Here is a 40,586-nt window from a genome sequence, read left to right as displayed (position 1 = left end):
AGGCCAGAAGGGGCTTGAATGCTTCGCCTTGCCAGCGTCTGGAGGTTGGCAGAGATGTCCGCGCCTCGATGGGCACTGTGCAAGCGCGGAGGGATTTCTCACGCAGTCGTATCCAGGGTGAGGCGGCACGAAGGCACTCGGAATAGCTGTGCGCTGCGCCCGTTTGCCGGGCATTCGTCGTCGATTTGCAGTGGTACAACGTGTTTGTACTGCGGGAATGTTCGCGTGGCGATTGGCGTACGCTACCTTTGCGGCAACCCATGTCGGGACATCGCGGACCCGGTGACAGAAACGAGGACTGGCGGCTGCCGTCGACAAAGCCTGCCGAAGAGACACTAGGAGTCGTTCACGCACGGCGGCGGCGCTCCTCCCCTGAATGCGCGAAGTTCATCCACTCGCGGCGTACCATGTCGCTGGAAGTCAATGGCCCCACGGTACCGGGCACACAGTACTGCCTCGCGTGCGCAACGGTCCTTCTGATGGGCTTGGCCAATATGCAGCTATCCGCGTGTTTGCCCCAGCCCGGGCGCGAGCAGCACGAAGAAGCAGATACCCTTGGAAGGTCGCGATTCTGTGAAACCGAAAGTGGCGGACAGAGTTCGTTCGAATCTGGTCGTCGAAGGGCCACGCGCTCGCGGCCGATCGCGAACATGATTTTTAGGATGCGAAGAAGCGAGAAGTCCCGCCTCTCTCGGGTGGTGATCCCAACCACGGAGACCCGCGAGCAAAGCATGTGCTCATTCTGTGGATTGGTAGTGGATCCTGCGCCACGGGTTAGACCGAGCCGTGACGCGGACACAGCTGCGCCTCGCGGAGAACGAAACTCTCGCGCTGGACGTGCGGGAACCGCGCCCTTCGCTGGCAGCGGCGCCGCACGCGCTGCAGTACACGTTCGTCAACCTCCTCGCGGCCGGCCACCTGCGCGTGGATGTGCTGCAGCGTGTGCTGAGTTATGCTTTTCTCCAGAGTGCAACGATCTACATATTGGTAGAGCGGGCCCGCAGCCTTTGGGGCAACGGGTTAGTTCTAACACGACCACGCTTGTGCGAGGTAGAGGGAGGCAACGCCACTGGACGCACTTTCCGCCCTCGCTATCAGCGGCGAGCAAATGAACAGTCGAGTCGCTGCGCTGTCGCCATATATTGCCCGCTATGGGTTGAAAGGTGTGGCTTGAACGCGTGTCAGGGATGCTGACGCCTCTACACGAAGAAAAGTCGGACAGATCGAAGCAAATCGACTATCGGCCGCGGGTGTCAGTAATACCGACACTCCGAACAGGGCGCGTTGAAGAGTCGCTGTCGCAACCTGTCAGTACACTCGTGGCTCCTCGTGTAGCGGTTGCGCAGATTCCAGTGCATATAAACCTCGGCCACGCGGTCATGCCAACCAAGCCGGTCCCTCACATTCGCAAGAGGAAATACCGTGACTTTAGGCAACGCCGACGGGACCGCGGTCCACACTACAGCAGACTCCACACTCGAAAAGCACATCAAGGAGCAGGTGAGGCATACGTTGAGACCCACGTGATGACCGCGATCCGGTTCATCTTCTGGCGTCGCTGCGGGTAAGGCTCTCTCCTCTATGGAATGCACAAGCTCGCTGCTGACTCGCGCTTGGAAGACGACCCCAGAGGGCTAAGGTTTTCTGCTTACAGTCCTTTTTGTTAAAAACTCAGAGTGTCAGTAATACCGACACTGCTCCCACAGGGCCGGGCCGGCCAAACGTCCACGACGGGACGGGTCGTCCACCGTATGCAATTCAGAATCGGTCGTGTCGGTTTCACTGACACATGTGCGCCCAATGTTGCGCCTTGCCCGAGCGGAACGCGAATCGCAGACACGGCCTGCCATCGACCTCCCACCACCTCGGCGATAGAACACATCGTCTTGCTTCAAGGCGTCCAGTGTCAGTATTACTGACGCCCGCGTCGGCACAAAAAAAAACCCGCTCGACGCGGGCTCCTTTGTCGCAAGAAATGCTAGGTCACCGCGGCTCGCCCTTGTACAGCTCACTGATAAGCTGCCGAATTCGCGCCTCTTGTGCCTCGGTCAAAGCCGCAGCCTTGATTTTCACCGTAAAGCTATTGACGTCCTTGGTAATGCTTCCCGCCTGGTCTTTTCCGGCGAAGAATTTCTCGATAAGCCTCTCCCGAGCCGTCGTCCCCGACGCACGACGGGTCACCATTGCGATAATCGCCGGTGCAAGTTTGCCTTGGGCCAGATCTCCCTTGACCACATCTGGCCAGAGTTCGCGTGCAGCCAATTCAGCTTCGCCGCCGTGCTTCTTAAGGGCCGAGACAATTTCCTCTGCAGCGTTACAGCCGAGTAGGGCGGGCTGCAAATCAAGGTCCTTCTTCATGAAGTCCGGCAGATTTTCGAACGCAAGAAATTGATATAGCCCGGTACGTGAGAGGCCCACTGCCTCCGCCAGCCTTTTGCGGCTAGGAAATTCGCTCTCAGACCGACGAAGCGAGATGGCCACTTCATAATCGGTGAGGTCGTCCCGGTCCATATTCTCGACCAGCGCCAACACAATCATGTCCTGGTCGGAGCACTCGATGACCACTGTCTTGATGTACTCCGCCCCGAGTATCTTGTGTGCTCGCCAGCGCCGCTCCCCTGCCACAATCTGGTAGGCCGATTCAACCCGACGAACCACGATGGGCTGCATGAGCCCGACTTCGCGAATCGACTCTGCCAGCTCGGACAGCTTGGCTTCATTGAATACGCGCCGCGGCTGCCAGGGATTAGGAATAATTTCTGTCACTGGCAACTGCGACGTCGTCCCAGACGACTCAAGCTCCTGTACCCTCAACTGCGCGGCCGCCAATGCTCCGGCCATCCCCGGTGCCGTCTCTGTCCGACTTGCGCGACGGCTGGCATCGGGGGTTCGTTCCGCTGTTGACCGAAGATTTGCGGTCTTGGCCAACATCTGATCACGGATATTGTTGGCGCTCATTGTGCTGGCCTCCATTGCTTGACGAACATGTCATCGACCCATCGGCAATAGTCAATTAACGGCTGCTTGACGCGCGCTAAGGATTTCGCCTGGCTATGCGAGCTGCTGATGTCAAAAACGGTCGTAAATGCGAGAGCACCTGAGCTCATTACGGAACTGGCAGGAACCTCAAACGGGTCCAGCCAGTGACGATACGCACCTTGTGCCCACGTGCGGACAACCGGTGCCGCGGAAGTGCTGTTGTAATTCACGCGGGTCAGCAACACAGAAACGAAATCGTACTTTTTGTTAGCTTCGTATTTGATGAACGACTTGGCGACGTCTGAGAAAAGTCGCCAGAAGGAAAGCGAGCTGAAGAAGTCGAGATTCTCCGGGACCATCGGCATTACCATGGCGTCCGCTGCCATCAATGCGTTCAGGTTGAGGTAGGACAGGGAAGGCGATGTATCCAGAATGATGTAATCATAGTGCTTGCGCAATGGCGCTAGTCCATCCCGGAGCACCTGCCAGAACTTGAATCCTGCAAGCTTCATCTGCATCGCGGGAAGGTGATACTCGGCCCCGACCAGTTCTGTATGCGCTGGAATGATATCCAACCCATCCCAGTACGTTGGCTGCACCCGGGAGAGCAGACCTCCTTCGACCTTTTGGTCATAAACAAATGGAAGCACTGTATCGTCCGGAGATACCTCTTTTTCGGCGTACAGCCCACATAGCTCGGAAAGCGAAGCCTGGGGGTCAAGGTCGACAACGAGAACCTTTCGCCCGCGCAGGCTCAACCCTTGGGCAAGGCACATCGACGTTGTGGTTTTAGCCGAGCCCCCCTTCAACTGCGACGTGATGAGTACTTTGCCTTCGAAATCGCTCGGTCCAGCTACCAGAGGCGTCTGGTAGATGTCCGACACCTGTTGTACCCAATTTCGGGCTTCACCTAGTGTAAATAGCCGACTTCGGCTTCGTCCTGTCCCGGTGGACTGCCCTTCCGGCAACACACCATCCCCCTTGGTTGCCAGGTATTGCACCTGCTGACGCGTCAGGCCGCATAGCTCTGCGACTTCTCCAGTCGTAAACACCGGCGCTTCCTTGCGCGGGCGCGGCGCGAGAATTTGGTCCCGTAGTTCAGTTGCATAATCGGTGACGACGTCCGCGAAATCTGAGATTTCCTCAAGCGTCACGGTTCGGTCTATCGGCATCGGTTGGCTGACATTGGCCATTTCGGAGTTTTCCCTGGAAATTGAAGCTAAACGGAGAATACAGGAAAAACGCAAAAACAGCGTTGTATTGTCGTCCAGTTTCTCAAATACCGTTCGTAAGCCACTGTTTTTTATGCCTTCAACGATATCGGTGGCAGCCAACGTGAACGAAATCGCCCGCACAAAATCTCTCACCTTTAAAGCAGGTGACGCCGCCGGGGGATGCAGTTATGGACAAAAGGTGAGAGTTTTTGTCCACTAATCCGTCAGACCGAGCCGAGGAAACGGGCTGAGAGGCTAGAGTTCAAGATGTCTGGTAGCGATGAGAGCACATACATGGGACGATTACATTACATTTTTATTTCGTTTGACAGAAGAAGCGGGCAAAGGTGAGAGATAGTGTGCATCCACACAAATGCCAGTATCGGACGCGCATCCGCATGCACAAAATCCCTCACCCCACGGTCATCAACATTCGCCGCTGAAGGTTGTACGTAGGACGATCGTCGCGGCGCAACTGAATGTGACCGACGGCGTGGACGAAAGACCTCGTGTGAATCGGCCAGCAGAAAATGCTGCACACAATCTCTCACCTTTGAAGCAGGCGCGAAGAACATCACCGAGACTGACGCTCCAAATGCATGTGGGGCGGCACTGCTTCTCTCATCCGAAAAGCGCCATCGTTCTCGCCATACAGACCTAAACGCGGCGGGAGACTTGTTGTCTCACTCACTCGAGCGCGCAGAGTTGACAGCCCTATTTAGGTCCCACCGCATATCGGACCTTTGCGCTCGGCTCTGATGTCTAGCGCGGGCCGTTTAGCTAGCCACGTTGCCGAGCAGTTTGTTGGTTGTTTTAAAGAAAAAAAACGAACTAACAAACGTACAGGGGAAATGCGATTCCTTTGTTATCAAACGGTTAGTGCCGGACAGGTGAGACGCAATGTGCCGAAGGTGAGAGAAAATGTGCACCTCAGGTGAGACATTTGGGTGCAGAAGGGGAGATTTATAGTATGCCGAGGTGAGAGACAAAAGCGCGTTTTACCGAAGGTGAGAGATTTTCCTGCGTCACCTGTGGATAACCGGCTGAAACCCTCTACCATCATGGGCTGCGGCACCGACGCTTTCACTAGTGGTGAGAGATGGTGTGCCGAAGGTGAGAGATGATGTGCATGCTGTTCGTCTCAGTGCCAAAGGTGAGACTTTCTTGTTGACATCTCACCTTTGTATGCCTAGAGTCTGCTGAAATTTCCAGGGAACAGGCATGTCCAGCAGCGTCGACCGGCGAGTCACTCCTCTTCAATTTGCACTGGACCTATTCGTCGAGATGGCGCCGGCGCAAAGGTCCATCGATGAGACTAGTCCGGATAAAGATATCGGGTATCAAAAGAACCGGGTCTTCGCGCGCATTATCGGATTAGGACTGTCCGCCAGACGCTTTGTGGATGCCGCTTACTTCATCGTCGCGCAGGACCCTGAAATTCAGGAAACCTATGACGTGACGCTCAGCTTTTTTAAATGGCTGATGCGCTATGACAGCAGGAATAAGAAACATTTTTCCAGCGTCATTCGCAGCGTCAAATCTTCGATGCTCGAAGTGATGAGTGCACCGGTAGTGTCCGTAGATTCGAAAGGACGCATGCTGGAGGAACCTCTCGAACCCGGCGAGGAGGGCAGTGCCGGTGATGACGATGCGGATGAGGACTTGGCCGTCCAGAATGAAGACGGAGACTGGCTTGAGTTGATCGGCCGGGTCAGCGTCAGAAATGGCCGGATTCGCTTCCGCGTGCCTATCGAACTGCAACGCCTCATCAAGGACCCTGAGAACTCGTACTGGACCAGCCTGCTAGTCACCTCGAGATTTACGCTCATATACGCTCGAGGCATTTACGACCATGTCTTGCCATCCGTACCCAGCGGGCTAACAGACTGGCTGTCACTCGACCTTGTTCGAAACTTGCCCGGCAAGTCATGGGCAAACAACGCCGAGTTCAAATACTTCAAGCGCGATTATCTCGAGCCAGCCGTCAACCAAATCAACGAACTGTCCGACATCGAGTTGTCGTATGAGACCCGTGCCGGAACTCCCGGCTCGCGAAAGAAAGACCAGATACGCTTCCGGCTCAAACGCAAAGAAGGGGCATTGGCATCCAAAGCGGCCATGCTGAACTCAGTCGTACTCTTCAAAATGCTTCAAGACGAATTCGGACTGTCTGAAAAACAGTTTGAAAAAATCGCTGAGAACAGGTTCGTCTGGACGGACGAGCGCATTCAACAAGCCATCGACTACACCCGCTGGACAATCAGGCAGGGTATCAAGGTGAAAAGAGCATCCGCCTACCTCATGAGGGCTCTTTCGGACAACTACCGGGTATCCGACGCCGACAGGCAGGTCGAGTTGATTCAGGCCCAGCTTGTTGAGGCCGCGACGGGGGAACAGGGGACGAGGTCTGACAGGCAAAAGGAAGTCGAGGCCAGCCTAGCGGCAGCCAACGCGGCAGCCGATAAACGTCGACAGGAGGAGATTCGTCTGGCGCGCGAATTCTTCGACACAGCGGACAAGAAGACACGGGAGGACCTCGTCCGCAAGTTTGTCGCGTCGAGCACGATGGGACTGCGCGCTATTGAGCGTCAAATGCTCAAACCGGCTAATGTCACTGAGGCCAACATTCTGAATCTGCCAGACGTTGCCAATACGTTCAGTTCGTACGTCGCCGGCGAAATTAGAAAAGCTGCGCGTGTACGCGCGCGGAACCCATAACGTTCTGTACGGTTATCAGCAATCCTGCGCTTCGCTGCGGAAGTTGCCCGACCAGAACCGCACAGTGAGGCCCTGTCAGCAAGCATGTCCAAATGCGGCTATCATTTTCGCGCGGCGATCGGCGCCGAAACAGGAAAGGAAGAAATCCGGATGATCCATGTCATTGCAACGATCACTACCCAGCCCGGTCAACGCGAAGCCGTGCTGGCGCTTTTCAACAAAAACCGTCCGGCGGTGCTGGCGGAAGAGGGGTGCATTAGCTACGAGGCCGTAGTCGACGTACCGGACTTCGGGACGATTCAGACATCGCTCGGCACTGACACCTTTGCTGTAATCGAACGCTGGGAAAGCGCGGAAGCGTTAAAGGCGCATGCGGCCTCCGCGCATATGGCCGAATACGGACGCAATACTCGCCCGTTGCTCGTGAGCCGCGTCATCAACGTGCTCCAGGCTTGCTAAAGGGCTGGGCTCGTGCAGCCCTGCTTTTGATGAGCAGGGAATGTCTCAAGCAGTCGGGCACCTAAACGATCAATGATGCGGTGAATGCGTTCGCAGCATATTGGCTGCGACGGTGCGATGGGAACAGCGTGCTCTTGGCTACACCTGCGCAACGGAAGCCGAATCAGTTGCGCGCGGATCTGGGAACGGAACGACGCTGGTACTTGTGGCCCGCCTACAGGGCGCGAACCCGTTCTTCACGAACAGCAGGAAGGTCGGGAAGATGCTCCTTCGAACAGACCGATCGCAAAACGTACGGCCGCCCGTTGCAACGCGTTATGGACCATGCTCTGCGATAGTTCGGCGATGCTCCACAGCACCCGCGTAACGGCAATGAGCGTCTTGCCGTATCTGTGGTCGGTGAGCCGGCCCAGATCGGCTGCGCGATGCCATAGCCGGGAAAAAGCTCGCCGGAGGCGAAATCGAATACCGCGGAGGTCGACGCCAGTTCGCTGCGATGGCCGGTATCGCGAAGCCCAAGTTGATGCGATCCATGAAGTTGATCATCGTCGCCCTGCGGCTGGAACCATCTATGCCTCATCGTCTGTTTCCGTGGCAATACCGACCGCTTACCGGACCTGCGGCGGGGGATACACCTTGCAATCGAAAACCTTTGGCTCATGCGCCGGTAGCGCTGTTGCTCCAAGCGCCGCGATGCGGCGGAAGCTTTCGTCGTAAGCGCGCAGGTCCGTGTGGTTGCCGTTCGGGATCGGCTCGCTGCCGTCCTCCGGCCAGTTCTCGTAGAGTGGAATCAGGTCGCCCGCGATGAGATACGGTCCTGCCTGCGTGTCGACCAACACACCCTGTGAGCCCCGTATGTCCCGGCAGGCGCAATACGCGGATGCCCGGCACCACGTCGGCGTCACCGAACGCCACGTCCATCCGGTCGAGAATGTCCACCCACGGTGGAGTGCGGCCGCGCTGGTTGGTTTCGTAGATCGGACGCTGGAACGGCACCGGCCAGACCGCCTCTTTCAACTCGGCTTCCTGGACATGAAAGCGTGCGTTCGTGAACAACCGCGCGCCGCCGACGTGGTCGTTATGCAGATGAGTGAGAATGACTAGTTCGACGGAAGCCGGGTCGACGCCTTCGCGCGCCAGACCGTATTGCAGCAGGTCGTCGATTCCGGCATCCGTCTCGGTGTAGCACTGCGGTGCGCGCGAGCGGGGACCCGGCCCGGCATCGACGACGATCGTTTGGCGAGCGCTGCGCAGCAACCACGCAATACAAGGCGCATGCAGGCGCGCGGAACCGCAGTTCTTGCGGTACAAAAAACACGAGCGCTCATGATTGACGATATCGCCGCAGCGGATCGGTACGATGGTGAATGCCATGTCTGAGGCTCGCTTCAACTGTTTTGTGATGCTGACGCAGCGTGCCCACTTGACGGGCTGGGCGCTGGCCGAATCTGGGTCGGTGATCAGATGAACGGTCGTGGGGCGAGTTCGGTCGTTTCCCTTCCCACCCATTCATGAGGAAGGTGATGCTGCGATCTTATCGGTACACATGACTCTTCCGCGCGCATTGCCGGGCGATAAGGTGCGTTGTCGCGGTCGCTGGTATGGCCGTTCGGAAGCCACAGTATAGGTGAAATGAGTAAGCGCTTTCTCATCAATTTATTGGGGTTTACCCGTAAAAAGCCCCGAGGTTTTGTGTGCTTTGATTAAATTTCGAAGGAAATCTCAAACGCTAGAGAAACGATTACTTAAATTGTGTATTTGGTGAATGCCACTTTGGGTGCCGCTGAGCCCGGTCTTCGCACGCCGACGTCAAACGCGTGGTGCCCGCGAGTTCGAATCACCCGATGGGATTGCAGCGATGCCACCGGGTAATCGCCAATGCGCTCGGCTGGATGGAAGCGGAACAGGCACGGCATATCGGTCGCATGCATGCGGATCAACTGGTTTCGTCCCGGCAGTACGCCGACGGCGCTGCGCCATCCTTTCGTTGCTCAGCCATCACTACGTGATGCAACTGACAAAGCGCTGCATCGATTACCCCGACTAGCACTTCGTGATCGCCCCCAGTGTGTCGAGCAATGCGCGCAACCGCAGGGGCAAAACGTACGGCAGCTGGGCTACGCGCCGGGAGAATAGCGCACGATGGTACGCCGTACAGATCGCGGCCACGGGGAGGGTGAAGGATCGGCATGAGGCGCTCTTTCCGGCAGCTTCGACTGACTCGTACAGTCGACGCGAACGCTGAACGGACCGAGCATACGAAGGCCCGCGCCCAGCGGTGGCCATTTCTCAAGGTGCCGCGTTATAGTATGCCGCACAGGGAAGGCGCGATGGTGCGCCTCGACATCGGGCAGGGTTCAAGTTGACCAACGAGGCAAAGAAAAGAGCGCCGCGTCGCAAATCGAATGCGATTTCCGTGATCGATGTTGCACGCGCGGCAGGGGTATCGACTGCGACCGTCTCGCGCGTGTTGAACGGCAACGCAAAGGTAGCGGCTGAACTGCAGAACCGCGTGCGCGACATCGCGCAGGAACTCGGCTATACACCGCACGCCGCGGCGCGTGCGCTGGCATCACAGCGCTCGAAAACGATTGGCGCGGTGATCCCATCGCTGGAAAACCAGAACTTCGCGATCGGCGTGTTCGCGCTGCAAAAGCGCATCGGGGAAGCCGGCTATACATTGCTGCTCGGATGCTCGTACTACGACCAGGAAGACGAACTGAAGCAGGTCCGTGCCCTGATCGCGGACGGTATCGCCGGGTTGATGCTCGTGGGCCGCAGCCACTCGCCTGCGCTCTACGAACTGATCAAGAAGGAACAGATTCCGCTCGTCAATGGCTGGACAGTCGATCACGACTACCCGTATGTCGGTTTCGACAACGTGGCGGTCGGCCGTCGCCTTGCCGAGTATCTGCTCGATCTCGGGCACACGCGCTTCGGCATGATTACGCAAATGACGCAGCACAGCGATCGTGCGGCTGATCGCATCATCGGCGTGCGCGCGGCGCTGCAATCGCGCGGGCTGCAGTTGCGCCACGAACATCTGATCGAGATGCCGCACAAGATCATTGAAGGGCAGATGGCGATGAAGGCGCTGATGAACGGCCCTGAGCGACCGACGGCCGTCATTTGCGGCACCGATCTGCTTGCAATCGGCGCGCTGGCCGAGGCGCGCGAGTCGGGTATCGACGTACCGGGCGACCTGTCGATCGCGGGCATCAACGACATCGAATTTTCCAGCTTCACGTCGCCGCCGCTAACGACCATGCGGCTCGCCGCTGACGAAATCGGCGCGCGCAGCGCCGAGTATCTGCTCGCACGGATCGAAGGACGGCCGGTGAGTTCGCAGTATATCGTTCCGACCGATCTGATCGTGCGCGGCACGACGGCGCGTCCTCGCAACACCTAGGTCGCCGACGCGCGGTGTGGCGCGTCATGGAAAGACGCAAAGTCGGGCGAGCACGGACTGCGGCGCGTGGCGCGACGACGGGCCGGCGATTCGTGTGTCCGGACCGACTGCTCGGATTCTCAGTGACTCCGACAACAAGTGCATGGCTGACGCCTACTCTGCACCATGCGCGGACTCAGCACGCAACAAGTGCGGCCGCATTCGCTTCGGCGGCAGTCCGCGCCTCAGATGTGCCGGACAGCAACGGCAAGAATGCCCATTTAGCGACCTCCGCATGGCAAGTTCCATGCACGACAGGTGTGTAATCCAGTTTCTCCCGACGTCGCAACTCGCGATTGCCGCCACGTATGGAGCTGACGCGGAACAATTCCTGCGCGTGCATGTGAAATTTGTTTACACTGGCTAGTGCAAAAACGTTATCAGGAAAACTGCGTGCGGGGAGTCAGGCGTGCGCACAAAATCAGCGAACTGAAGCATGAATAACCTGCAAGTAGTACCGCACTCGACGACCGACACTCTGGCAAGAGTCCGGGCGATTTCAGACTCCCTGCCTGACGCGCAGCAACAGGTGGGAAAAGCGATACTTGCCGAGCCGGAGTGGTCGGTGCGAGCCAATGTCGCGGAGATTGCGCACCGCGCCGGAGTCAGCGCACCGACCGTCGTTCGATTCTGCCGCGCTGTGGGCTTCGAAGGTTTGAGCGACTTCAAGCTGCAGCTTGCGCAGAGCCTGGCGGTAGGCACGCCGTACCTTCATCGAGCGGTCAACGCCAAAGATGATGTACCGAGCCTCGTCCACAAAATCCTGTACGGAGCCGCCGCAGTGCTGACCGGTCTCGAGAGCCAGCTCGATGCCGACACGATCAGTCACGCCATTGAGAAGCTTGCCGCGGCCAGCCGGATCGACTGCTATAGCGTGGGCAGTGTGTCGACTTTTCTTGCCAACGACGCCCAGTCGCGCTTCGCGCGCCTGGGTCTCACATCGAACGCTTATTTCGATCCGCATATGCAGGTCATCTCGGCAGCAGCGCTGTCACCCCGGGATGTCGTGCTCGCGATTTCACACGTTGGACGCATGCCGACCTTGCTGGAAGCGGTAGCGCTCGCGCGCGAACAAGGCGCGACAGTGATCGGCATTACCCGGCCCGACACACCGCTCGCAAAGCAGTGCACTATTCCGATCGGAATGATCGTGCCCGAGGACGCCGCTGCGCGTGTGGGCACGGAGGCGTACCTCGCGGGCCAGATACTCATCGAGGTTCTGATGGTCGGCGTTGGCTTGCGGCTCGGACCATCGGCGCTCGAGCGGCTCAAGCGAGTCCGGTCCGTGCTGCGCGAGAGGGGCGTCGATAGCGACGTCCACCCGGCGTTGCAGCGTGCCTGGTCGGAAGCCGAGCGCGACGCACTTGGCGATAAATAGATACGTCTACCCTGGCGGCATAGCGCCGCGCGGTTGGCCTCCGTGATCGGCCAGCGCCCCCAAAGTTTACTTTTTTTCTTTTTGACATCAAAGGACCAAAGCATTACGCTTGGTTCTGAAATTTAGTTACATCGAGCGGTATCGCCACGTAAGGAGGAGGATGGCTGATCAATACAGGAATGCACTATTTCAATAGGACTACAAATTGATTTAGTACCGTAAACAGCGATGCTGCAATGCGTTTTGTGTTTGGTTCTTTGAAACGCCGGGCGTCCGGCGGAGCGGATGGTGTTCTTTTTTGGCGGCGTATAGCGACGATACCGGGCCTTTAAAAATGAAATTTACTTACATCTCATCCACAGCGACATTTGCCTTGGCGAAACGGGACCTATGAACGGAACACAGGAAGCGCAGGGCTCCGCGCATTGGTTGTTTCAGGGCGGTGTCGTGATCGATGGCAGCGGAGCGTCCCGTTTTCGCGCTGACGTGCGCGTCGAAAACGGCCGCATCAGTGAAATCGGCGCGGACCTCGGGCTGCGCGGGGCGACGCGCATCGACGCGTCGGGGCGCGTTGTGGCGCCGGGATTTATCGACGTGCATACCCACGACGACGAATGCGTGCTGTCGGCGCCGCAGATGCTCTCCAAGATCAGCCAGGGTGTGACCACCGTTGTGGTGGGCAATTGCGGGATCAGTCTCGCGCCGCTCGTGCACTCGAATGTGCCGCCGCCGCTGACCTTGCTGGGCGGCTCGGACAAGCATGTCTTTCCGACGATGCAGGCCTACGCGCAAGCCGTCGATGCTGCGCGTCCAGCGGTCAATGTCGCGGCCCTCGTCGGCCACTCGACATTGCGCGTCGCGACAATGGACGACCCTTACCGCGCCGCGACGCGTGCGGAGCAGGCGAAGATGGCGGACCTGATGCGCGAAGCGATGGCCGCGGGCGCGACGGGGCTCAGCACGGGCCTTTTCTACGACACCAACGCGGCGGCAGACGTTGCCGAGGTCACCATGCTGGCGCGTATCGCCGCCGAAGCGGGTGGCGTTTATACCGCGCACATCCGCAACGAAGCCGAGGACGTGATCGCGTCACTGGACGAAGCGTTCACGGCAGCACGAGATGCCGCTCTGCCCGTGGTGATCTCACATCACAAGTGCGCGGGGCCCGCCAACTGGGGACGGTCCGTCGAAACACTCGCCCACATCAACGCCGCGCGACGCGCGCAGCCGATCGGCCTCGACGCGTACCCCTACGTCGCCGGCTCGACCATTCTGCGCCCGGACCTGGTGGACGGCATCATCGAAATCATGGTGACGTGGTCCGAGCCTTACCCTGAAATGAGCGGGCGCTCGCTGGCCGATATCGCGCAGGAGTGGCAATGCAGCCAGCGAGAAGCTTGCGAGCGCCTACAGCCGGGCGGCGCGAGTTACTTCCAGATGCGTGAGGACGACGTGCGCCGCGTCCTGCAATACGAGGCGACGATGATCGGCTCAGACGGCCTGCCGCACGATCGTCATCCTCACCCCCGCCTGTGGGGGACCTTTCCGCGCGTGTTAGGCCATTACGCCCGTGAGCTGGGTTTGTTCACGCTGGAGGAAGCCGTGCGTCGCATGACCAGCCTGTCCGCACTCCGTTTCAATCTGCTGGATCGCGGCGAGATCGCGGTTGGCAAGCACGCGGATCTGGTCGTGTTCGATCCGGATTTCGTAATCGACCGCGCCACCTACGCGCAGCCGACTACGCCGGCCGCCGGCATCGACAGCGTCATGGTGAGCGGCTCGATGACTTACCACGCACAAGGTCCTACCGGCATTCGGGCCGGCAGGTTCCTGCGTCTGGGGACCCGCTCATGAGACCGTCACTGTCGTTGTCGTCCGGCAATCAGCGCCTTCGCAGCAAACGTATCGGCTACGATCGCCGCGCGTTCGCCTGGCTGCTCAACACACCGGCGCTCCTCGCGATCGTCCTGCTTTCCGCGTTCCCGATAGCCTACTCGGCGTGGATCAGCCTGCACCGGTACAACCTCCAGCGTCCGCGGGCTTTCAAGTTCGTCGGCCTGTCGAACTACAGCGACATACTGGAGTCGTCCGAGTTCTGGACCGCCCTGCGGATCACCGCCGTGTACACGGTGCTGGTGGTCCTGCTGGTGGTGGTGTTCGGCATCCTGATCGCGCTGCTGCTCAACCGCGAGTTTCCCGGCCGCGCGCTGGTGCGCACGCTGGTCCTGCTACCGTGGGCCATTCCGCCCGTGGTGAATGGCCTGATGTGGCAATGGATCTATGACGCCAAGGTGGGCGCACTCAACGGGCTGCTGGTCAGCCTTGGCTGGATCGACCAGTATCGCGGCTGGCTGTCGACTCCCACTTCGGCCTTGCTCGCGCTGGTGTTCTCGGAAGTCTGGAGCCTCCTGCCGCTCGCGGTGATCCTGTTGCTCTCCGCGCTGCAGCGCATTCCCGCGGAGCTTTACGAGGCGGCAGGCATGGACGGCGCCAGCAGGTTCCAGCTGTTCCGGTACATCACCTTGCCCTGGCTTTCGCAGTCGCTGCTCGTCGTATTGATCCTGCAGACGATGTCCGCGCTCCGGGCGTTCGACATCATTTATGTGCTGACAGCGGGCGGTCCCGGCACGGCTACCACCACGCTCACCTGGCAGACCTACCTCACCACGTTCGACAACCTCGATTTCGGCCACGGGAACGCCTACGCCTGGCTTGTTAGCCTGATTACGCTGGGGCTTGCCCTAGCCTATTTCCGAGTGCTGTACGGACGTGGGGACTTTGAAGCATGAGCGCTCTTCTCAACTCGTTGGTCACACCCGCCGGCCGCCAATCGCGGCGCAAGGTATTCCTGATCGTGGCGGGGATTGCCGTCGCGGTCTACATCCTCGCGCCGTTCTGCTGGCTGCTGCTGACCAGCTTCATGCATGAACGGGACGCGCTGACAGTGCCGACGCAGTGGATTCCCCGCCATCCGACGCTCGAGCACTACAAGATGTTCTTTCATCCATCGGGGACGAGCGCGATCGTCGGCGGCCGGGCTGCCGAGGAAATGCTTCCGGGCATGCTGAACTCGCTGATCGCCGCGCTCGGTACGGCCGCGGTCAACCTGGTGCTCGGCACGCTCGCAGGCTACAGCCTCGCTCGTCTGCGTTTTTGCGGTCAGGGTGCGCTGCTCGGTGTTTATCTCGGTTCGCGCATGGTCCCCGGTATCGCGCTGATCGTGCCGCTTTATCTGACACTCAAGAATCTCGGCATGCTGGACCATCTGTCCGCGCTGGTCATCACCTACGTGACCTTCACGCTGCCGTTCACGATCTGGCTGCTGAAGAACTACTTTCAGACGATCCCGCGCTCGCTCGAGGAAGCCGCGCTGATGGACGGGTGCAGCTGGTTTCAGATGCTCGTCAAGGTGCTGCTGCCCGTCGCCATGCCCGGACTCGTCTCTTCGGCCATGTTTGCCTTCATGACCGCGTGGAACGACTACCTGTTCGCCGTGATCCTGACGAGCACGACGGCGTCGAAGACCTTGCCGGTAGTCGTCGCGGGCTTCGCCACCGACGTGACGACCCAGCGCACGCTGATGGCGACGGGCGGCGTACTGGCCATCATCCCGCCTCTGGCGCTGGCATTCGTGTTCCAGCGGCTGATCGTCCAGGGACTGACAAGCGGTGCGGTGAAGGACTGACTATGGCAACCCATTCAATGCAATCTCATGGCCTCAAGGAGGACCACCATGTCGTCCAGTGAAGATTCCTATCATGCGTTGTCCCGCCGCCGGTTTCTGACGATGTCCGCGCTCGCTGGCACGGGCGCGGCGCTCGGCGGCCTCGGGCTGATGTCGCCGGCGCGCGCCGCCGATGTCTCGGTGCGATTTGCGGGCTGGGCTTTCGAGCCGCAGGTGGTCGAACAGCGCCTGCGGCAGTTCATGGCCGAGAATCCGGACATCAAGGTGAACTACTCGCCGCTCGACATGCAGTTGTATAGCGAGAAGATGATCGCCCTGTTCAATGCCGGCTCCCAACCGGACACTTTCTACGTACGCGACACGGACCTGGGCGCATGGGTCGACGCGGGCTGGCTGCAGCCGATCGACGGCTTGCCGAAGCTCGACGAATTGAATCGCGACATCTTTCCTTTCGACCGTCAGGCGCTCTTTTACAAGGGCAAGCAATACGGTACGCCCTACTACGGCGACATCTACGTCTACATCTACGACCGCGCCGCGCTCGACAAGGCGGGCGTCAAAGCGGCACCCGTCACGCTCGATCAACTCAAGAGCGCGGCCCTGGAGGTCAAGAAAGCAGGCCTCGCCCAGTACCCGATCCTGAAGGGCTATAAAACGAACGTGGACGGGCTGAGCGAATTCTGGTCCATGGTGCTCGCCTCCGGCGGCCATCTGTTCAATCCCGCGATGGACCCTGTGTTTCCCAATGAAGACAAGACCGCGCTGACGGTGCTGCAATGGATGGTCGATGCAATGCATAGCTGGCAGATCCTCGACCCGCGTGGCCTCGAACTCGACGACACCCAGGTACGCGACGCCTTCCTGAGTGGCCAAGGCATTTTCACGTCCAATGTCGGAAACGTCTTTCCTCGCTCCAACAATCCGCAGTACAGCAAGCGTGCCGGCAGCATTCGCATGACGCGCTTTCCAGCCGTGAAGGATGTCGGCAAAGGACCGATGGGATGGGCGCGCCTGTATGGCATGAGCGCGCAGACCAAAGCGCGCGACGCGGCCTGGCGTCTGATGTATTTCCTCGGCGGCAAGGATGCCAGGGGTCAGTTCTCATCCGCCCAGACGTGGTATCTCAAGTACGGCGTCGGGTATCCGTTCAAGCCGCTCGACAGCGATCCGCAGATTGCGGCCTCGCAGAAACAGCTGGGCTACGAGCCAGCGATCATCCAGCAGCAAATGTCGAATGCCCGCACGCGCGAGAACATCGCCACGACCTGGTACACCGAATGGGACCGCTTTACGCAGCAGCAGATTCAGGCTGTGTTGATGCGGCAGATCACGCCGATCGCGGCATTGACCGCGTCGGCGCAAAAAGCGCAACAACTGAAGAAGGAGGCGAGTTAATGACCAATTTCACGCTTGAGCGGGAGGGCGCCGGCCCCACTGCGGTGTTCCTGCACGGGTTCTGTCAGTCGTCGGCCTACTGGGAGCCGACTGCCGACCGGCTCGCCGCCGCCGGCATTGCCTGTCTCGCGCCCGATCTGCCGGGCTTCGGCGCGTCGGCGGGGGAACGCGGTCCGTACTCGATGGCCGCGCTGGCGGACTCGGTCGCGCGCCTGCTCGATGAACGCGGCCTATCGCGCATCACGTTGATCGGCGGATCCATGGGTGGCGTCGTCGCGCAGCAGTTCGTCTTGCGCTACCCGGAACGCGTCGCACGTCTGCTGCTCGTCGCGACCGGCGCGATGGCCGCAGACCCCGCCGCGGCGCTGGCGAAGGCCGACGCCATGGCGTCAGCACCCTGGGACGAAGCCGCGATCGAGCCGATCGTGAACGGGTTCTTTCTGCGCCCTCCATCGGCTCCTGACTTGGCAAGGTTCCGCAGCATCGCGCTGAGTGCGGCCCAAGCCGCCGCCGTCGATGCGGCACGTTCCAACGCATTGAATAACACGCTCGACCAACTCGCCTCCATCCGGGTTCCGACGATGATCATCCAGGGGCGGCACGACCGCGCGCGCACGCCCGAGCATGGAGCAGAAATGCGCGCAAGGATTGCGGGCGCCGCGTTGGCCGTCATCGAGGACGCAGGCCACACGCCGCAACTCGAGCAGCCGCACGCATTTCATGACGTTGCGCTGCCTTTCCTGCGCGCCGCGTGTATCGATCAACCGGTTGCCGGCCGGACCTTAGCCTGAACCACGGAGAACGTAGATGATTCCGAATGAAATCGCGGACAAGGTCTGCCTGGTGACCGGTGCGAGCCGCGGGATTGGCGCGGCGGTGGCACGCGGCCTCGGCGCCCGTGGTGCGAAAGTGATGGTTCATTACCGCAGCGGACGTGCGCAAGCCGAGGCCGTGGCCGCCGACATCGAGCAGCATGGCGGCACCGCCCGCCTCGTAGAGGGCGACATCGCGCTACAAGGCACCGCCGAGCGGCTAATTCGGGAAACGGTTGAGACCTTCGGGCGGCTGGACGTGCTGATCAACAATGCCGGCGACCAGATCTCGCGCGTCGGCATTGCAGAGTTTCCCGACGAACTCTTCGAGCGCCATATGGCGATCAACGTGCGGCCTGTGTTCGCCGCATGCCGCGCGGCAGTGCGCCAGTTTCGAAGTCAGGAGAGCGGCGGCAACATCATCAACGTCAGTTCGGTCGCGGCACGCACCGGTGGCGGCGCGGGCTCCGCGGTCTATGCCGGCGCGAAGGCCTTCATGTCGACATTTTCGCGTTCGATCGCGAAGGAACTCGCGCCGGAAGGCATCAGGGTGAATGTCGTCTCGCCCGGGGTGATCACGACCGACATGCAGGACCGCGTCACCTCGCCCGAACAGCTGAAGGCCACCGCGACGCAGATCCCGATGGCGCGCATCGGCGACCCGGAGGACTGCGTCGGAACCTTCCTTTACCTGTGCTCGGATCAATTGAGCGGCTACGTGACCGGTCAGGTCGTCGAGGTCAATGGCGGTCTGCTGATGCCTTGAAGCAAGCGTCCCGCCATTCATCTATCCATTCCCGGAGTCACCGCTTTGGCAAACCTCAGCATCCACAATGTTAAAAAGTCCTACGGCTCTCACTCCGTCATTCAAGATATCAGCGTGGATATCCCGGATGGGGAATTCGCGGTGCTCGTGGGTCCTTCCGGCTGCGGCAAGTCGACATTGCTGCGAATGATCGCGGGCCTCGAGGACATCACGTCGGGACAGATCCGCGTGGCAGGGCAGGTCGTGAACGACGTGTCGCCCAAGAACCGCGACATGGCGATGGTGTTTCAGAACTACGCACTTTACCCGCACATGACGGTTGGGCAGAACATGGGATTCTCGCTCAAGATCAGCAATGTCCCGAAGGCTGAAATCGCGCAGCGCGTCAGGCGTGCCGCTGAGATTCTCGCCCTCGGTCCGCTCCTCGAACGCTATCCTCGCCAACTCTCGGGCGGGCAACGCCAGCGCGTCGCAATGGGACGGGCGATCGTGCGCGATCCGCAAGTCTTCCTGTTCGACGAGCCGCTGTCGAACCTCGATGCCAAACTGCGCGTCGCCATGCGCACCGAGATCAAGCAGCTTCATCAACGCTTGCGGACGACGACCGTCTATGTCACTCACGATCAGGTCGAGGCGATGACGCTGGCCGACAGGATCGTGGTGATGCGCGACGGTGTCGTCGAACAGGTGGGTGTGCCGCTCGAAGTATACGATCAGCCCCGCAACGTGTTTGTGGCAGGGTTCATCGGCTCGCCGGCCATGAATTTTTTGCGGGGCGCGCTTGTCGATGGCGACAAGGAAACCGAGTTCCGTTCCGATAGTGGCTTGACGGTTCGCCTCGGCCGCCAACTCAGGGCGGACCATTCAAGGCCGGTGATCCTCGGAATACGTCCCGAGCATTTCGTCATCACGGAGGATGGCACGCCGACCGAAGTCGTGGTCGTCGAGACGACCGGCTCGGCCACTCAGATCAATGTCCGTTACGGCAGCGACGAGATCGTCTGCGAGTTTCGCGAACGCGTTCTCGCGCGACCGGGAGAGCGCCTGTGCATCGCTCCAATACCGGACGCCCTACACCTGTTCGACGCGGAAACCGGCCGACGTTTGCCGGAGCTCGACCGCTCCCTGTCCTGATAAACACGCCGTACGCCGGTCTCGCGCTGTACGGCGCGCAATAAATAGTCCACTCCCGCTCGCCGACTACCCCGGAATAAGCACGCGACTGCGCGTGAGCACCTCTTTGGCCAGCTCCACGATGGTATCCGCGCCGCTAAGACACTCTTCCTGATAGGCGACAAAGAACCCTTGCTGAGTGATTGGCCGCTCAGTGTTCAGCACGTGAATCAGCCCGGAATCGATCTCTGCGCGCATTATCGCGGGCGACAACACGGCCGCCGCATGTCCGGCCGCGACGAGCCGCGACATCATCGACAGGGAATTGCATGAGCTGATGTTGTCCGGATTGCAACCTGCGCTGCGAAACCAGTTCATCACCAGCGAATGGTTCGATGACGGTTGCGAGACGGTGATGATCGGCACCGACGCAAGATCGTGAGGTGCGATCTTGTTGTTAGGCACGAGTTGCGGTGAAGCAACCCAGTGCAGATCGGTGTAGCCGATGGCGGTCTCGACCACGTGGGGCGCATCGGTGGAATCGTTCAGTATCGCTATGTCAAGTTCGTGCGCACCAAGCTTGCGTCCGAGCGCGACGCCCACATCGATCGTGAGTTCGATCTTCATGTGCGGATAGCGCGTCTTGAGTTGCGTCAGTAGATCCGCAAGCCCAGCGTGGGCGATGGACTCGATCGCGCCAAGGCGTAGAAGCCCGTACATGGGGTCGGTACGCTTCGCGATCTGTTCGAGTTTCTCGGCGAGCTTCAGCACCTGTTCCGCATCGGCGAGCGCATCGCGGCCTGCGAGCGTGAGTTCGGAGCGCGTCCGGCTGCGCGTGAAGAGCTGCACGCCGAGATGTTCTTCGAACTCCTGGATACGCGCCGAAATGGTCGGCTGCGTGAGATGTTGATGACGCGCCGCCGCATGAAACCCTCCCAACCGCGCCACCCAGTAAAAGGTTTCAATTTGCTGAAGAGAAATACGCATGATCGAAGGTTTCTATCAGATGGTCTCGCTAACTTTGATTATCTCCCGGAAAAAATGGATTCGTATACTCGGTGCACTCTTTGGTTGCCTCTCAATTGACACGGAAGCGTGGCGCGTCATTGATCACTTTGCAGCAAGACAGTCCGTAGGCTCCGATTGCCCCGCGCGCAATCTAACACTGCCCGGTCCCGAGATACGAAGTGGTGCGCGGTTTATCACAAGATCGGCATATAAATCCTCTGACGATGAATTGGGAATCCTTATGATAAGGAAGTCACTGCTCGCTCTCGCACTTTCGAACGCGTTCGCTATTCCAGCGTTTGCGCAAAGCAGCGTCACGTTGTACGGGATGATCGATGAGGGGCTGACCTACGTCAGCAACTCCGCCGGCCATAGTCAATGGGCCCTGCAAAGCGGCGTCGAGGGCGGCAGCAGATGGGGTTTGAAAGGTAGCGAAGATCTCGGCGGCGGCACGAAAGCGATCTTCCAGTTGGAAAACGGCTTCAACGTTTCCACGGGCACGCTCGGGCAGGGTGGTCTGGAATTCGGCCGTCAAGCCTACGTCGGCCTGACGAACCAACGCTGGGGTACGCTGACATTCGGCCGCCAGTATGACCCGATTGTCGACATGATCGGGCCGACCACTTCCAATGGCCAATGGGGTGGCCTGTTCTCGCACCCGAGCGATATCGACAACACGGACAATGCCTTTCGCGTAAACAACTCGGTCAAGTATGTCACGCCGACCTGGGCAGGCCTAACGGCCGAAGCGATGTACGCCTTCGGGGGTGTCGCCGGCGACTTCCGCCAGAAAAGCACGATCGCCGCTGGCGCGAATTATCGCAATGGTCCGCTGTACCTTGGCGCCGCATACTTTTACGCCACCAACCCCGCGCAACAGTTTCCGGATGGTGGTTTCAAGCCGAACGCCATACCGGGCGTGTCGAACGGCCAGGGCGCATTCGGCTATGTCGGCAATCCGGGCAACATGCAGAACATCGGCGTGGGCGGCGCGTACACGATCGGGCCGGCGCGGGTCACCCTGGCGTACACCAACACAGGTTCGAGGACGCGAGCGGCGTGGCAGGTAACACGGTCACCTTCAGCAACTACGAGATATGGGGGCAATACCACGTGACGCCAGCGACGACTCTGGGCGCCGGCTATACCTTCACGGAAGGCAAGGTGGACTACAACGGCGCGAGACCGAAGTACAACCAGGTCAACCTGCTAGCGGACTACGCTCTCTCCAAACGCACCGACGTCTACCTGAACGCGGCATATCAGAAGGCTGCTGGAGGAGCAAACGCGGATATCTATCAGGGTTTCCCGGGATCGGAATCGAGCACGACGACGCAATGGGTCGCGCGTGCGGCCCTGCGCGTGAGATTTTGATAGCGCCGCTCGAGCGGCAACCATTACTGAAGCAGGGGAGTGAACATGAACACGAGAATGGCAGCGCTGGCGCACGGCCGTAAATCATCGGTTCGATGGAGGATCTTCTGGTTCCTGCTCGTGCTGATCACGATCAACTACGTGGACCGCGCTTCGCTGTCGGTCGCGATGCCCCTGATCTCGAAGGAGTTCTCGCTCTCGCCGATGGTGCAAGGCTTGATTCTGAGTTCGTTCTTCTGGTCGTATACGGTGATGCAGATTCCGGCGGGCCTGCTGGTCGACCGCTTCAAGCCGCGCATCGTGATCACGGTGGCGACACTCGTCTGGGGAGGCTTCCAGGCCGGCGCGGGATTCTGCACGAACGCTGCTTCACTGCTGCTCATGCGCCTCGGTCTTGGGTTCGCCGAGGCGTCGATCGCTCCCGCCGGCGGTAAGCTCAATGCGCTATGGCTGACGCGCAACGAACGCACAAGGGGCGCGTCGCTAATGGACGGCGGCGCGCCGCTCGGCGCAGCGGTGGGATCGCTGTTGATCTCGGCGTTGATCGGAGTATTGGGCTCGTGGCGCCTCGCGTTTGTGGTTGCGGGTGTCGCCACGACGCTGGCCGGCGCCCTGGCCTGGGTCTATATCCGCAATCATCCGCGTGAGCATCCGGCGGTCAACGAAGACGAAGCATCGTTCATCGAGCGTTCGCACGAGGAAGAACTGGAGCGCGAGCCGGGCAACGCATCCGGGCGTGCAATCGACTTTCTGAAGTATCGCTCCTTCCTGTTCATGTTCTTCGGCTTCATGTGCTGCAACACGTTGTTCAATGGATTGCTTACGTGGATGCCGAGCTATCTGATCAAGGAGCACGGCCTCGATATCCGTCAAATGGGTGGGTCGAGCTTCATCATCTACTTTTCCGGCTTCGCCGGCGAACTCGTCGGCGCGTGGCTTGCGGATAAGTGGCTGGCGGCGGGCGGCAGGCCGAACACGGTGTTGCGTACGATTTTCGGCGCGGCTGGCGTGATTGCCACCGTCTCGGTGTTTTCGGTGGCTTACTTGTCCAGCGCGACGCTGGTCGTCGCGTTGCTCTCGTGCACGGTTTTCTTTTTGCGCTGGGGCAACCTTTACTGGTGCATTCCACCTTTGCTTGCCACGCGCAACAAGGTCGGCACACTAGGTGGTTTTCTGAACCTGGGAGCGGCGGTCGGCGGCATTGGCGCGCCGATTCTGGTCGGCGGGATTGTCCAGACGACCGGTTCGTATTTTCTCGCCATGATGTTTTTTGCGGCGACCGGCGTTGGCTTGCTGCTCTGCTCGCTCGGCATCGATTACGAGAAGAAGTTGCCTGTATGAGACCGGCGCTACCGCTTTCCGGTCTTCAATTAACAACCGTCAGTAAGGACGCTTTGATGAACCCAGATGACTCGTATAGCCAGCCTTGGCAATGGCCTGAAGCCCATTGGCGGAAGTTGGTCGACCAGGTACGCGCGGGACGCGCGCTTCGCCCCAATGGCTGGCCTGCTGGAGCGCGCTGCGCGGTGGCGCTCTCATTCGATTGCGACCACGAAACCAGTGAATTGCGCGAGGGCGGAAAGTCGATCGGCCGGCTCAGTTGGGGGCAGTACGGTAGCCGGGCGGGCATGCCGCGCATTCTCGACGTGCTGCGCAAATATGCCGTGCCGGCGTCGTTCTTCGTACCCGCGGTCACTGCCCTTTTGCATTCGGAAGAGGCACGCAGTATCGTCGGCGACGGCCACGAAATCGGCCTGCACGGCTGGATTCATGAACTGAACTCGGTGCTCCCGCATGAGGCGGAACGCGATCTGTTGCTACGCTCGGCGGACACGCTCGAGACCATCACCGGGCAGCGTCCTGTGGGCATGCGTACGCCGTCATGGGATTTCAGCCCGCATACGCTGTCCATCGCGCGCGAAATGGGATTGCGCTACGATTCGTCGCTGATGGCCGACGTCGACTGCTATGAACTGCTCGAGGCCGGCGTGCCGAGCGGTCTCGTCGAACTGCCCGTCGAGTGGATTCGCGACGACGGCGCGTACTTGATCATGAATCGCTTCGAGGCGGTGCGGCCTTATACTTCGCCGGCCGACGTCTACGATATCTTTCGCCGCGAGTTCGATGCGGCCTATGCGGAGGGTGGGGTCTTCCAGTTGACGATGCATCCGCACGTTACCGGTTACCGGTCGAGGATATGGATTCTGGAAGAAATCATCCGGCACGCGCAGTCGTTGCCGGGAGTGTGGTTCGCGACACATCGCGATGTCGCCGAATGGGCACTTGAACATGCACAACCGACCTGAATCCAGTGCGCGATCCGGCGGCGCCGGGCAGCCGCGCTTTCCGGTTCCGCCGAAGGCAACCGATAGTCACCACCACATCTACGATGCGCGGTATCCAGTCGATCCGTCAGCGCAGTTGCAGCCGCCCGACGCGACGGTCGCCGACTATCGCGCGCTGCAGCGGAGGCTGGGTGTCGAGCGACATGTCGTCGTTCAACCGTCTACGTATGGAACGGACAACCGATGTCTGCTCGATGCCTTATCGCAATTCGGAAAGACCGCGCGCGGTATCGCGACCGTGCCCGTCACCGTGACGGATGGTGAGTTGGCCGGTCTTCACGATATGGGCGTACGCGGGCTGCGCTTTAACCTCGAATACCTGGTCGGCGTCACTGTATCGATGATGGCGCCGCTCTCGAAACGGATCGAACCGTTCGGCTGGCACATTCAGGTCAATGCCACCGCCGCGCAGCTACTCGCGCATCGGCAGTTGCTTGCGAGTCTGTCGTCGCCGCTCGTGATCGATCATATGGGGCAGATCCCGCAACCGGACGGCACGGAGCATGCCGCGTTCCGGATGGTCGAGGCGCTGCTGGCCGGCGGCCGTACCTGGGTCAAATTGAGCGGCCCCTATCTCGCGTCGAAAAGCGGAGCGCCGGTCTACGCCGACGTCGGCGCTGTCGCGCTTAGATTGGCCCGGCTTGCCCCGGACAGGATGCTGTGGGGAACGGACTGGCCTCATCCGACGCAAGCGGCCGACAACAAGCCGGACGCTGCCCATTTGGTGGATGACCTGGCGCTGTGGATACCGGATGAATCGACGCGGCATCGAATCCTCGTTGAAAATCCTGCGAGGCTTTACGGCTTTTAGCATGCGTGCGGCACGCCGCGCCGCCTGGTTCAATGCTTGCCGATGTAGGCAACCACGTCGATCTCTACGAGTACACCTTGCAGACCGGCTTCCACGGTCGTTCTCGCCGGCTTGTGCTGGGCAAACCAGTTCGCGTAAAGCGCATTGAAGCGGCTAAAGAGCGTCAAGTCGGTCAGATAGACCGTGACCTTGACGACATCCTGCAGTCTCGCGCCGGCGGCCGCCAGCACCCGCTCGACATTCGCGAGCGTTGCACGGGTCTGCTCTTCGATCGAGTCGCCGATCAGCTTCCGGTCGGCGTCGCGCGGCGTCTGGCCGGACAGGAAGACGAAGTCGCCCGCGATCATCGCGGAAGAATAGTGCCCGCCTGGTTTGAGGTCCGTTGGATTGACGCTACGCAGTGCGCGGGACGTGCCGCTATCGTTCATGTTTTTTCCCTTCGCCTTGATCTGGTGTTTTTCCAACTTGCCGTATGACGTGCGTGGCTGCGTGGCGTCGCTTCAATCGACTTCTGCCCGCCACGAGCCTTATGGCCTATCGACGGTTCCCGAGTTGCTCACGCACTTCCCACGACCCTTCCGCGGTGAGCACAATTGCGCTGGGGTAGAGATAAGCAGTCGTGCAAGCGTGGCGCGGCAATAGCATCACCCGGTCGCCGACTGCCAGATCGGTGTTTTCGACCACGACGTGCTCTTCGCTCATCATGACGATCTTGCCGTCCCAGCGAAAGCGCTCGGCCAGCGGCTTGTCCGGCGAGATCGCCTTCGAGCCCGCATCGAGTGTGGCGGTCGTGCTATTGCGTGAAATCACCGTGGCCAGCACATAGGCGCTCGGCGTCCAGCCGAGCGCAGGCAACTCCAGGTCGTGTTGAGCGCTCGAATAGGCCCAACTGCCGGGGGACACGAAATCGGCGAGTGTGAGCGGCCACAGATCGAACGTATAGCTGCCCCCGGCGATGAGCCTTCTCGACAATCCTTCTGCCTCGGCGGCGCGCGCCAGCGCCGTGACTTCTTCTACGATGGCGGCCACCCGCTTGCGGCGTGTGGCATTGTCGAGATCATGGATGTGGCCGTCGTAGACATGCCATCCTCCAAAGCAGCCGAGCGTGGCCAACTCACGGGCCAGTTGCAGCGTCGCCGTTGCTATCGGCGCTCCGGTTCTGCCCATGCCGGCATCCAGATCGATAAGCAGCGAGAGATTGGGCAACTGCACCCCATTTGTCGCGAGTCGCCACGCGGCTACGCCTGCCGCCGAGTCGACGAGCGCCTCGACCCGTGCGTCCGGATGAGCATGCGCCAGCGCGAGCACGGTACGGATATGAGCAGGGTTCACAGTCGGATACGCCCAGACGACGTGTTTCGCGCCGGCCTCGAGCACCATCGCCACTTCCGCCACGGTCGCGGTCTTGAATGCGGTTACGCCCTCGCGAATCAGTCTCTTGACGATCCACCCTGCGCGATGCGTCTTCACATGCGGCATGAGGCGTTCCACCCCTCCACACGCGCGGGCGGTCGCATGCAGGTTATCGACGATGCCGCGCTCGGATACGATGAAACACGGTGTCTGCAATTCTTCTGGCAAGCTGGCGGCCCATGACGGCGCACGTTTGAGAGCGGTACTCGAAAGGTCGAACATGGTTGGTGCGTTAAGAGAAGAAAAGGGCGTCGCGCTCACGAGTGCGACGGCGCTGCGAGATATCCGTCAACGTGAGCTCTGAGCTGACTCAGCACTTGTGCATGCTGTTCCCACGACAGCCGGTCGACGCTCATCTTCGGCGTAGCGGGGCGATCGATGCGGCTATCGTCAACCGCCTGCCCGATGTCGACGGCCGCGGCTAGATACGCCCGGTCGCGCTCCGGCGTGAAATCGGTGAGCAACCGCGCGGCCGCATCTCGCGGCGCGACCATCGCCATCGCGGATACCAGGCCCCAGCCGCCCCAGTTCGAGACGCTGGAAACGATCAGGTAGTCGGCGGGAATGGCTGCGCTGATCAATGGGCCGTTGGGAATGTCGTCGTGGACGATTTCTTCGGGCAGCACGCCCATGCCGATTTCATTGCCGCCGTCGCCGATGCCGATCGTGACCCACGGACGCGGCCACTCGGGATCCTCGAACAGGAGATGCAGCGGAGCGGTATCGTCGGACATGTCGGCGCCGTACTCGCGGTGCGGCTTGCCGTCGCTCGCGGGCGACACCCGCTCGATCGCGATCATATGCGTGATCGGACGTTCAGCCTCGCTGAGCCGGGCTCTTAGCGACTTGACCGATGTGGCGCTCACTGAGGTAATCTCGAACGCCACGTCTTTCGGCAATTCCGTTGTAACAGCCCAGACCGCCTTGCAGCATGGCGCGTCCGAGATCACCGTCACCGGTATGCCGAGGTTCGAAAGTGCGGCGGCCAGGTGGGCCATGCCGCCCAGTCCGTCCGTCTCCGGAGAGGGCGGGACGGCATTGCGTATGAAGAAGCCAGTCACGATACCGACGTGGGCGTTGGGCGTGCTCATGATCGAGCGCGCGGCCGCTTCCAGCTGACCTTCAACGAACCGTTTCATGCGGCCAATATCGCGCCGGACGGTTTGGCCAATGATGTCTTCGACTTTTGCTATTCCCATTTTCCAATCTCAGTAGCAACGTTGTTCATGCGAGGCGCGGCGATGGCTTAGACCGGAATCTTCGTTTCATAATCGATTCCGATCGAACAGAGCATGAGGCCGACGCCCATTGCGGCGAAACACATCAGCGCGAGGAAATAGGAGCCGGTGAATTGAACGATCGCGCCGATCGCGATCGGGATCACCATGCCGCCGATATTCCCACCGAAGTTGAGCAGACCGCCGAGCACGCCCACCTTGTTGCGCGAGGCGAGCATGGCGGGGATCGACCAGTACAGACCACCCCAGCGCAGAAAGAAGAGCGTGATGGACAGCAGGATCACGACCATCGTGGGGCTCGTCGCATGTGCGACTGAAAACACCGCAATCGTGGCAACCACGCCGGCGATACCGAAGATCGTGCGCATGACGCGGTTCGGCGCGGCACCGCTCGCGAGCCACTTGTCGGCGACGTAGGCACCGAAGAGTTCGCCGATGAAGCCGCAGAAGAAGATCACGAAGCTGGCGCCGCCCATCTGCTGAATGTTGAAGCCCTGCACTTTCTGCAGATAGGTGGGCATCCACGTCAACAGGCCGTAGTAAAGCGTCGTGCAACACATGAAGCCGACGAACATCAGCAACACTGAGCGATACCTGAAGAAATCGAGCGAGTTGCCTGACAGGTTTTTCGCTTCCTTTTCATCTTCCTTTCGGCGGGCCTGTTCGATATGTTCCGCTTCGGCTTCGTTGACTCCGGCGTGATCGCGCGGTTGATTCTTGATGTAGTACCAGGCGCCTACGCCGCATAGGACCGTGCCGACGCCGGCGATCGCGAACGCTGTGCGCCATGAGTGCGCCACGACGATCAGCCAGGTGATCAGTACTGATCCGAGCGCCGCGCCGAGCGGTGAACCGCCGTCCATCAACGATGCGCCACGAACCCGCTCATGCTGCGTGAGCCACATCGCATTGAGCGCACCTCCCGCCGAGGCCACGGGCGCTTCCGCCACACCGAGTCCGAGCCTCGTCGCGAGCAAGGACATTGCATTGGTTGTCAACGCGCCAAGACCCTGGAAGGCACCCCAGAGCAAAGTGCACAGCGCGAGGACCAGCCGCGGCTTGAAGCGGTCGACTGCCATGCCGCCCGGAATCTGCATCAGCGTGTACGACCAGAAAAACGAACTCATGATGAGGCCTTGCATGACCGGCGTAAGCGTGAACTCGCTTGCGATCATCGGCATTGCGACGGACAGGGATGCACGATCGATGTAGTTGACCGTGACCAGCAGCAACATGATGAGAAAAATCTTCCAGCGAACCGATGTCTTCGGCTGGGCGTACGCCACGACCGCTGCGGGTGCTCTGCTCATGCCTGCTTCTCCTGACTCGCTATTTGAATGTCACGTACATGCGCGGCGCTGTGCGCATCGGCGATGGATGAACTGGTCATCTGCCACGCCGCAGGCGCCTGTTCCGTGCTGGTTAAAAATTGAGTATAGGTGCGCGGCTCTGAGTGGAGATAATCGAAAGTGACCCGGGCAATCGATAGAAATCGCCGATCATGCGCTGGGTCAAAGGTGACTCGGTGAGGAAAAGGCCGGCGTATCAATTGGTTGTAGGTTCGCTCCTTTGCACGAGCTTGATGGTGGGTACAAGCAACAAGGAGACGACCGCGCCGATCGATATCACCAGGACGGACGAGAACGTGAGATGGAGGGACTGGTGGAGCGCAACTCTCACCGCAGCGTTGACGATAGCGTCGCCCGGTGCCGAGCCAAGAAGCTGTCGCAACTGATCGGAGGTAAACTCTGCGGTGCCGGTGGAATGAGTCAGCCCATAGTTCAGAACCGCACCAAACACGGTTGCACCAAGCGTACTGCCGAGGTTGCGGGAGAAGAGGTTGGATGCCGTCGCGCTACCGCGTTCCGAAGGCCTGACGATTTCCTGGATCAGAATAAGTGAGCTCACGCTAACTATTCCCATCCCAAAGCCCATGATCAACGACCCGATTCCTGCAAACAGCGGTGTGCTCTCTGGGGTCAGTGCTGCGAAGACCACGGCGCCAATCGGCAAGAACACGCTGCCGGCGATGAGGGTGCGCCGCAGTCCGATCCTATGGAAGGAACGTGCTGCAATGGTAGCGCCCGTTGGCCAACCGACCATTATCATTGTCAAGGCGAGGCCTGCCACCACCGGGGATCTGCCCAAGACGCCCTGTACATACATGGGAAGGAAGCTGGTCAGCCCCATTAGCGCCATTCCCGAAAGGACAGTGGCGGCATTACATGCCGCGATTGGCCGATGGCCCCATAAGGAAAACGAAATCATGGGGTCGGCGGCCCGTTGCTCCTGAAGAATGAAGAGTGCGCCGAATATCACGAACAGAGCAAACTCGAGGATGGTTAGAGTACTGATGGATGTCCCGGCGCTCGTCAGCGCCACCATGAGAGCGCCGATGCATGCAGCGAAAAGCGCTGCGCCGAGGATATCGATCGAGGGGCGTTCGCGCCTCTCCTGTTCGTGTAGAAAGACGATGAAACCGGCGGCGGAGGCGAGGCCAATTGGGATATTGATCCAGAAGATCCATGCCCATGAAAGGTCGCGAATGAGCATGCCACCCGCCATGGGCCCGATGACCGCAGCGATGGCCCAGACACTGGCGAGATAACCCTGGATTTTCCCCCGCTCGCGTGCTGGATAGAGGTCGCCCACAATGGTGAGCGCAACAGGCTGGATCGCACCAGCGCCAACACCTTGAATCAGTCGAAACGCGATCATTGCAGGCATGGACCGGGCAAAGCCCGCGAGCACTGACCCCACCAGAAAGATGGCGATGCCAACGAGCATGGTGGGCTTACGACCGTACAGGTCAGCGAGCTTGCCGAATACGACGGTCATTGCGGTCTGCGTGAGCAGAAACGAGGAGAAGACCCAGCTATAAAGATGCAGACCGCCCAATTGAGTCACGATCTGCGGCATCGCTGTAGACACAATGGTCGCTTCGATAGCGACCATAGCCATTGACGCCATGACCGATGCAATCACGAGCGGTCGTACTGTTTTCAGGTGTTGTGACATGCTGTTTTGTAGAAGGGGCGCCGCCCGCGATCAGACTTGCTCCTGTAACTCGAGAGGATCTCGGGCCATTCTGGAAAACTAGCGTGACGCGGCCATGAAGATCAGGACGTCTCGATAAGCGCGTTGGGGCGAGTGAGCGGCTCGCGCCCACGGACGATATACTCTATCAAATAAGTCGTCATGTGAAGACTTATTTGATGCTTAGTGGGCGCCAGCGAGCCTTGAAGTCAAACCAAGCGATGTCACAAAAGTGAGTTGATGGACGGGGACGTTCCGTCGACGGTCAAACGGAAATACGGATTTCTCATTTGACTTATCGCTGAAGGTCGATTGAAAGCAGTCTCAATACGTTTGCTATGCGCTCTATGAAACGTTGCTGACGCACTGGTGGTTGTGGCTCGTTTTTATACTCGTCGCCTGAAGACATAATGATGCCGCCGATCTATACCAATGGCATCGCCAGACATGCGCTCGAGACGAGACTGCCCCGCCAGCAGGGTCGGAGCGTGCCGACCCTGCTGCGCAGGGCCGCCATTAGGCGCGAAAAGACAGGCTATCCAAGCACTCGCACAAAACGCGCGCGAGCCGGCTTCAACACGAACATTGCAAGGACGGCAGTACTCAGATCGAGCACGATCGCGCATCCGAACACTGGCACCCAGCTGCCGGTGTGCTCATGCAGCAACGCGGCCAGCGGGCCGCCGAAGATCGAGCCAATCCCGAACGAGATGTAAAGCCAGCCGTAGTTCGTGGTCGCATAACGGGTACCAAACGTGTCGGTCAGGGTCGAAGGGAACAGCGAGAAAATTTCGCCCCAGCCGAAGAACACCACGCCGGACAGCAGTACGAACAGGACCGCGTTTTCGCGCGTCAGCAGCCAGAGCGCCATCGCCACACCTTCCAGCGCGAACGCGAAACACATCGTGTTTTCCCGTCCCAGGCGATCCGATATCCAACCGAACAGCGGACGGGTCAGACCGTTCGTGAAGCGGTCGATCGTCAGTGCCAGCGGCAACGCGGCGAGCCCGAAGACCAGCACCTTGCTGACGCCGAAGTCGGCGGCGAAGCTTGCCATCTGCGACGTAACCATGAGGCCCGAAGTAGACATCATCGTCATCATCACGAACATCAGCCAGAACAGCGGCGTCTTAAGCATCTCGGATGGGCGGTAGTCGAGCGTCGAGCCTCCTGACTGGGATACTGCCGAGCCGATACTGTCGGCCGCAGGCGGTACTCGCAGGCCCTGCGAGGCGAGGAGGCCGACCGCCGCGAAGATGATGCCGTATAGCCAAAGCGTGGATTCGACGCCGTGCGTTGCCAGCGATGCAGAGATCGGAAAGGTGGTGACAATGGCGCCCATGCCGTAGCCCGCGGCCGCGACACCGGCGGCGAAGCCGCGTCGATCGGGGAACCAGCGAACCACGAATCCCACCACGCCGACATAGACGATGCCGGTTCCGAGACCGCCAATGCAGCCATACGTGAGGTACAGCATCGATGTACTGTGCGCAAACGAAGCCAACACCCAGCTCACGCCTGCCAGCAATGTACCGATCGAGATCAGCATGCGCGGCCCGAAACGATCAATCAGCGCACCTTGGAATGGTGAAAAGAATGCCTGCAGCAGCACCAGCAGTGAGAATGTCACTTGCAGTTCCGGCAGTGCGATGCCGAGCTTGGCCATGAGCGGCTTCGTCATCAGGGTCCATACATATTGCGGACTCGAAATCGTCATCATGCAAACAAGGCCGAGTCCGAGCTGGATCCAGCGAGTATGCGAGGCTGTTTGCGCGGCGGGCGGGGCGGCGCCTTTCAGTGCTTGCGTGGGGGTGTTCAACGTGTTTCTCCGTTTGGGATTGATGTATCGACAGATGGACAGACGTGCGCCGTCCTTGACGTCAGCGCAAACGCTCGCGGGCCGTCGGTTCAAAAAGATGCGGGCGGCGTGGCCGCCCGCTGTCTAGCAGGCGCGCTTACCAGCCAGCCGCGGCGCCGTCGCTGCGCGGGTCGAAGCCTGCTTCCAGACATCCGTTGCCGTGCCGGACAATCGCGCCCGCGTGGCCCATTGCTTCGTCGTACGGCCGCATCTGCTCGACGTCATGGCCGAGACGACGCAGCGCATTGAATGTGTCGACCGGAAACCGCGCCTCCAGCTTGAGCGATTCATTGGTTTGCCCCCAGGTCCGGCCCAGCAGCCAGCGAGGCGCGTCGATAGCGGCTTGCGGATTCCAGCCGAAGTGCGCGATCCGCGAAAAGACGGCGCTTTGCGATTGCGGCTGGCCGTCGCCGCCCATGTTTCCGTACACCATCGTGCGTCCATCGGCGAAGCGCGCGAGCGCCGGGTTCAGCGTGTGAAATGGACGTCGCTTAGGCGTAAGCGGGTTGCGCGCAGAGGGATCGAGCGAGAAGCTGCAACCGCGGTTTTGCCAGTTGATGCCCGAATCTGCGAGCACGAGGCCGCTGCCGAACTCGTGATAGATGCTCTGGATGAAGCTGACCGCCACGCCATCGGCATCGATCACGCCGAGCCACACTGTGTCGGCCGGTCCGAGACCGCGACCCCACGGTGCTGCCGTGGACATCGAAATCCGCTCGGCCATCGCGTCGAGTACACTCGGCGCAAGCAGCGCCTGTGGATCGATGTCCATGTAATCCGGGTCGGTGATGTGCTTGTCGCGTATGGCGAACGCGAGCTTGGTTGCCTCCACGCACGCGTGGACGTACTCGGGCCCGAGCGGATCCATATCGTCGCGCAAGACACGGTCAAGCACACCGAGAATCTGCAACGATACAAGCCCCTGTGTGGGCGGCGGCATGTTGTAGATCGTGCCGAGCGAATGCGTGAGCGCCAGTGGCGTGCGCAGCCTTGCGCGATGCCGTTCAAGATCCGCTAGCGACAGAGGACTTTCGAGGGCGCGCAGGTCGGCCGCGATGCTGCGCGCGAGATCGCCCCGGTAGAAATCGTCGAGACCCGCGTGGGCGAGACGCTCGAGCGTCGCGGCGAGGCGCGGCTGCACGAAGCGCTCGCCGATGGCCGGCACGCCCAGCGGGTTGTCGCTCGTCAGAAACGTCTCGGCGAACCCCGCGACTGACTTGAGTTCGTGCCGCTTGAGCGCGACGCATTCGGACTGGCTGCGCGTGACCGGGATGCCACCCCCTGCGTAGGCGATTGCGTCTTCCAGCAAGCGCGCGACCGGCAGCTTGCCGCCGAGTGTGTCAGTGGACCAGCGATGCGCCAGCGACCAGCCCGACACTGTTCCGGCCACCGTGTTCGCCGCCAGCGGGCCGCGAAACGGTATGGATTGCAGGCCGCGTGCGCGGTAGGCATCGATCGTCGCCGCCGATGCGGCCGCGCCACATGCCTCGATGCCGACGGGCTCTTCGCCCGGCCGCGAAATCAACCAGAAGCCGTCGCCGCCGATACTGTTCATATGCGGATACACCGCTGCGATGGTCGCCGCGGCGGCAATCATTGCCTCGACGGCATTGCCTCCGTCGCGCAGGATCGCGAGCGCGCTTTGCGACGCCAGCGCATGGGGTGTGACCGCCATCCCGCGGATGCCGCGCACGGGGTTCAAAAAATCTGCTCTCATGTTTCCTCAAAAATCAATCGATCATCGCTATCCGCTCAGCCGCCGCGGGTTTGGATCGCGTCATACTTGCTGCACACAACGAAGCTGGCCTCAGCGAGAAGCAACTGCGATGTTCCAGCCAGTTCTACCTTCCACCCACTCGGCAAGCGACAGCAAAGCGGCATCGTGCTGACCCGCGCCGACCAGTTGCACGCCAAGCGGCAGTCCGTCCGGACCGAAGCCAACCGGTAACGTCACCGCCGGCACGCCGAGGAAGGTCCAGGGCGTGCAGAACGCCGCATCGCCCGTATAGTCGAGCCCACGGGGCGCCTCGCCCGACGCGGGCGCTACCAGCAGCGCGTCGAGTCGCGCCGCTTCGGTCAGCCAGCGGTCGAAGCGAAGCGCCATCTTTGTCTGCAATGCCTTGGCTTTCGCATACTCGGTCGCGGGTAAAGCCCGGCCATCTTCGACCAGAGCCGTGATCGATGCGCTGACAAGAGCCGGCGAACGGTCTACCAGTTCGCCGTGTGTCAATGCGGCTTCAACTGCGAGCAGGATCGAAGCATGCCGCGCAGCGTCGGCCAGTTCGGCAGGCAAGTCGGCAGCGACGATTTCCGCGCCATCGGCACGCAAACGTAGGGCAAGTTGATTCAGCACATGCTGCTGCGCTTTGTCGATCGGTCCACCGATCTGCTCGCGCAACACGCCGATGCGCGGCGGCCGTTTTGCCGCATCGCCAGGGACTTTCCCTTGGCGGCTGTTATGCGACGCGTGTGGATCGTCCGCGTCGCTGCCTGCCAGAATAGCTAGCGCATGAACTGCGTCAGCGACATTGGTGGTGAAAACGCCGAGGTGATCGAGCGACCCTGACAACGGCAACACGCCGGTCCGTGCAATCGTGCCGTAACTCGGCTTTACCCCGACCACGCCGCAATACGCGGCGGGACGGATGACGGAGCCGAACGTCTGCGTGCCGAGCGCGAGGGGCACGATGCCTGCCGCAACGGCGGCAGCGGAGCCGCTCGACGAGCCGCCAGGTGTGTGATCGCTATTCCACGGGTTGGTCGTTGCGCCGGGCTGACGCCAGGCGAACTCGGTGGTGACCGTTTTACCGAGTATCGTGGCACCGGCTTCGCGCAAACGGGCGACCACCCATGCATCCTGGTCGGGCCTGCGCCCTTCGTAGGCCGGCGATCCATACGCGGTGGGCATATCGGCTGTATCGATCAGGTCCTTTATGCCGACTGGGACGCCCGCGAGCGGCGCGTCGCGATCGGCACGATTGACGATCGGCGACGTCGGCAGATGGATGAACGCTTGCAACTCCGGTTGCAGCCGTTGCGCGTCATTGAACGCCTGTTGCACAGTCTGCTCGACGGTGCGGGTTCCCGTGCGGATCGCGTCACGGATTTCGCGGATGCTGGGGGAGGGGGAAGAATGGTTCATTTCGCAGCGAGTGCCTGATGAATGAAGTTCTGCGCGATGAAGGTGTTGTATTTCGGCTGCTGCTTCAGGTTGCCGAGCGCGATCTGCGTATCCATCGCAACCGTCAGCGATTTCGGGGTGATGTCGACATTCCTCGGATACACGCCTTCGTCCAGCATGCGTTTTACCGCGGCGTTCACGATCTTTGGATCAACGACCGAGCCCTGCTCACTGGAATAAGATTTTTGAATGTTTCGCAACGCTAGTTGTACTGGCATGCCGGACCTCGTGCTGAACTTGAATCACTTCGCGCTTCGCTCGCGTGCCCGCTACGCGCAGCGTCGGTACACGGTTGGTTGATGCCTGTGAAGCGTCTGTTCCTGGGGACACTCGGTTGTTGGTTTCGCCGGTTGTCGGCGATATATAGATGCAAATAGCAACAATTGAAATATCCACATTGATTCGGTTTGCACGAAGCGTGCCATGGTGCGAAAACACCATATGCAACAGCGAATCGAGTATTTCCACGTGGAAGTGAACACGCTGCCATGTTCGGAAAGTGTGCAGATACGCGCAACGAAGGTGCATCAGGCACGGCAAAATTGGTGACGCACCGTCTCTGGGCGAAACACAAACGTTCGGCGGCGAAAGCCGCTGCAAGACATTCAGGATCGGAAACCGTTGCGAAAACTGCCTTCAGAATTGAGGCGCCGTACCAACGGTTACATCAGAAGGTTTATGGTGTGGCTCGGGTTGCGCTGGATACAGCGTCTTGCCAGTTCGATCCAGGCGTCGTTTTGGCCAGGGCACATGCGGTATGAAGTGTCGCTTCGACCGCCGCGCATAAATGCCGTGGCGTCGGTGGGCGGCCGAAAAACACGGCTTCCCACCGACGCCAGAGAGTGCTTTCCGGGTAGCAGCGTTTCTATCCAATGATTTGTCACAAGGGCCATGACGTTCACGCGTGTCAGGAGCGTTCGACGCGTTAGCGGTTAGGCAACGGCGTCTGCGTCGTTATCACCCTGGTCAGGTTTTGTATGGCATTTGCACACTGATCCTATTTGCGAAAAATCGGGAGCTGCTTCTCTCGACAGAATCAGGAGACTGTGGGTGTAACGGACGACTCAGTTTGCCGACGGCCGAACATCCAGCAAATGACCGCCGAAACGATCAGCGTGCCGCTAACGAAGTAGAGTCCGAACGAGTAGTCGCCGCTAATTTCGCGTAGCTTGCCGATGACCATCGGGCCGATCGTGCCGCCTATCAGACTGCCCATCGCATTGATCAATGCGATGCCCGCAGCTGCAGCCGAACCGGAGAGGAACTGCGTGGGCATGCTCCACAGCGGCGGCTTCGCAGCGTTGATGCCAAAATTCGCGACCGACAGTCCGACGATCAGGAGCAGTGCGGAGGGTGCATACCCGGCAAGCAGCATCCCTGCGCCTGCGGCCAGACATGCGATCGACACGTGCAATCTGCGTTCGCCGGTGCGGTCGGAGTTTTTTGCCCAGAGCACCATGCCGACGACGGCGACGACATTGGGAATTGCGTTGACGAGGCCTAGTTCGAAATAGCTGAAGCCGAAGTGGCTAATGATCATTGGCGCCCAAATGCCAATCGCGTACAGGCCAGTCGACGTGCCCGCATAAACGAGGGCGAGGGCGAGCACTCGCGGATCCTTCGTGGCCGCCCATACGCTGGATGCCGCACCGGTCGCCTTGGCGGCGCGCTCCCGGTCCATCTCGAGCGTGAGCCACTCACGCTCGTCGGTATCGAGCCAGCGAGCATCTTCAGGCTTGTCGGTCAGGAAGAAGAACGCGATCACGCCGAGCGCGATGGTTGGCGCCGCTTCGAGAATGAAGAGCCATTGCCAGCCATGAATCTGTGCGATGCCGTCCATGCCCATGATGGCGCCGGAGATCGGCGAGCCGATCATGTTCGATAACGGCGCGGCGGTCATGAAGATCGCCGTCACGAGCGCTCGGTGCCGGGCCGGGAACCAATAGCTCAGGTACAGGATGATGCCGGGGAAGAATCCAGCCTCCGCCAGCCCTAGCAAGAAGCGCAGCACATAGAAGCTATATGGACCGCTGACGCTCGCGGTCCCAGCGGAGAGGCCTCCCCACACGACCATGAGCAACGCGATCCACCGCCGCGCGCCGACGCGCTGCAGCGCGAGATTCGACGGCATGCCGAACACGATGTAGCCGACGAAGAAGATTCCCGCACCGAAGCCGAACATCGCTGGCGTGAGCCCGATGTCGTGATTCATCGTCAGGCCGGCGAAGCCCACGTTGACTCGGTTCAGGAAGCTCACGAAGTAGAGCGCGATGATGAATGGCACGATGCGCCATGTAATCTTTTTGACTGTGCGCGTTTCTAGCGCGTGCGCGTCCGGCACGGTGGCGCGTCTGGAAGGCTGGGGCATGGTCGTCTCCCGCCGGCGCGGTCCGCGCGCCGGTCTCGTTATCAGGTTGAAAATTGCGTGGCTCGATGCTGACACGCACGCATGGAGAGCGTGCGTGCGTCCATTTACGACATGCTGCCTTGCTGGGCGGGAAGATCGATGCGTGCCCACGGATTGGCTGCCCAATGCCGCTTTTCAAATGCATCGATCTGGTCGGACTGCCGCAGTGTCATCTGGACCATGTCGAGACCGTCCAGGAACATGCGTTTTTGCCTGGGCGGGATCGAGAACGCGTGGCGCTCGCCCGAAGCGGTCACGACAACTTCGTTCTCGACGTCGATCGACAACTGTTTAGTCTCCGCATGAGCAAGTTCGGCAACGAGTGCATCGACTATTTCCGGCGCGAGCGTCACGAGCAGCAGGCGATTGTTGCCGGCGTTGAAGTAGAAGATCTCGCCGTAGCTCGGAGCGATGACCGCTTCGATACCGGCTTGTTGCAGCCCCCACACGGCGTGTTCGCGGCTCGAGCCACAGCCGAAATTCGAACCGGCGATGAGAATACGTGCGTCGCGATATTCCGGGCGATTCAGCACGAACGTCTCGCGCTGCTGACCGCGGTCGTCGTAGCGCAGGTCGTAAAGCAGTCCACGCGCGAGCCCCGACTTGTCGATGCCGAACAGAAACTGCTTCGGCATGATCTGGTCGGTATCAAGATTGTTGATCGGCAACGGTGCTGCGGTGCCCTGAATGAGACGGCGATCAGCCATGTACAAGCTCCTTGCGAATGTCGACGATATGACCCGCGATCGCGGCGGCAGCGGCCATTGCGGGACTCATCAGGTGTGTCTTGCTACCACGGCCCTGGCGGCCTTCGAAGTTGCGATTGGTCGTCGAAGCGCAGCGCTCGCCCGGCGCCAGGACGTCGTCGTTCATCGCGAGGCACATCGAACAGCCGGGCTGGCGCCACTCGAAGCCCGCGTCGATCAGGATCTGCGCAACGCCTTCGCGCTCCGCCTGGTCGCGGACCATGCCGGAACCAGGAACGACCATGGCGCGAACCGATGCCGCGACCTTGCGTCCCCGCACCATAGCCGCAGCCGCTCGCAGATCTTCAATGCGCGCGTTCGTGCACGAGCCAATGAACACACGATCGATTGGCGTGCCCTCGATGCTTGCGCCGGACGGCAGCGCGATGTAGTCGAGTGCCTTGCGCGCGGTTGCTGCGTCGATGCCGGTTGCCGTGTCGACCTCGGGAATGTGCCCGTCGACGGGAATCGCCTGGTCTGGACTCGTGCCCCACGTAACATAGGGCGCGATTTGCGATGCATCGACACGATGTTCGACATCGAAGAGAGCATCGGGGTCCGAGCGCAGCGAGCGCCATGCGGCCGTCGCGCTTTCGAGCGTCGACGTATCCAGATCGCGCACGCGGGCCCGCACGTAGTCGATCGTCGTGTCGTCCGGTGCAATCAACGCAGCGCGCGCGCCGGCTTCGACCGTCATGTTGCACAGGGTCATTCGCGCCTCGGCAGAAAGCGAAGCGATCGTCGATCCCGCATATTCGAGCGCGAAGCCGCGGGCGCCTTGTGCGCCGATACGGGCAATGATGTGCAGTACCAGGTCCTTCGACGTGGTGCCAGGTGGCAGTACGCCGTCGACGGTGATCCGCATGTCGTTCGCCACGCGATAGACGAGCGTTTGCGTCGCGAGAACGTGTTCGACTTCGGAGGTGCCGATCCCGAAGCCGAGTGCGCCGAGCGCGCCGTAAGTCGTCGTGTGACTATCGCCACACAGCACGACCATGCCAGGCCGGATCAGTCCGATTTCCGGTGCGACGACGTGCTCGATCCCCTGCGCCGGATCGTTCACGTCGAACAGGTGGATGCCTTGCGTGACGCAGTTGCGTGTGAAATTCGCGGCTTGCTTTGATGCGTCGACGATGTCGATCGTGCGGGCGGCAACCGGCACCGCACGCGTCGGGATGACGTGGTCGACAATCCCCATCTGC

General features: G+C 60.5%; 30 protein-coding genes and 1 pseudogene (1 of these 31 cut by a window edge). 15 read left to right on the top strand and 16 right to left on the bottom strand.

All coding sequences use genetic code 11. From position 1 onward, the window contains the following. Positions 1–1,983 precede the first annotated feature (1,983 nt). Together P0D96_RS33030 and P0D96_RS33025 are read right to left on the bottom strand one after the other, a co-directional pair. A complete protein-coding gene (locus tag P0D96_RS33030; protein WP_408317773.1) occupies positions 1,984–2,958 on the bottom strand; it encodes a ParB/RepB/Spo0J family partition protein in 975 nt (324 codons plus the stop codon). Then, the gene (locus tag P0D96_RS33025; RefSeq protein WP_132381211.1) at positions 2,955–4,172 is read right to left on the bottom strand and encodes a ParA family protein; all 1,218 of its coding nucleotides are present in this window, start codon (positions 4,170–4,172) and stop codon (positions 2,955–2,957) included. The genes P0D96_RS33030 and P0D96_RS33025 overlap by 4 nt, the downstream gene beginning before the upstream one ends. Positions 4,173–5,414: 1,242 nt before the next feature. Here P0D96_RS33025 and P0D96_RS33020 point away from each other — a divergent pair. Next, positions 5,415–6,911, top strand: coding sequence for a replication initiation protein (locus tag P0D96_RS33020; protein WP_408179737.1), 1,497 nt, complete (start codon positions 5,415–5,417; stop codon positions 6,909–6,911). Between the two features lie 150 nt (positions 6,912–7,061). Then, on the top strand, positions 7,062–7,370 hold the full coding sequence (locus tag P0D96_RS33015; RefSeq protein WP_132379765.1) for a putative quinol monooxygenase: 309 nt from the start codon (positions 7,062–7,064) through the stop codon (positions 7,368–7,370). A 657-nt stretch (positions 7,371–8,027) separates the two neighbouring features. Here the strand turns inward: P0D96_RS33015 and P0D96_RS33010 are convergent. Beyond that, entirely contained in the window at positions 8,028–8,744 is a 717-nt protein-coding gene (locus P0D96_RS33010; RefSeq protein WP_408317771.1) for an MBL fold metallo-hydrolase, read from the bottom strand. Positions 8,745–9,786: 1,042 nt separating this feature from the next. Here P0D96_RS33010 and P0D96_RS33005 point away from each other — a divergent pair. The 9 genes from P0D96_RS33005 (at position 9,787) to P0D96_RS32965 (ending at position 19,988) form a co-directional block, all read left to right on the top strand. Continuing rightward, complete coding sequence (locus tag P0D96_RS33005; protein ID WP_408288336.1) at positions 9,787–10,779, top strand: LacI family DNA-binding transcriptional regulator; 993 nt, start codon at positions 9,787–9,789, stop codon at positions 10,777–10,779. A 475-nt stretch (positions 10,780–11,254) separates the two neighbouring features. Further along, positions 11,255–12,196 (top strand): MurR/RpiR family transcriptional regulator, encoded by a 942-nt coding sequence (locus P0D96_RS33000; RefSeq protein ID WP_408317769.1) that lies wholly within the window; start codon positions 11,255–11,257, stop codon positions 12,194–12,196. A 390-nt stretch (positions 12,197–12,586) separates the two neighbouring features. After that, complete coding sequence (locus P0D96_RS32995) at positions 12,587–14,050, top strand: N-acyl-D-amino-acid deacylase family protein (protein WP_408317767.1); 1,464 nt, start codon at positions 12,587–12,589, stop codon at positions 14,048–14,050. Beyond that, on the top strand, positions 14,047–14,985 hold the full coding sequence (locus P0D96_RS32990) for a carbohydrate ABC transporter permease (protein WP_408317765.1): 939 nt from the start codon (positions 14,047–14,049) through the stop codon (positions 14,983–14,985). The genes P0D96_RS32995 and P0D96_RS32990 overlap by 4 nt, the downstream gene beginning before the upstream one ends. Beyond that, positions 14,982–15,881, top strand: coding sequence for a carbohydrate ABC transporter permease (locus tag P0D96_RS32985; protein WP_408317763.1), 900 nt, complete (start codon positions 14,982–14,984; stop codon positions 15,879–15,881). Before P0D96_RS32990 ends, P0D96_RS32985 begins: the two co-directional genes overlap by 4 nt. A 48-nt stretch (positions 15,882–15,929) precedes the next feature. Continuing rightward, on the top strand, positions 15,930–17,276 hold the full coding sequence (locus P0D96_RS32980) for an extracellular solute-binding protein (RefSeq protein ID WP_408317761.1): 1,347 nt from the start codon (positions 15,930–15,932) through the stop codon (positions 17,274–17,276). Continuing rightward, positions 17,276–18,067: an alpha/beta fold hydrolase gene (locus P0D96_RS32975; RefSeq protein WP_408317759.1), complete on the top strand. Its 792-nt coding sequence runs from the start codon at positions 17,276–17,278 to the stop codon at positions 18,065–18,067. The genes P0D96_RS32980 and P0D96_RS32975 overlap by 1 nt, the downstream gene beginning before the upstream one ends. Positions 18,068–18,083: 16 nt before the next feature. Next, positions 18,084–18,854, top strand: a complete 771-nt coding sequence (locus tag P0D96_RS32970) for an SDR family NAD(P)-dependent oxidoreductase (protein ID WP_408317757.1) — start codon at positions 18,084–18,086, stop codon at positions 18,852–18,854. 45 nt (positions 18,855–18,899) lie between these two features. Continuing rightward, a complete protein-coding gene (locus tag P0D96_RS32965) occupies positions 18,900–19,988 on the top strand; it encodes an ABC transporter ATP-binding protein (RefSeq protein ID WP_408317755.1) in 1,089 nt (362 codons plus the stop codon). 66 nt (positions 19,989–20,054) lie between these two features. On the opposite strand, the gene P0D96_RS32960 is transcribed toward P0D96_RS32965, so the two are convergent. Further along, positions 20,055–20,954 carry a LysR family transcriptional regulator gene (locus tag P0D96_RS32960; protein ID WP_408317753.1) on the bottom strand — a complete coding sequence of 300 codons (900 nt, stop codon included), beginning with the start codon at positions 20,952–20,954 and terminating at the stop codon, positions 20,055–20,057. A 265-nt stretch (positions 20,955–21,219) separates the two neighbouring features. Here P0D96_RS32960 and P0D96_RS32955 point away from each other — a divergent pair. The 4 genes and pseudogenes from P0D96_RS32955 to P0D96_RS32940 all read left to right on the top strand — a co-directional run bounded on the left by P0D96_RS32955 (position 21,220) and on the right by P0D96_RS32940 (position 25,505). Further along, positions 21,220–22,349 (top strand): annotated as a pseudogene (locus tag P0D96_RS32955) (porin). A gap of 45 nt (positions 22,350–22,394) precedes the next feature. Beyond that, on the top strand, positions 22,395–23,690 hold the full coding sequence (locus P0D96_RS32950) for an MFS transporter (RefSeq protein WP_408317751.1): 1,296 nt from the start codon (positions 22,395–22,397) through the stop codon (positions 23,688–23,690). A 56-nt stretch (positions 23,691–23,746) separates the two neighbouring features. Further along, on the top strand, positions 23,747–24,655 hold the full coding sequence (locus P0D96_RS32945) for a polysaccharide deacetylase family protein (RefSeq protein WP_408317749.1): 909 nt from the start codon (positions 23,747–23,749) through the stop codon (positions 24,653–24,655). After that, positions 24,639–25,505, top strand: coding sequence for an amidohydrolase family protein (locus P0D96_RS32940; RefSeq protein WP_408317747.1), 867 nt, complete (start codon positions 24,639–24,641; stop codon positions 25,503–25,505). Before P0D96_RS32945 ends, P0D96_RS32940 begins: the two co-directional genes overlap by 17 nt. 29 nt (positions 25,506–25,534) lie before the next feature. Here the strand turns inward: P0D96_RS32940 and P0D96_RS32935 are convergent, their stop codons facing one another. The 12 genes from P0D96_RS32935 to leuC all read right to left on the bottom strand — a co-directional run. Next, complete coding sequence (locus P0D96_RS32935; RefSeq protein WP_408317745.1) at positions 25,535–25,933, bottom strand: RidA family protein; 399 nt, start codon at positions 25,931–25,933, stop codon at positions 25,535–25,537. Between the two features lie 106 nt (positions 25,934–26,039). Next, positions 26,040–27,140 carry an alanine racemase gene (locus tag P0D96_RS32930; protein ID WP_408317743.1) on the bottom strand — a complete coding sequence of 367 codons (1,101 nt, stop codon included), beginning with the start codon at positions 27,138–27,140 and terminating at the stop codon, positions 26,040–26,042. Positions 27,141–27,175: 35 nt separating this feature from the next. Beyond that, the gene (locus tag P0D96_RS32925; protein WP_408317741.1) at positions 27,176–28,117 is read right to left on the bottom strand and encodes a glutamate cyclase domain-containing protein; all 942 of its coding nucleotides are present in this window, start codon (positions 28,115–28,117) and stop codon (positions 27,176–27,178) included. 47 nt (positions 28,118–28,164) lie between these two features. Then, positions 28,165–29,466, bottom strand: a complete 1,302-nt coding sequence (locus P0D96_RS32920; protein ID WP_408317739.1) for an MFS transporter — start codon at positions 29,464–29,466, stop codon at positions 28,165–28,167. A gap of 235 nt (positions 29,467–29,701) precedes the next feature. Then, positions 29,702–31,174 (bottom strand): MDR family MFS transporter, encoded by a 1,473-nt coding sequence (locus P0D96_RS32915; protein ID WP_408317737.1) that lies wholly within the window; start codon positions 31,172–31,174, stop codon positions 29,702–29,704. A gap of 553 nt (positions 31,175–31,727) precedes the next feature. Continuing rightward, positions 31,728–33,011, bottom strand: coding sequence for an oxalate/formate MFS antiporter (gene oxlT / locus P0D96_RS32910; RefSeq protein WP_408317735.1), 1,284 nt, complete (start codon positions 33,009–33,011; stop codon positions 31,728–31,730). Between the two features lie 136 nt (positions 33,012–33,147). Next, positions 33,148–34,767, bottom strand: a complete 1,620-nt coding sequence (locus tag P0D96_RS32905; RefSeq protein ID WP_408317733.1) for a gamma-glutamyltransferase family protein — start codon at positions 34,765–34,767, stop codon at positions 33,148–33,150. 90 nt (positions 34,768–34,857) lie between these two features. Then, positions 34,858–36,192, bottom strand: a complete 1,335-nt coding sequence (locus P0D96_RS32900; RefSeq protein WP_408317731.1) for an amidase — start codon at positions 36,190–36,192, stop codon at positions 34,858–34,860. Next, positions 36,189–36,449, bottom strand: coding sequence for a hypothetical protein (locus P0D96_RS32895; protein WP_408317729.1), 261 nt, complete (start codon positions 36,447–36,449; stop codon positions 36,189–36,191). Before P0D96_RS32895 ends, P0D96_RS32900 begins: the two co-directional genes overlap by 4 nt. An 818-nt stretch (positions 36,450–37,267) precedes the next feature. Beyond that, entirely contained in the window at positions 37,268–38,599 is a 1,332-nt protein-coding gene (locus P0D96_RS32890) for an MFS transporter (protein ID WP_408317727.1), read from the bottom strand. A gap of 104 nt (positions 38,600–38,703) precedes the next feature. Beyond that, a complete protein-coding gene (gene leuD, locus P0D96_RS32885) occupies positions 38,704–39,345 on the bottom strand; it encodes a 3-isopropylmalate dehydratase small subunit (RefSeq protein ID WP_408288376.1) in 642 nt (213 codons plus the stop codon). Then, positions 39,338–40,586: the 3' portion of a 3-isopropylmalate dehydratase large subunit gene (leuC, locus tag P0D96_RS32880; protein ID WP_408317725.1), read on the bottom strand. The gene runs 167 nt beyond the window's last position; 1,249 of the gene's 1,416 nt are visible here — the last part of the coding sequence; the start codon falls outside the window, past its right edge — the gene reads right to left on this strand; the stop codon is at positions 39,338–39,340. Before leuC ends, leuD begins: the two co-directional genes overlap by 8 nt.

Origin of the sequence: Paraburkholderia sp. RL17-347-BIC-D, from assembly GCF_046027915.1 — a bacterium.
Taxonomy (GTDB): Bacteria; Pseudomonadota; Gammaproteobacteria; order Burkholderiales; family Burkholderiaceae; genus Paraburkholderia.
The sequence above is the reverse complement of the archived record's forward strand: the minus strand, read 5'-3'. Positions and strand labels throughout refer to the sequence as shown.

Coding starts and splice junctions, on each gene's coding strand:
- P0D96_RS32970 (WP_408317757.1), top strand. CDS start 18,084: ATGATTCCGAATGAAATCGCGGACAAGGTCTGCCTGGTGACCGGTGCG.
- P0D96_RS33010 (WP_408317771.1), bottom strand. CDS start 8,744: ATGGCATTCACCATCGTACCGATCCGCTGCGGCGATATCGTCAATCAT.
- P0D96_RS33000 (WP_408317769.1), top strand. CDS start 11,255: ATGAATAACCTGCAAGTAGTACCGCACTCGACGACCGACACTCTGGCA.
- P0D96_RS33020 (WP_408179737.1), top strand. CDS start 5,415: ATGTCCAGCAGCGTCGACCGGCGAGTCACTCCTCTTCAATTTGCACTG.
- P0D96_RS32935 (WP_408317745.1), bottom strand. CDS start 25,933: ATGAACGATAGCGGCACGTCCCGCGCACTGCGTAGCGTCAATCCAACG.
- P0D96_RS32895 (WP_408317729.1), bottom strand. CDS start 36,449: ATGCCAGTACAACTAGCGTTGCGAAACATTCAAAAATCTTATTCCAGT.
- P0D96_RS32960 (WP_408317753.1), bottom strand. CDS start 20,954: ATGCGTATTTCTCTTCAGCAAATTGAAACCTTTTACTGGGTGGCGCGG.
- P0D96_RS32975 (WP_408317759.1), top strand. CDS start 17,276: ATGACCAATTTCACGCTTGAGCGGGAGGGCGCCGGCCCCACTGCGGTG.
- P0D96_RS32995 (WP_408317767.1), top strand. CDS start 12,587: ATGAACGGAACACAGGAAGCGCAGGGCTCCGCGCATTGGTTGTTTCAG.
- P0D96_RS32945 (WP_408317749.1), top strand. CDS start 23,747: ATGAACCCAGATGACTCGTATAGCCAGCCTTGGCAATGGCCTGAAGCC.
- leuD (WP_408288376.1), bottom strand. CDS start 39,345: ATGGCTGATCGCCGTCTCATTCAGGGCACCGCAGCACCGTTGCCGATC.
- P0D96_RS32990 (WP_408317765.1), top strand. CDS start 14,047: ATGAGACCGTCACTGTCGTTGTCGTCCGGCAATCAGCGCCTTCGCAGC.
- P0D96_RS32915 (WP_408317737.1), bottom strand. CDS start 31,174: ATGTCACAACACCTGAAAACAGTACGACCGCTCGTGATTGCATCGGTC.
- P0D96_RS33015 (WP_132379765.1), top strand. CDS start 7,062: ATGATCCATGTCATTGCAACGATCACTACCCAGCCCGGTCAACGCGAA.
- P0D96_RS32980 (WP_408317761.1), top strand. CDS start 15,930: ATGTCGTCCAGTGAAGATTCCTATCATGCGTTGTCCCGCCGCCGGTTT.
- P0D96_RS32985 (WP_408317763.1), top strand. CDS start 14,982: ATGAGCGCTCTTCTCAACTCGTTGGTCACACCCGCCGGCCGCCAATCG.
- P0D96_RS32905 (WP_408317733.1), bottom strand. CDS start 34,767: ATGAGAGCAGATTTTTTGAACCCCGTGCGCGGCATCCGCGGGATGGCG.
- P0D96_RS32940 (WP_408317747.1), top strand. CDS start 24,639: ATGCACAACCGACCTGAATCCAGTGCGCGATCCGGCGGCGCCGGGCAG.
- P0D96_RS32925 (WP_408317741.1), bottom strand. CDS start 28,117: ATGGGAATAGCAAAAGTCGAAGACATCATTGGCCAAACCGTCCGGCGC.
- P0D96_RS32900 (WP_408317731.1), bottom strand. CDS start 36,192: ATGAACCATTCTTCCCCCTCCCCCAGCATCCGCGAAATCCGTGACGCG.
- P0D96_RS32890 (WP_408317727.1), bottom strand. CDS start 38,599: ATGCCCCAGCCTTCCAGACGCGCCACCGTGCCGGACGCGCACGCGCTA.
- P0D96_RS32950 (WP_408317751.1), top strand. CDS start 22,395: ATGAACACGAGAATGGCAGCGCTGGCGCACGGCCGTAAATCATCGGTT.
- P0D96_RS32930 (WP_408317743.1), bottom strand. CDS start 27,140: ATGTTCGACCTTTCGAGTACCGCTCTCAAACGTGCGCCGTCATGGGCC.
- P0D96_RS32920 (WP_408317739.1), bottom strand. CDS start 29,466: ATGAGCAGAGCACCCGCAGCGGTCGTGGCGTACGCCCAGCCGAAGACA.
- P0D96_RS33025 (WP_132381211.1), bottom strand. CDS start 4,172: ATGGCCAATGTCAGCCAACCGATGCCGATAGACCGAACCGTGACGCTT.
- P0D96_RS33030 (WP_408317773.1), bottom strand. CDS start 2,958: ATGAGCGCCAACAATATCCGTGATCAGATGTTGGCCAAGACCGCAAAT.